The 56,424-nt window shown below is 68.4% G+C and carries 52 protein-coding genes, 1 pseudogene and 1 riboswitch (1 of these 54 cut by a window edge); of the genes and pseudogenes, 29 read left to right on the forward strand and 24 right to left on the reverse strand.

Annotated elements, in window-relative coordinates:
- Positions 1 to 83 carry the 3' portion of a DUF6463 family protein gene (locus ACFXKA_RS24235; RefSeq protein WP_379429014.1) on the forward strand. The gene continues 349 nt to the left of window position 1, outside the view, so only the last 83 of its 432 coding nucleotides appear in the window; the start codon falls outside the window, past its left edge; its stop codon occupies positions 81 to 83.
- 14 nt (positions 84 to 97) lie between these two features.
- Here ACFXKA_RS24235 and ACFXKA_RS24240 read toward each other — a convergent pair whose 3' ends face one another.
- Both ACFXKA_RS24240 and ACFXKA_RS24245 read right to left on the reverse strand, forming a co-directional pair.
- Positions 98 to 475, reverse strand: coding sequence for a DoxX family protein (locus ACFXKA_RS24240; RefSeq protein ID WP_379429015.1), 378 nt, complete (start codon positions 473 to 475; stop codon positions 98 to 100).
- Positions 476 to 601: 126 nt separating this feature from the next.
- Positions 602 to 1,771 (reverse strand): GTP-binding protein, encoded by a 1,170-nt coding sequence (locus ACFXKA_RS24245; protein WP_379429016.1) that lies wholly within the window; start codon positions 1,769 to 1,771, stop codon positions 602 to 604.
- A 71-nt stretch (positions 1,772 to 1,842) separates the two neighbouring features.
- Between ACFXKA_RS24245 and thiD the strand changes: the two genes are divergently transcribed.
- The 4 genes from thiD to ACFXKA_RS24265 all read left to right on the forward strand — a co-directional run bounded on the left by thiD (position 1,843) and on the right by ACFXKA_RS24265 (position 6,639).
- Complete coding sequence (gene thiD / locus ACFXKA_RS24250) at positions 1,843 to 2,694, forward strand: bifunctional hydroxymethylpyrimidine kinase/phosphomethylpyrimidine kinase (RefSeq protein WP_354843653.1); 852 nt, start codon at positions 1,843 to 1,845, stop codon at positions 2,692 to 2,694.
- 137 nt (positions 2,695 to 2,831) lie between these two features.
- A complete protein-coding gene (locus ACFXKA_RS24255) occupies positions 2,832 to 4,076 on the forward strand; it encodes a glycosyltransferase (RefSeq protein ID WP_379429017.1) in 1,245 nt (414 codons plus the stop codon).
- A 157-nt stretch (positions 4,077 to 4,233) separates the two neighbouring features.
- A complete protein-coding gene (locus ACFXKA_RS24260; protein ID WP_379429018.1) occupies positions 4,234 to 6,321 on the forward strand; it encodes a glycosyltransferase family 39 protein in 2,088 nt (695 codons plus the stop codon).
- A 165-nt stretch (positions 6,322 to 6,486) separates the two neighbouring features.
- Positions 6,487 to 6,639 (forward strand): hypothetical protein, encoded by a 153-nt coding sequence (locus ACFXKA_RS24265; RefSeq protein WP_379429019.1) that lies wholly within the window; start codon positions 6,487 to 6,489, stop codon positions 6,637 to 6,639.
- 148 nt (positions 6,640 to 6,787) lie between these two features.
- On the opposite strand, the gene ACFXKA_RS24270 is transcribed toward ACFXKA_RS24265, so the two are convergent.
- The gene (locus ACFXKA_RS24270; RefSeq protein WP_379429020.1) at positions 6,788 to 7,924 is read right to left on the reverse strand and encodes an epoxide hydrolase family protein; all 1,137 of its coding nucleotides are present in this window, start codon (positions 7,922 to 7,924) and stop codon (positions 6,788 to 6,790) included.
- A gap of 87 nt (positions 7,925 to 8,011) precedes the next feature.
- Here ACFXKA_RS24270 and ACFXKA_RS24275 point away from each other — a divergent pair, with 87 nt between their 5' ends.
- Together ACFXKA_RS24275 and ACFXKA_RS24280 are read left to right on the forward strand one after the other, a co-directional pair.
- The gene (locus ACFXKA_RS24275) at positions 8,012 to 8,662 is read left to right on the forward strand and encodes a TetR/AcrR family transcriptional regulator (protein ID WP_379429021.1); all 651 of its coding nucleotides are present in this window, start codon (positions 8,012 to 8,014) and stop codon (positions 8,660 to 8,662) included.
- Positions 8,663 to 8,768: 106 nt separating this feature from the next.
- Positions 8,769 to 9,173: a VOC family protein gene (locus ACFXKA_RS24280; protein ID WP_354843524.1), complete on the forward strand. Its 405-nt coding sequence runs from the start codon at positions 8,769 to 8,771 to the stop codon at positions 9,171 to 9,173.
- 91 nt (positions 9,174 to 9,264) lie between these two features.
- Here the strand turns inward: ACFXKA_RS24280 and thiC are convergent, their stop codons facing one another.
- A complete protein-coding gene (gene thiC, locus ACFXKA_RS24285) occupies positions 9,265 to 10,926 on the reverse strand; it encodes a phosphomethylpyrimidine synthase ThiC (protein ID WP_354843527.1) in 1,662 nt (553 codons plus the stop codon).
- Positions 10,919 to 11,029, reverse strand: a riboswitch (TPP riboswitch). Its footprint overlaps the gene before it by 8 nt.
- Before the next feature lie 120 nt (positions 11,030 to 11,149).
- Positions 11,150 to 12,541 (reverse strand): lipase family protein, encoded by a 1,392-nt coding sequence (locus tag ACFXKA_RS24290; RefSeq protein ID WP_379429022.1) that lies wholly within the window; start codon positions 12,539 to 12,541, stop codon positions 11,150 to 11,152.
- 99 nt (positions 12,542 to 12,640) lie between these two features.
- Here ACFXKA_RS24290 and ACFXKA_RS24295 point away from each other — a divergent pair, with 99 nt between their 5' ends.
- Positions 12,641 to 13,315, forward strand: coding sequence for a TetR/AcrR family transcriptional regulator (locus ACFXKA_RS24295; protein WP_354843533.1), 675 nt, complete (start codon positions 12,641 to 12,643; stop codon positions 13,313 to 13,315).
- Positions 13,316 to 13,325: 10 nt separating this feature from the next.
- Here the strand turns inward: ACFXKA_RS24295 and ACFXKA_RS24300 are convergent, their stop codons facing one another.
- On the reverse strand, positions 13,326 to 14,258 hold the full coding sequence (locus ACFXKA_RS24300; RefSeq protein ID WP_379429023.1) for a LysR family transcriptional regulator: 933 nt from the start codon (positions 14,256 to 14,258) through the stop codon (positions 13,326 to 13,328).
- Positions 14,259 to 14,478: 220 nt separating this feature from the next.
- On the opposite strand from ACFXKA_RS24300, the pseudogene ACFXKA_RS24305 reads away from it, so the two are divergent.
- Positions 14,479 to 15,720, forward strand: a pseudogene (locus ACFXKA_RS24305) (MFS transporter); the annotation flags it as partial.
- 39 nt (positions 15,721 to 15,759) lie between these two features.
- Here ACFXKA_RS24305 and ACFXKA_RS24310 read toward each other — a convergent pair.
- The 4 genes from ACFXKA_RS24310 to ACFXKA_RS24325 all read right to left on the reverse strand — a co-directional run bounded on the left by ACFXKA_RS24310 (position 15,760) and on the right by ACFXKA_RS24325 (position 21,364).
- Positions 15,760 to 18,126: an MMPL family transporter gene (locus ACFXKA_RS24310; RefSeq protein WP_379429024.1), complete on the reverse strand. Its 2,367-nt coding sequence runs from the start codon at positions 18,124 to 18,126 to the stop codon at positions 15,760 to 15,762.
- A gap of 102 nt (positions 18,127 to 18,228) precedes the next feature.
- The gene (gene fahA / locus ACFXKA_RS24315) at positions 18,229 to 19,407 is read right to left on the reverse strand and encodes a fumarylacetoacetase (protein ID WP_354843541.1); all 1,179 of its coding nucleotides are present in this window, start codon (positions 19,405 to 19,407) and stop codon (positions 18,229 to 18,231) included.
- A 55-nt stretch (positions 19,408 to 19,462) separates the two neighbouring features.
- Positions 19,463 to 20,668: a homogentisate 1,2-dioxygenase gene (locus tag ACFXKA_RS24320; protein ID WP_354843544.1), complete on the reverse strand. Its 1,206-nt coding sequence runs from the start codon at positions 20,666 to 20,668 to the stop codon at positions 19,463 to 19,465.
- 69 nt (positions 20,669 to 20,737) lie between these two features.
- Complete coding sequence (locus ACFXKA_RS24325; RefSeq protein ID WP_354843547.1) at positions 20,738 to 21,364, reverse strand: TetR family transcriptional regulator; 627 nt, start codon at positions 21,362 to 21,364, stop codon at positions 20,738 to 20,740.
- A 155-nt stretch (positions 21,365 to 21,519) separates the two neighbouring features.
- Here ACFXKA_RS24325 and ACFXKA_RS24330 point away from each other — a divergent pair, with 155 nt between their 5' ends.
- Together ACFXKA_RS24330 and ACFXKA_RS24335 are read left to right on the forward strand one after the other, a co-directional pair.
- Positions 21,520 to 23,439: an acyl-CoA dehydrogenase family protein gene (locus ACFXKA_RS24330; RefSeq protein ID WP_379429025.1), complete on the forward strand. Its 1,920-nt coding sequence runs from the start codon at positions 21,520 to 21,522 to the stop codon at positions 23,437 to 23,439.
- A 339-nt stretch (positions 23,440 to 23,778) separates the two neighbouring features.
- Positions 23,779 to 25,605, forward strand: a complete 1,827-nt coding sequence (locus tag ACFXKA_RS24335) for an acyl-CoA dehydrogenase (RefSeq protein WP_379429026.1) — start codon at positions 23,779 to 23,781, stop codon at positions 25,603 to 25,605.
- A gap of 51 nt (positions 25,606 to 25,656) precedes the next feature.
- On the opposite strand, the gene ACFXKA_RS24340 is transcribed toward ACFXKA_RS24335, so the two are convergent.
- A complete protein-coding gene (locus ACFXKA_RS24340) occupies positions 25,657 to 25,866 on the reverse strand; it encodes a hypothetical protein (RefSeq protein WP_354843554.1) in 210 nt (69 codons plus the stop codon).
- Between the two features lie 497 nt (positions 25,867 to 26,363).
- Here ACFXKA_RS24340 and ACFXKA_RS24345 point away from each other — a divergent pair, with 497 nt between their 5' ends.
- A complete protein-coding gene (locus ACFXKA_RS24345) occupies positions 26,364 to 27,002 on the forward strand; it encodes a hypothetical protein (protein WP_379429027.1) in 639 nt (212 codons plus the stop codon).
- Here ACFXKA_RS24345 and ACFXKA_RS24350 read toward each other — a convergent pair.
- Genes ACFXKA_RS24350 through ACFXKA_RS24360 form a run of 3 tightly spaced genes read right to left on the reverse strand, consistent with a single transcriptional unit; the run spans position 26,999 to position 29,446 of the window.
- Positions 26,999 to 27,814 carry an exodeoxyribonuclease III gene (locus ACFXKA_RS24350; RefSeq protein WP_379429028.1) on the reverse strand — a complete coding sequence of 272 codons (816 nt, stop codon included), beginning with the start codon at positions 27,812 to 27,814 and terminating at the stop codon, positions 26,999 to 27,001. The genes ACFXKA_RS24345 and ACFXKA_RS24350 overlap by 4 nt on opposite strands.
- A gap of 51 nt (positions 27,815 to 27,865) precedes the next feature.
- Positions 27,866 to 28,816 (reverse strand): GNAT family N-acetyltransferase, encoded by a 951-nt coding sequence (locus tag ACFXKA_RS24355; RefSeq protein WP_379429029.1) that lies wholly within the window; start codon positions 28,814 to 28,816, stop codon positions 27,866 to 27,868.
- Positions 28,817 to 28,822: 6 nt separating this feature from the next.
- Entirely contained in the window at positions 28,823 to 29,446 is a 624-nt protein-coding gene (locus ACFXKA_RS24360) for a peptide deformylase (RefSeq protein WP_354843566.1), read from the reverse strand.
- Positions 29,447 to 29,674: 228 nt separating this feature from the next.
- Between ACFXKA_RS24360 and ACFXKA_RS24365 the strand changes: the two genes are divergently transcribed.
- From ACFXKA_RS24365 to ACFXKA_RS24385, 5 genes are all read left to right on the forward strand, one after another.
- Positions 29,675 to 29,992, forward strand: coding sequence for a DUF3263 domain-containing protein (locus ACFXKA_RS24365; RefSeq protein ID WP_364619725.1), 318 nt, complete (start codon positions 29,675 to 29,677; stop codon positions 29,990 to 29,992).
- A gap of 91 nt (positions 29,993 to 30,083) precedes the next feature.
- On the forward strand, positions 30,084 to 30,650 hold the full coding sequence (locus ACFXKA_RS24370) for a LytR C-terminal domain-containing protein (RefSeq protein ID WP_354843572.1): 567 nt from the start codon (positions 30,084 to 30,086) through the stop codon (positions 30,648 to 30,650).
- Between the two features lie 218 nt (positions 30,651 to 30,868).
- Positions 30,869 to 31,534: a superoxide dismutase family protein gene (locus ACFXKA_RS24375; protein WP_379429030.1), complete on the forward strand. Its 666-nt coding sequence runs from the start codon at positions 30,869 to 30,871 to the stop codon at positions 31,532 to 31,534.
- 18 nt (positions 31,535 to 31,552) lie between these two features.
- Positions 31,553 to 32,701 (forward strand): glutamate--cysteine ligase, encoded by a 1,149-nt coding sequence (locus ACFXKA_RS24380; protein ID WP_379429031.1) that lies wholly within the window; start codon positions 31,553 to 31,555, stop codon positions 32,699 to 32,701.
- Between the two features lie 184 nt (positions 32,702 to 32,885).
- Positions 32,886 to 34,247: a DUF5933 domain-containing protein gene (locus tag ACFXKA_RS24385; RefSeq protein WP_379429032.1), complete on the forward strand. Its 1,362-nt coding sequence runs from the start codon at positions 32,886 to 32,888 to the stop codon at positions 34,245 to 34,247.
- Between the two features lie 22 nt (positions 34,248 to 34,269).
- Here ACFXKA_RS24385 and ACFXKA_RS24390 read toward each other — a convergent pair whose 3' ends face one another.
- The 4 genes from ACFXKA_RS24390 to ACFXKA_RS24405 all read right to left on the reverse strand — a co-directional run bounded on the left by ACFXKA_RS24390 (position 34,270) and on the right by ACFXKA_RS24405 (position 39,720).
- Positions 34,270 to 35,607 (reverse strand): hypothetical protein, encoded by a 1,338-nt coding sequence (locus ACFXKA_RS24390; RefSeq protein WP_379429033.1) that lies wholly within the window; start codon positions 35,605 to 35,607, stop codon positions 34,270 to 34,272.
- A gap of 150 nt (positions 35,608 to 35,757) precedes the next feature.
- The gene (locus ACFXKA_RS24395) at positions 35,758 to 38,016 is read right to left on the reverse strand and encodes an AAA family ATPase (RefSeq protein WP_379429034.1); all 2,259 of its coding nucleotides are present in this window, start codon (positions 38,014 to 38,016) and stop codon (positions 35,758 to 35,760) included.
- A 70-nt stretch (positions 38,017 to 38,086) separates the two neighbouring features.
- The gene (gene pssA / locus ACFXKA_RS24400) at positions 38,087 to 39,007 is read right to left on the reverse strand and encodes a CDP-diacylglycerol--serine O-phosphatidyltransferase (RefSeq protein ID WP_354843585.1); all 921 of its coding nucleotides are present in this window, start codon (positions 39,005 to 39,007) and stop codon (positions 38,087 to 38,089) included.
- On the reverse strand, positions 39,004 to 39,720 hold the full coding sequence (locus ACFXKA_RS24405) for a phosphatidylserine decarboxylase (RefSeq protein WP_354843658.1): 717 nt from the start codon (positions 39,718 to 39,720) through the stop codon (positions 39,004 to 39,006). The genes pssA and ACFXKA_RS24405 overlap by 4 nt, the downstream gene beginning before the upstream one ends.
- Before the next feature lie 292 nt (positions 39,721 to 40,012).
- On the opposite strand from ACFXKA_RS24405, the gene ACFXKA_RS24410 reads away from it, so the two are divergent.
- The gene (locus ACFXKA_RS24410; protein ID WP_354843588.1) at positions 40,013 to 41,041 is read left to right on the forward strand and encodes a beta-ketoacyl-ACP synthase III; all 1,029 of its coding nucleotides are present in this window, start codon (positions 40,013 to 40,015) and stop codon (positions 41,039 to 41,041) included.
- 42 nt (positions 41,042 to 41,083) lie between these two features.
- On the opposite strand, the gene ACFXKA_RS24415 is transcribed toward ACFXKA_RS24410, so the two are convergent.
- Positions 41,084 to 41,782 carry an SIMPL domain-containing protein gene (locus tag ACFXKA_RS24415; RefSeq protein ID WP_354843590.1) on the reverse strand — a complete coding sequence of 233 codons (699 nt, stop codon included), beginning with the start codon at positions 41,780 to 41,782 and terminating at the stop codon, positions 41,084 to 41,086.
- A gap of 15 nt (positions 41,783 to 41,797) precedes the next feature.
- Positions 41,798 to 42,256, reverse strand: coding sequence for an SRPBCC family protein (locus ACFXKA_RS24420; RefSeq protein WP_379429035.1), 459 nt, complete (start codon positions 42,254 to 42,256; stop codon positions 41,798 to 41,800).
- 261 nt (positions 42,257 to 42,517) lie between these two features.
- Here ACFXKA_RS24420 and ACFXKA_RS24425 point away from each other — a divergent pair, with 261 nt between their 5' ends.
- The 10 genes from ACFXKA_RS24425 to groL all read left to right on the forward strand — a co-directional run bounded on the left by ACFXKA_RS24425 (position 42,518) and on the right by groL (position 52,239).
- Positions 42,518 to 42,721 (forward strand): hypothetical protein, encoded by a 204-nt coding sequence (locus ACFXKA_RS24425; RefSeq protein WP_364619699.1) that lies wholly within the window; start codon positions 42,518 to 42,520, stop codon positions 42,719 to 42,721.
- Positions 42,722 to 42,829: 108 nt separating this feature from the next.
- Positions 42,830 to 44,503 (forward strand): FAD-dependent oxidoreductase, encoded by a 1,674-nt coding sequence (locus ACFXKA_RS24430; RefSeq protein ID WP_354843598.1) that lies wholly within the window; start codon positions 42,830 to 42,832, stop codon positions 44,501 to 44,503.
- Between the two features lie 10 nt (positions 44,504 to 44,513).
- On the forward strand, positions 44,514 to 45,983 hold the full coding sequence (locus ACFXKA_RS24435) for an ATP-binding protein (RefSeq protein WP_354843601.1): 1,470 nt from the start codon (positions 44,514 to 44,516) through the stop codon (positions 45,981 to 45,983).
- Between the two features lie 17 nt (positions 45,984 to 46,000).
- The gene (locus ACFXKA_RS24440) at positions 46,001 to 46,354 is read left to right on the forward strand and encodes a UBP-type zinc finger domain-containing protein (protein WP_354843604.1); all 354 of its coding nucleotides are present in this window, start codon (positions 46,001 to 46,003) and stop codon (positions 46,352 to 46,354) included.
- A 113-nt stretch (positions 46,355 to 46,467) separates the two neighbouring features.
- Positions 46,468 to 46,899 carry a hypothetical protein gene (locus tag ACFXKA_RS24445; RefSeq protein ID WP_354843606.1) on the forward strand — a complete coding sequence of 144 codons (432 nt, stop codon included), beginning with the start codon at positions 46,468 to 46,470 and terminating at the stop codon, positions 46,897 to 46,899.
- Between the two features lie 149 nt (positions 46,900 to 47,048).
- Positions 47,049 to 47,951 (forward strand): RNA polymerase sigma-70 factor, encoded by a 903-nt coding sequence (locus ACFXKA_RS24450; RefSeq protein WP_379429036.1) that lies wholly within the window; start codon positions 47,049 to 47,051, stop codon positions 47,949 to 47,951.
- A 125-nt stretch (positions 47,952 to 48,076) separates the two neighbouring features.
- Positions 48,077 to 49,159, forward strand: a complete 1,083-nt coding sequence (locus ACFXKA_RS24455; protein WP_379429037.1) for an NAD(P)/FAD-dependent oxidoreductase — start codon at positions 48,077 to 48,079, stop codon at positions 49,157 to 49,159.
- A 66-nt stretch (positions 49,160 to 49,225) separates the two neighbouring features.
- A complete protein-coding gene (locus ACFXKA_RS24460; protein WP_379429038.1) occupies positions 49,226 to 49,981 on the forward strand; it encodes a Clp protease N-terminal domain-containing protein in 756 nt (251 codons plus the stop codon).
- A gap of 107 nt (positions 49,982 to 50,088) precedes the next feature.
- Complete coding sequence (locus ACFXKA_RS24465) at positions 50,089 to 50,391, forward strand: hypothetical protein (RefSeq protein ID WP_071343351.1); 303 nt, start codon at positions 50,089 to 50,091, stop codon at positions 50,389 to 50,391.
- 225 nt (positions 50,392 to 50,616) lie between these two features.
- On the forward strand, positions 50,617 to 52,239 hold the full coding sequence (gene groL, locus ACFXKA_RS24470) for a chaperonin GroEL (RefSeq protein WP_354843619.1): 1,623 nt from the start codon (positions 50,617 to 50,619) through the stop codon (positions 52,237 to 52,239).
- Positions 52,240 to 52,407: 168 nt separating this feature from the next.
- On the opposite strand, the gene ACFXKA_RS24475 is transcribed toward groL, so the two are convergent.
- Positions 52,408 to 52,623: a TetR-like C-terminal domain-containing protein gene (locus ACFXKA_RS24475; protein ID WP_379429039.1), complete on the reverse strand. Its 216-nt coding sequence runs from the start codon at positions 52,621 to 52,623 to the stop codon at positions 52,408 to 52,410.
- A gap of 33 nt (positions 52,624 to 52,656) precedes the next feature.
- Between ACFXKA_RS24475 and ACFXKA_RS24480 the strand changes: the two genes are divergently transcribed.
- Positions 52,657 to 53,028 (forward strand): DUF4386 family protein, encoded by a 372-nt coding sequence (locus ACFXKA_RS24480; protein ID WP_379429040.1) that lies wholly within the window; start codon positions 52,657 to 52,659, stop codon positions 53,026 to 53,028.
- A 37-nt stretch (positions 53,029 to 53,065) separates the two neighbouring features.
- Here the strand turns inward: ACFXKA_RS24480 and ACFXKA_RS24485 are convergent, their stop codons facing one another.
- The 3 genes from ACFXKA_RS24485 to ACFXKA_RS24495 all read right to left on the reverse strand — a co-directional run bounded on the left by ACFXKA_RS24485 (position 53,066) and on the right by ACFXKA_RS24495 (position 56,256).
- On the reverse strand, positions 53,066 to 53,932 hold the full coding sequence (locus tag ACFXKA_RS24485) for an SDR family NAD(P)-dependent oxidoreductase (protein WP_379429041.1): 867 nt from the start codon (positions 53,930 to 53,932) through the stop codon (positions 53,066 to 53,068).
- 53 nt (positions 53,933 to 53,985) lie between these two features.
- On the reverse strand, positions 53,986 to 55,770 hold the full coding sequence (locus tag ACFXKA_RS24490; RefSeq protein WP_379429042.1) for an ArnT family glycosyltransferase: 1,785 nt from the start codon (positions 55,768 to 55,770) through the stop codon (positions 53,986 to 53,988).
- Positions 55,771 to 55,956: 186 nt separating this feature from the next.
- Positions 55,957 to 56,256: a hypothetical protein gene (locus tag ACFXKA_RS24495; RefSeq protein ID WP_379429043.1), complete on the reverse strand. Its 300-nt coding sequence runs from the start codon at positions 56,254 to 56,256 to the stop codon at positions 55,957 to 55,959.
- Positions 56,257 to 56,424 lie beyond the last annotated feature (168 nt).

Genomic DNA, 56,424 nt, shown 5'->3' on the forward strand with positions numbered 1-56,424 from the left:
TCGGAACCCGCCGCGCCGCACACCACGACAGCCCGATCAATGCTGGATCGCGCAAGGGATCGGGTAGCGCGTATTTCGGTTAGGCACTCGGTGCTGGTCAGAAGGGGTGGAGCCAGAAGCGGCCCACGGTGATGAAGAGGGCCAGGGCCAAGTAGAGGACGTTGGCGATCAGGGCTGCTCGGTCGCCGTGGCGGAGGTGGGTGATCATGGCGCCGATCATCAGGAGGATCCAGCAGATGGCGGTTACCGGGACCATGAACGGGGCGAAGTCGAGGGCTGCGGGGAGGGTGAGGCCGAGGGCGGCCAGGACTTCCAGGGCGCCGAGGGTTTCGACGAATGTGGCGGTGGCGTCGCCGGTCCAGCCGCCGCCGGGGGCGGCGGCCAGCTTCTCCTTGGGGACAACGATTTTCGTGAGGCCGCCGAAGAGGGCTACGGCTGCCAGCAGGCCGGCGCAGATCCACAGGACGATGTTCATGGTGGCGACTCCTTCTCAGCGATTCGCACACAAGACTCGAGATCGTCCCGTCTTGTGACATCACCTTCGTATGACCTGCGCCACGGGCGGTGGAGTCGATCGGGCAGTCGCCGCCGGTTCTGATGATCAGGCGTGGTTGTGGGCTGGACCCCACGAGGGGAAGGGGTCGGGATAGGTGAGCCATTCCTGCTGGCCCGCAACCAGTTCGGCGTCGGTGAGAAGGGCTGAGGTCAGCAGGTCGTGGACGTGGGGGCGGTCGAGCTCGATGCCGATGAAGACGATTTCCTGGCCGGGCCGCATGTCGAGGGCATCCCAGTGGGCGCCGGCTTCGAAAGTCAGGTTCGGGCCGGCCTGGGACCAGATGGCGGCCAGGTGGGGGCGGCTCGCCAGCCAGAAGAAGCCTTTGCTGCGGAGCAGTCTCTGGAGTTGGGCGAGGGCGGCGTCGAGGCGTTCGGGGTGGAAGGGGCGGTCGGCGGTGAAGGTGAGGCTGCTGATGCCGTATTCCTCGGTTTCGGGGGTGTGGCCGCCCGCCAATTCCTCGTCCCAGCCCTCGAATTGGGCGGCGAGATCGGGGTTGTAGCGGCCGGTGCCGAGGACTTCGGCGAGGTCGACGACGCCGTGTGCGGCGCGCAGGATCCGCGCGCCCGGGTTCAATCGGCAGATCGTGGCCTCTACGGTTCCGACGGCATTCGCGCTCACCAGGTCGGTCTTGTTGAGCACCAGCACGTTCGCGAACTCGACCTGGTCGATCAGCAGGTCGGCGATGGTGCGCGCATCCCCTTCTCCCGCTTGCAGATTCCGCTCGGCCAGGGCATGCCCCTTCACCACTTCGGCGAGGAAGGTGGAGCAGTCCACAACCGTCACCATGGTGTCCAGACGCGCGAGTTCGCCGAGCTGAAAGCCGTCCTCGAACTCCCACTCGAAGGTGGCCGCCACCGGCATCGGCTCGGAGATGCCAGTGGATTCGATGACCAGCTGGTCGAAGCGCCCCTCCCGCGCCAGTTTTCCCACCGATTCGATGAGGTCCTCGCGCAGCGTGCAGCAGATGCAGCCGTTGGTGAGCTCGACCAGTTTCTCCTCGGTGCGGTCCAGGTGCCCCTGCCCCGCGACCAGCGCCGCATCAATGTTCACCTCGCTCATGTCGTTGACGATGACCGCCACCCGGCGGCCTTCCCGGTTGGCCAGGATGTGGTTGAGCAGGGTCGTCTTACCCGCACCGAGGAATCCCGACAGCACGGTCACAGGCAGCGGTCGGTCCGGAGAGATATGGGGTTCGGGATGCCGGTCTGAGGTCATGATATTAATGATAACGGTTTTCATTTATGGTCATTTCCCGGGTCCGCTGCGTCCCAACTAGGGTCTGTGACGTGCAACTCCTACCGCTTGCCCCGAACGGCACCACCCCGGTCCGCGCCCTCACCATCGCGGGCACCGACTCCGGCGGCGGCGCGGGCATCCAGGCCGACTCGCGCACCATGGCCCTGTGCGGTGTGCACGCGTGCGTGGCGGTCGCCGCGGTGACCGTGCAGAACACCGTCGGCGTCAGCGGTTTCCACGAGATTCCGCCGCAGATCGTGGCCGACCAGGTGCGAACCGTGGTCGGCGACATCGGAATCGGCGCGGCCAAGACCGGCATGCTGGCCTCCACCGCCATCATCGAGGCCGTGGCGGCGGTCTGCCGCGAGGTCGGCATCGGACGCCAGGGCAGTATCCCCTTGGTGGTCGATCCGGTCGCCGCCTCCATGCACGGTGACGCCCTGCTGCACGCCGAGGCCCTGGATGCGGTGCGCCACACCCTGATTCCGCTGGCCACCGTGGTCACCCCCAACCTCGACGAGGTCCGTCTGATCACCGGCATCGACGTGATCGACGACGCTTCCGCCCGCAAGGCCGCCGAGGCGCTCATCGCGCTGGGCCCGCAGTGGGCCATCGTCAAGGGCGGCCACCTGCGCACCTCGGAGCAGTCCACCGACCTGCTCTTCGACGGCGACACCTTCCACGAACTCCCCGCCCGGCGCCTGGTCACCGGCAACGATCACGGCGGCGGCGACACTCTGGCCGCGTCCATCTGCTGCGCGCTGGCCCACGGCTACTCGGTCCCCGATGCCGTCGCCTTCGCCAAGGAATGGACCTTCCGCTGCCTGGAAGCGTCGTACGACCTGGGTAAAGGACACGGACCGGTCTCCCCGCTGTGGCGGCTGCATCTCGGACCGAGCTAGCGCGATCACGGCGGGGCCCGCGCGATCTCGATTCGGGGTCGCGCATCGCACGAAATCGACGCCGAGGCAAGCGGCTCCCAGGAACCTCCCAGGCAGGCCGCAGACTGATGTGAGTCTGGTGATCGAGATTGGTCACCATGAACGACACCGTAACCGCCGTGCGGGCGGCGGAACCCGCAGAAGCAGTGACCGCGCCCGTTGTGGACGTGGTCGTTCCGGTCTACAACGAAGAGGTCGACCTCGGCCCCTGCGTGCGCAGACTGCACGCGTTCCTCACGCTGAACTTCCCCTTCACGGCGCGCATCACCATCGCCGACAACGCCTCCACCGACAACACCCTCGAGGTGGCCCGGCAGCTGGCCGACCAGATGGACGGCGTGCGGGTGGTGCACCTGGACCGCAAGGGCCGCGGCCGCGCGTTGCGCGAGGTCTGGCAGGCCTCCGACGCCCAGGTCGTCGCCTACATGGACGTGGACCTGTCCACCGACCTCAACGCGCTGCTACCGCTGGTCGCGCCGCTGGTGTCCGGGCACTCGGACGTCGCCATCGGCACCCGGCTGTCCTCCTCCGCTCGGGTGGTGCGCGGGCCCAAGCGCGAGATCATCTCCCGCTGCTACAACCTGATCCTGCGGGCCTCCCTGCAGGCCAAGTTCTCCGACGCGCAGTGCGGCTTCAAGGCCATGCGCGGCGATGTGGCCAAGCTGGTGCTGCCGCTCGTCGAGGACGGCGAATGGTTCTTCGACACCGAACTGCTGGTGCTGGCCGAGCGCATCGGGCTGCGCATCCACGAGGTTCCGGTGGACTGGATCGACGATCCGGACTCCCGGGTGGACATCATCGACACGGCCCGCAAGGACCTGCTCGGCGTCTGGCGGGTCGGCCGCGCGCTGACCACCGGCCGGCTCCCCATCAACGAGCTGCGTGCCGCCATCGGCCGCGAGCCGCTGGTGGAGGGCGTGCCGCTGGGCATGGTCGGGCAGCTGGTCCGCTTCGGCATCGTCGGCGTCACCTCGACCCTGGCCTACCTGCTGCTCTACGTCCTGCTGCAGGGCGTCACGGGCGCACAGGCCGCCAACTTCCTGGCCCTGCTGGTCACCGCGATCGGCAATACCGCCGCCAACCGCGCCTTCACCTTCGGGGTGCGCGGGTCCAATCAGGCGGTGTCGCACCACTTCCAGGGTCTGCTCATCTTCGGCGTCGGCCTGGCGCTGACCAGTGGTTCGCTCTACACCCTGCACCACTGGGCCCCGGATGCGGCGGTGCACCTGGAGCTGCTGGTACTGGTGATCGCCAACCTGGTCGCCACCCTGCTGCGCTTCGTCGGCCTGCGCTGGGTCTTCCGCGATGCCGGACGGCATCCCGTGCCCGAGGCGGTCCGGTGACCACGATCTTCCCTGCGCCACAGGCGGTTCCGAACGACGGTGTCCGGCTGGTGCGAGTGGGCCTCCCCGGCCGGTGCCACCCCGAACACGGCGCCCTGCCGTACTGGACCACCCCGTCCGACACCCCCACTGATCGAGCTGACCGAGGAGGCGACCGATGACCGCGACTCTGACCGAGCCCCGGCTCGCTCCACCCCCGGCCGAGCCGCCCGCGGCCCGCACCGGCCGCCGGGAGTACCTGGCGCTGGCGGCCCTGCTGATCGGCACCGCCATCGCCTACTTCTGGAACCTGTCCGCCAACGGCTGGGCCAACTCCTTCTACGCGGCTGCCGTGCAGGCGGGTTCGGTGTCGTGGAAGGCCATGTTCTTCGGCTCCTCCGACGCGGCCAACTCCATCACCGTGGACAAGACGCCACTGTCGTTGTGGCCCATGGAGATCTCGGTGCGGATCTTCGGCCTGCACAGCTGGAGCATGTTGCTGCCGCAGGCCCTGCTCGGCGTGGCCTCGGTGGCGCTGCTGTGGGCCATCGTGCGCCGCGGCTTCGGCGCGAGCGCCGGACTGCTGGCCGGCCTGGTGCTGGCGCTGACTCCCATTGCCGCCGTGATGTTCCGGTTCAACAACCCGGACGCCATGCTGGTGTTCCTCATGCTGGCCGCGGCCTGGGCCATGACCCGCGCGGTCGCCGACGGCCGCTGGCGCTGGGTGCTGCTCACCGGCGCGTTCATCGGACTCGGCTTCCTGGCCAAGCAGCTGCAGGTGCTGCTGGTGGTGCCCGCGCTGGCACTGACCTACCTGATCGCGGGCCCGCCCAAGCTGGGCAAGCGCATCGCGCAGCTGTTCGGCGCGGCCGCGGCCATGGTGGCGGGCGCGGGCTGGTGGGTGCTGCTGGCCGAGCTGTGGCCGGCCTCGGATCGCCCGTACTTCGGCGGCTCGCAGCACAATTCGATCATCGAACTCACCCTCGGCTACAACGGCCTGGGCCGTCTCGACGGCAATGAGCGTGGCAGCGTCGGCGGCTTCGGCGGCGGCGACCAGCTGCCGACCGGCGGTGGCGGCATGTGGGGCACGCCGGGCATCGGGCGGCTGTTCGAACCGGCGCAGGCCGGTCAGATCGCATGGCTCATCCCGGCCGCCCTGGTGCTGCTGGTGGCGGGAATCGCCCTGCGCGGCACGCCGACCCGCACCGATCCCCAGCGCGCCACGCTGATCCTGTTCGGCGGCTGGCTGGTGGGCACCGGGCTGGTGTTCAGCCTCATGAAGGGCATCTTCCACCCGTACTACACGGTGGCGCTGGCCCCGGCCGTGGCCGCGCTGATCGGCGCGGGCTCGGTGCTCGCCTGGCGGCACCGCGATCGGCTGTGGGTGCGTCTGGCCGCCGTTCTGGCGATGGGCCTGACCACGGCCACGGCGTGGATCATCCTGTCCCGCAGCACGTCCTTCGTGCCGTGGCTGCGCTGGGTGGTCCTGGTGGGCGGCATTGTCGCCACCGTCCTCCTGCTGATTCGCCTGCCCCGCAAGGCCGGTCTGGCCGTCGCGGCGGCCGCGGTGCTGGTCGGTCTGGCCGGTCCCACCGCCTACGCCGTGGACGGCATCGCTACCGCACACCAGGGGCCGATGCCCTCGGCCGGACCCGCGGTGCGCGGCGGCTGGGGTCCGGGCGGTCCGCGCGGCGGCGACCACGGTATGCCGAACGGCCGCACCGGCAACGGTGGACCGGGTGGCAATGCGGGACCCGGCAATGGCATGCCCGGCGGCCAGCCGGGTGGCGGTCAGCACGGCATGGGCATGAACCACGGTGACACCGTGGCCGGCGGACCCGGTGGAACCGGCGGTGGTCCGGGCGGATTCGGCGGCGGCGCGGGCAACATGATGATGGCGAGCAACCCGAGTGACAAGGTCACGGCGCTGTTGAAGGCCGACGGCTCCGAGTACACCTGGGTGGCGGCGACGGTCAGCTCCAACTCGGCGGCCGGATTCCAGCTGGCGACCCAGCTGCCGGTCATGCCGATCGGTGGCTTCAACGGCAGCGACCCCTCGCCGACACTGTCCCAGTTCCAGGAGTACGTGCAGGTAGGCCGGATCCACTACTTCATCAGCGGCAATCAGATGGGCGGCGACCGCGGCGGCAACGGTGGCAACCAGAGCCAGAGCACGCAGATCACGGCGTGGGTGAAGGAGCACTTCGACTCGCAGGAGGTGGACGGCATCACCCTCTATGACCTGACCTCGCCGAAGACCACCTGACCGGCGGGCTTGCCACCGCCACAACAGGACTGAGCGCTCGTACCCGATGGGGGACGAGCGCTCGGTTCTTTCCGTCGCACGCAAGTGGGTGTGCGACTCGGCCGCGAGTGATCTACCTCGTCGTTAGAATCGATGTGACGGTCGTCACGATCCAGGGAATCCGCCATGAGCACGCCGCATCCCCTCAGCGATGAGCATCGAGAAGCCTTCTGGCGCAGGGCCGGATGGGATCCGTACCTCCCGGATGCAGAGCGCACGGCCATAGAACGCCGCTGGGACGACGAATTCATCTCCATGGCAGAGGTTTTCGGCTTCTGATCGGCGATGCACGGTACTTCCAGACGAAGTTCAGATTGCCGCGGCTGTCGCCGACACCCAGCGAGGACTGACAGATCAGCCGCTTCACCCCGGGACCAGGCCGGCCCGTGGGATGAACCAGGCGGGCCGTCGAGCGGAATCGGGCGAATCAGCGCAGCCCGGCGAAGAATTCGCGAACATCCGTCACCAGCACGTCGGTCGCCTCGTGCGCGGCGTAGTGTCCTGCCGCATCATTGGCGCTGGTCGAGCCCGAGTTCACGTCGTAGGCGTGCCAGCTCACGATGTTCTTGTGATCGCGTTCGGCGAAGGGGCGGATGGACTGGAAATCACCGGCGAACATGGCCAGCGCGGTGGGGACGGTGGTCGGTCCGGTGGGCTGCTCGGTGGCGTGGGCGTCCTCGTAGTAGAAGCGGATGGACGATCCGGCGGTGCCGGTGAGCCAGTAGATGGCCACATTGCCGATCACGAATTCCGCGTCGAGGCTCTCGGGGAAGAGCTGCGAGTTCCAGCCCAGCAGACCCAGCGGCGAGTCCGACAACGCGAAGGCCAGGGTGTGCGGCTGCTGGCTCGACAGCGTATTGAACGCGAACTTGTTGTCGTAGAACCACTGCAGGTGCGCCAGCGCGGCCATGTCCTCCTCGGACAGGCCGGCCATCTCGGCCGGGTCGCCCGACGGGAACGAGAACAGCTGCGTCACATGGACTCCCAGCACGCGATCCGGCGCGATCCGGCCCATTTCCGGCGCGATCATCGAGCCGGCGTCATTGCCGATCGCGCCGAACCGCGTGTAGCCGAGCCGGTCCATGAGCTCCACCCAGGCGCGGGCGGTGCGGTAGCGATTCCAGCCCGTGGAGCGGGTCGGGCCGGAGAATCCGTAGCCCGGCAGCGATGGGATGACCACGTGGAAGGCCGGGGCGCCCGCATCCTCGGGTGCGGTGAGCGGCGCGATGAGATCCACGTACTCGAGGATCGATCCGGGCCAGCCGTGGGTGAGGATCACCGGGGTGGCATCCTCTCGCGCCGACCGCACGTGCAGGAAATGGATGTCCTCGCCCTCGATCTCGGTGGTGAACTGCGGGTAGGCGTTCAGCTTGGATTCCAGTGCCCGCCAGTCGAACTTCTCCAGCCAGTACTGCGCGAGCTCGCGGATGCGCCCGTTCGGGACGCCGTACGCGTCGCCCACGCCCGGCAGCTCGTTCGGCCACAGCGCCTTGCGCAGCCGCTCGGCCAGATCGTCCAGCTGGGTCTGGGGGACGTCGATGCGGAAGGGGCGGATGGCGTTCATCATTCTCTCCTAAATGGAACGGAATGTTTCGTTCTGTTCAAACCATAACGGAACGGATCATTCCGTTCAAGTGGTAGGCTCGGATTCATGTCGAAGACAGCCGAACCCGCAGCTCAGCGCGCCCTACCCGGCCGCAAGGCGCAGGCCGCGCGCAATGACGAACTCATCCTGGCCGCCGCTCGGGACGTGTTCCTGGCCGAACCCAAGGCGCCGATCTCGGCCGTCGCCGAGCGCGCGGGGGTGGGCATCAGCGCGCTGTACCGCCGCTATCCGAGCAAGGAGGAGCTGCTGCGCACCCTCTGCTACGCGGGACTGCGCCGCTACAACGCGGAAGCCGAAGCGGCCCTGGGGAATTCCGACGGCTGGGCGGCGCTGGTCGACTTCCTGCACCGCGTGGTCGACGCCGATGTGCACTCACTGACCGTGCATCTGGCCGGCACCTTCACCCCGGACGAATCGATCCTCCCGGACGTCCAGCGCTCGGCCGAACTCAATGACGAACTCCTGCGCCGGGCCCGGGAATCGGGGCGGCTGCGGCCCGGGGTCACCGTCGCCGACTTCGGCCTGATCCTCGAGGCCTGCGCGACGATTGCGCTGCCCGATCCCGAACGCACCGCCCAGCTGCGCCGCCGGGTCCTGGCCCTGCTGATCGACGGCCTCACCGCCACCGGCGACCTGCCCGGCCCGCCACCGGTTCCGGGCGAATTCGCCCAACGCTGGCAGCGCCGTGACCAGTGAACGGTAGCGTTCGCCGCGGGCGCGCCGGCATTCGTTCCCGAACCATGATGAATTCCGCGGCTCGGCTCCGACTTCCGCAAGAGCACTCGAATCGGAAGGAACTGTCATGAACTGGACACTCGAAGTGGTCATCGTCCCCGTGTCGGACGTGGACCGCGCCAAGGACTTCTACAGCACCAAGCTCGGGTTTCATGTGGACCACGACGTCCGGCCCGCGGAGGGCACGCGGATCTGTCAGCTCACGCCGCCGGGCTCGGGCTGTTCGATCGTCATCGGCGAGGGCGTGGTGCCGAAGATGGAGCCGGGATATCTCAAAGGGCTGCAGCTGGTGGTACCGGATCTGAAGCGCGCCCACGCCGAACTGGTCGAGCGCGGAGTCGAGGTCAGCGACATCCAGGTGCTGCCGGGGCCGCCGTCGGCGGGCGACCCGCTGGACAACAGCGGATTCATCTTCTTCGACGATCCGGACGGCAACAGCTGGGCCGTCCAGCAGATTTCGAGCAGGGCCTGAGGCGACGAGGCCGGGCCGGAACACGATTCGGGGCGAGCGGCTCGAAAGCCGCCCGCCCCGAATCGGATTCGCCGGGCTACCGGATGCGGTCCTAGGACACGACCGGCAGGTACACCTGGTTGCCGGTGGAGGCGAACTCGGCGGACTTCTCCGCCATGCCCGCTTCGATGGCGGCGATATCGGTGAGGCCCTGCTTCTCGGCGTAGTCGCGCACGTCCTGCGAGATGCGCATGGAGCAGAACTTCGGACCGCACATGGAGCAGAAGTGCGCGGTCTTGGCGGGCTCGGCCGGGAGGGTCTCGTCGTGGTACTCGCGGGCGGTGTCGGGGTCCAGCGAGAGGTTGAACTGGTCGGTCCAGCGGAACTCGAAGCGCGCCTTGGACAGTGCGTTGTCGCGGTCCTGGGCGCGCGGGTGCTGCTTGGCCAGGTCAGCGGAGTGGGCGGCGATCTTGTAGGTGATCACGCCGACCTTCACGTCGTCCCGGTTGGGCAGGCCCAGGTGCTCCTTGGGCGTCACGTAGCAGAGCATGGCGGTGCCCGCCTGCGCGATGATTGCCGCGCCGATGGCCGAGGTGATGTGGTCGTAAGCCGGCGCGATATCGGTGGCCAGCGGGCCGAGCGTGTAGAAGGGAGCCTCCTCGCAGAGCTCCTCCTCCAGCTTCACGTTCTCGACGATCTTGTGCATGGGCACGTGGCCCGGGCCCTCGATCATCACCTGCACGCCATGGGATTTCGCGATCTTGGTCAGCTCGCCCAGGGTGCGCAGCTCGGCGAACTGGGCCTCGTCATTGGCGTCCGCGATGGAACCCGGGCGCAGACCGTCACCCAGCGAGAAGGTGATGTCGTACTCGGCCAGGATCTCGCACAGCTCGGCGAAGTTGGTGTACAGGAACGATTCCTGGTGATGCGCCAGGCACCACGCCGCCATGATGGAACCGCCGCGCGACACGATCCCGGTGACCCGCTTGGCGGTCAGCGGCACGTAGCGCAGCAGCACGCCGGCGTGCACCGTCATGTAGTCGACGCCCTGCTCGGCCTGCTCGATCACGGTGTCGCGGTAGATCTCCCAGGTGAGCTTGGTGGGATCGCCGTTCACCTTCTCCAGCGCCTGGTAGATCGGCACGGTGCCGACCGGGACGGGGGAGTTGCGCAGAATCCACTCACGGGTCTCGTGAATGTTCTTGCCGGTGGACAGATCCATGATGGTGTCGGCGCCCCAGCGGGTGGCCCACACCATCTTCTCCACCTCCTCGGCGATGGAGGAGCTCACGGCCGAATTGCCGATGTTCGCATTGATCTTGACCGCGAACTTCTTGCCGATGATCATCGGCTCGGACTCGGGGTGGCGATGGTTGGCCGGGATCACGGCGCGACCGGCGGCCACCTCGTCGCGCACCAGCTCGGGCGCGACGCCCTCGCGCGCCGCGATATAGCGCATCTCGTTGGTGATGATGCCCTGGCGGGCCCAGGCCAGCTGGGTGGGCGGGCCGTCGACCTGCGGCTTGTCCCAGGTGTCGCGGAGCTTGGGCAGCCCCGCCTCGAGATCGATGGTGGCGGTGTCGTCGGTGTACGGACCGGAGGTGTCGTACACGTCGAAGTGCTCGCCATTGGTGAGATTGATGCGCCGCACCGGAACCCGCAGCGTCGTGCCGTCGGCCTCGACCTGTTCGTAGTGCTTGACGCTGCCCTCGATGGGACCGGTTGTCACGGTGTCGACGGGCGCGGAGTTGCTCGGGACATGACTCGATGACATGGTGAATCCTCCCTACGCCGGCATTACCCGGTCAGGTTCATACGGTCGACGGCCCACTAGCCGTCCTCTCAGCCCGCTGGTGCGAGCCCCCGTTGGCATACGTGCTTTTCCGCAGCGACCATACCGCGCTCCATGGCACACACGCTCCGAGACCGCGGAATATACGATTCGGTCTGCTCGGGGGATGGATTCGGCCGGGTGAGGTTCAGCGGGTAGGCGAGTCTCAGCGCTCCTGCGGGCCGATGGGCCAGCCCAGCGCGCCGAACGCGGCGTTCAGCTCGATCTCGGTCTGGGTGGCGAGGGCGTCGAGGCTGCCGAGCATGGTGATCACATCCTCGGTGCGGCAGCCGGACGGGTCGGCCGCGCCGGGCGCGAGGCGGGACTTGATCCAGTTGAAGGCGTCGGCCATGCCGAGGGTGGTCAGGGTCAGGTGCTCGCTGAGGTGATCGCGCTCGTAATAGACCGAAGCACCCCCGTCGCACCACCGCTGGACCATGCGGTCGTTGGTGTACCACGGCACGGCCTCGTCATAGACGCCCTGATAGACCATGGTGGGCGCGGTCGGCGGATTACTGCCCAGCACAGTCGAATCGAAGACCTCCCTGATCTCCGGCAATGCCAGGTAGTCGGCGATCGGGACGGTCAGCATGCGCTGGTAGTCGGTGAACATCAGGTTCAGCACATTGCGCACCAGGCACTGGTTCGCGGTGCGGTCCATGACCGCGCGGCCCTCCGGCGTCAGGTACTTCTCGGTGGTCTCGGCGAACCTGGGGTACGCATTGCGCAGCGAGGCGATACCCACGCCGATGAGGCCGGCGAACATCGAACCGTTGACGTGCAACAGGGATTCGACATCCGAAACCGGCGCGCCCAGGGCGATGCCCTTGATGTTCAGCTCCGGCGCATAGCCCGCCTGCATCTCCGCCGCCCAGCCGCTGCCCATGCCGCCGCCGGAGTAACCCCACAGGGCCACCGGCGTATTCGCGCCGTCCAGGCCCAGCGGCTGGAAGCTCTCGGCGGCACGCACGCTGTCGAGAACCAGATATCCGGGTTCCTCAGCGACCGCGAGATGCCCGTTCAGGCCTTCGTAGTCGGGCACATTGATGGCGTACCCCTGGCTGATGGAGGCCGCGAGCTCCAGGTACTCGACGGTGGAGTGCACGCCCTCCAGTGCGGGTAGCCCGCCGCCCTGCTGCAGCACGTAGGACGGCGCGCACGCGGGCGAGGTGCTGTCGTAGAAGAACTGATGCGAGACCAGCGGCCGACTGTGAGAAGTGTTGGCCCCCTCCGGAATCGCCACCGTGGTGGCCGCGACCGTCGGCTGCCCGGACAGGTCGGTGGTGCGGTACAGCAGTTGCCACGATCGCGCGTGCACCGGCAGCGCGGTGAGCACCGCCAGTTGCACCTCGCGGCTGCGCAGGATCGTGCCCGGATCGGTGGATTCGAACCCGTCGGGCGCTTGGTAGAACGGGTCGATGGTCACCGGGAGTGGTTGCGCGGCAACCGTTCCCGCGGTGGCGCCCCCCAGTAGTACGGCGGAGGCTGTCGTCAGTGCCGTCGTGAGCGCGGCCGCGAGCAGCCGCCTCCCACGCCCGCGATCCCCAGTTGTTGCCACGTCTTGGTTCCCTTCCGCATCGACGTGACAGCGATTACAGCACGGCATCCGATTACCAACAAGATGTCTTTCTGAAACGAGCTTGGCTATCGTCTAGGCATGTCCCGCAGCAAATCTGCCGCGCCGACCGACCGGACCCCCGTGCGGCGTCGCATCCGCGGCCTCGACGCCGACGAGCGCAGCGCCCAGCGCCGCCGTCAGCTGCTCGCCGCCGCCACCGAACTCTTTGCCCGGCAGAGCTATTCGGGCACCTCCATCGAACAGATCTGTCAGCACGCCTACGTCGGCACCAAGGGCTTCTACGACCACTTCGACAGCAAGGAAGCCTGCTACACCGCCCTGCTGGAACAGATCACCAAGGGCATCCAGCAACGGGTGGCCGAGGTGGCCGTGGAAACCGCCGACGCGGACTGGGCCACCCGCCGTGCCACCGTCCTGGCCGCCTTCGTCCACGCCATCGCCGACGACCCCCGCCTGGCCAAGGTCACCTTCGGCGAAGCCGGCGGCATCTCGCCCACCGTCGAAGCCATGCGCCGCTCCAACCGCCGCTGGTCCGCCGAATTCCTGAAACACCAATGGCTGCAGGCCGATCCGCGCGACGACCCGCACCTGTTGGCCCTCGCCCTCGCCACCATCGGCGGCATGTTCGAACTCGTCGCCGACTGGCTGCACCACCACGACGGCGGCGGCGCGCCGGATTCCGTGGACACCCTCGTCGCCGATCTGAACCACTTCGTGGCGGTGGTCGACACGGGCCGGGCCGCGGCTCGCTGAGTGGGGGCGCTCAGCCGCGCGGGCGGCCGGCCAGCATGACCTCGCGCAGGGTATCGCGGAGCCAGACATGGGCGGGATCGGCGTCGTTGCGGGGATGCCAGGCCAAAGCGTATGGCAGCGGCGGGGTTTCGATGGGGAGGTCGAACACGGTGAGACCGAGTTGCTCGGCCATGGGGGCGGCGCAGGCGGGGAGGTTACCGAGCAGATCGCTGTTGCGGAGGAAGAACAGCGAGCCGGTGATGCCGGCGACCGAGGCGGTCACCTCCCGGCGCAGGCCCTGGCGGGCGAGGGCGTCGTCGATCGGACCGGAGCGCCGGCCGCGCCGGGAAGCGACCAGATGGCGGGCGCGCACGTAGTCCTCGAGCCGGATCGTGGTGCCGTGCACCAGCGGATGCCCGCGCCGGGCCACGCCGACCATGCGGTCCTCGAACACCGGCGCGACCTGGATTTCGGGAGCCCGGTCGCCGACGATGCCCATCTCGAGATCGGCCACGCCGTCGCGCAGCATGGGCGCGTCGGTGTGGCCCTCATTGAGGAAGCGCAGCGTGATGCCGGGGGCCTCGGCGGCGGCGCGTTCGACCAGGGCCGGGCCGAATACGGCGGCCATGGCGTAGTGGGCCAGCACGGTGAGATCGCGGTTGACGGTGCGAAGGTCGGTGCTGTGAGCGGCCGAGAAGAGGCGCTGCACCCGCTCGACCAGCTCGCGCACCTCGGGCTCGATGGCCAGCGCGTGCGGGGTCGGAACCATGGCCCGGCCCGCGCGCACCAGGATCGGATCCCCGATGGTCTGCCGGATGCGCCCCAGTGCGCGGCTGACCGCGGGCTCGGAGAGCCGGAGGCGTTCGGCCGCCCCGGTCACGCTGTGCTCGGTGAGCAGGGCGTCCAAGGCGACGAGCAGATTCAGGTCCAGGTCGCGAAGGCCGGTGCTTTGCGTCTGGCGCATGTATTCCATGATAAAGATGCATTTGAGTAATCTGCTCGCCCGCCCTACCGTTGAATTCGTTGCGGTGAACGCGGGCGAAAACTCTGAATGTCTTCGCCGATGACCTTGCACCGCAACATATTTCCGGCCAGGGCCCGGCTCGGAAGGCGTACCGGCACCGCTTCGCAACGTCGTCGAGGTGGCGCCGCTTCCACTTATCCCGATTTCCAGGAGTTCTCGCATGTCCACCGTCGTGTCCGCCGTTCCGGTCGCCGACTCCCGAACCGCCGGACCGCCGCGCGCGGTCCTGCTCGCCCTGTGCGCCTGCGTCATGGTGGCGCAGAGCATGGTGGCCGCCATCAATCTCTCGATTCCCCTGCTCGCCGCGTCGCCGCTGCATCCGAGTTCGTCGCAGCTGCTGTGGGCGGTCGACGCCTATGTGATCGTCTTTGCCGCCCTGCTCATCCCGGCCGGCGCGCTCGGCGACCGGTACGGGCGCAAGGGCGCGCTGCTGGCCGGGCTCGGACTGTTCGCGGCGGGTGCGCTCACCAGCGCGCTGGCTCCGCACGCGGCCGTGCTGATCGCGGGCCGGGCGGTGCCGGGTGCGGGTGCGGCGCTCATCATGCCCGCCACCCTGTCCGTTGTGGTGCAGCTGTGCCCGGACGCCCGCACCCGCGCGAGTGCGCTGGCCGCGTGGACCCTGTCGCTGGGTCTGGGTGGCGCACTGGGCAATATCGGCGGTGGCTTGCTGCAGCAGTATCTGCCGTGGCAGGCCCTGTTCTGGGTGATGGTCCCCGCCGGTCTGGTCTTGCTGGCGGTGGCGGCGGTGGTGACGCCGGAAACCCCACGGCGCGAGGCGGATCAGGATCCACTCGGGGCGGTGCTGCTCATGGCCGGATCGACCGCGGTGCTGTACGGCATCATCGAGGGCCCGTCACACGGCTGGGCCGCGGCGGAAGTGCTGGCCGGATTCGGGCTCGGCGCGGCGCTGCTCGCGGTGCTGGTCCGGCATTCGCTGCGTTCGCCGCATCCGCTCATCGATCCGCGGGTGTTCCGGTCCCGGCGGTTGAGTGTGGCCGTCCTGGGCACGGGCACAACGTTTTTCGGATTGTTCGCGTTGTTCTTCGTGAACTCGCAGTACCTGCAGTACGTGAAGGGCTTCTCGGCGGGCGCGGCGGGACTGGCCATCGTGCCGCTCACCCTCGGCATGATCCTGGTGCCCCGCTTCGCGGTTCGGCTGGAAGCCCGGCTGGGCCCGCTGATTCCGGCCGCGGGCGGGCTGGCCGTCATCGGCGCCGGCCTGCTGGCGGTCGCGACCGCGGACGCGGGCACCCCGTATCCGCTGTACGCGGTCTATCTGGTGGTGCTGTCCGTCGGCATGGGGTTCGCCGCGCCCGTACTGACGCACGGCGTCATGGCGAACCTGCCGGTCGATCGCGCCGGAATGGGCGCCGGATTGAACTCCGCCGCACGGGAATTCGGTGCCGCCATCGGTGTCGCGATGATCGGCACCGTGATGGCCTCACACGCCGGAGACGGCGCCCACCCGATCGCCTTCGCCGACAGCATGGGCGTCGGTCTCGGCGTCATCGGCATCCTGGTGCTGTTCGCCGCCAGTGTGGTCGCCCTCGGCTACCGCCGCGGCTGACTCCTCCTCCAGCCCGATTCGCTTGTGCAGCGCCGCAAGCGGTTTCGGCGCCCACCAGTTGCCGGTCGACATCAGGCGCATGAGGGCCGGGGCCAGCAGGCCGCGAATGATGGTGGCGTCGGAGACCACGGCCAGCGCCAGGCCGATGCCGAACAACTTCATGGGTGCGACCTCGGAGGTGGCCACGGCCAGCAGCACCACCGCCATCAAACCCGCGGCGGCGGTGAAGATCCGGCCGGTGCGGGCCACCCCGAGGGCCACCGAGCGGGTATTGGCCGCCCGGCCGCGATCCGAGGCCAGCCACTCCTCGCGAATCCGGGACAGCAGGAAGACCTCGTAGTCCATCGACATGCCGAAGGCCAGGCAGAACATGAGGATCGGCATGAACAGGTCGATACTGCCGGTCGGGGTGAACCCCAGCAGACCGGACAGGTGGCCCTGCGCGAACACCCAGATCATGGCGCCGAAGGTGGCGGTCAGCGACAGCATGTTCAACAGCAGTGCCTTCACCGGGAGCACCACGCTGCCGGTGAACAGGAACAGCAGGATCAGGGTGATGACGGCGATGAGCGTGGCCGCCAAGGGGATCCGGCTGATGACCGAGTGCATGGTGTCCTCGTTCAGGGCCGCCGCGCCGCCGTACCGCACCTCGCCGGGAGCCGGGACCGCCCGCAGTGCCGCGAGCTGCTGTTTGCCCGCGGCGGAGTAGGGCGCGACCTTCGTGCCGACAGAAAGGTAGGCCCCGTTCGGGCCGGCCATCTGCGGAATACCGGCGGCCACCCGCTTGCCGGTCGGCGGAACGCCGTCGGCGGACGGCGACGCCAGGTAGACGCCCTCGCTGGACAGCACCGCCGCGACGCCGGGCACCTCCGACAGGCTCTTGGCAAACGCGCCGATTTCCGCTGCGCCGCCGTGGAATCCGGGCAGCACGATCACCGTGCTGGATGCCATGTCGGCATGGAAGTCCTGCCGCAGCGCGTCACCCACCTGACGGCTGGACGCGAAGGTGCCGATCACGCGATCGTCCGGGGTGCCGAAATGTGCCTTCAGGAACGGGGATCCGAGCGCCAGCAGCACCGCCGCCGCGATCACCGCGACCGGCAGCGCCCGCCGCATGACCGCGGTCACCAGCCGGTACCAGAAGGTGGTCTCGACCGGCTTGGGCGCGGGCTCGCCGCGACCCAGCAGGCGGCGCGCCGGTTTCCGCAGATCCCAGGCGTTCACCCGATCGCCGAGCAGCACCAGCGCGGCGGGCAGCAACAGCACCGACGCGCCCACGGCTGCGGCGACGACCGCGACACCGGCGTAGGCGAAGGACTTGAAGAACGGCTGCGGGAACACCGCCAGTGCCGCCAGGGCCAGGGCGACGGTCAAGCCGGAGAACACCACGGTGCGGCCCGCGGTCTGCACCGAACGCAGAATGGCCGCCCGGGTATCGCGGCCATTGGCCAGCTCCTCGCGATACCGGCTGACAATGAACAGGCTGTAGTCGATGGCCAGGGCCAGCCCCAGCGCGCTGGTCATGTTCAGCGCGAAGATGGAGACATCCATGACCGTGGTCAGCCCGCGCAGAATGCCCAGCGTCGCGGCGATCGCGAACAGTCCCACGCCGACCGGCAGCAGCGCCGCGACCACGCTGCCGAACACCAGCACCAGCAGCAGCGCCGATACCGGCACCGCGATGGCCTCCGCCAGCAGCAGGTCCTTCTCGACCTGGTGATTGATATCGGCGAAGGAACCGGCCATGCCGCCGACCCGGACCTGCACGCCGTCGCTGTCCCCATTGAGCTGGTTCGCCAGCTCGGCGGCCCGGTTCTGCACCTCTGTGTCGGTTCCGGTGACCGTGGCCATGATGAGCCCGCGCTGCCCGTCCTTGCTCTTCAGCGCGGCGGCCAGGTCGGGCCGGGCGGCGAGGCTGGTCCAATACGACTGCACGCCGGTCACCGTCGGGTCCTGGCTCAGCTCGTCGGTGACGCGCTGCGCCTCGCCGCGCACCTGCGGGCTGTTGACGCCCCCGTCACCGCTGACCATGACGATGAGGTTGGGATTGCCACCGGGGAAGTTCTTGGTGATGAAGTCATTGGCGCGCACGGACTCCAGCGAATCGGTCAGATAGCCGCCGCCGACCATGTGGGATTTCACGGTGGCTCCGAAGCCGCCGCACACGAGCATCAACAGGAGCGCGGCCACCAGGACCGCGCGCGGGCGTGCCATGGCGAACCGGGCAGTACTGGTCAACATTGACGCCACCCTCCGAAGTCTTCAGACGTCCGGAACGGTAACGTTCCTGACCTACCGGTCGGTAGGGTCAGTGATGATGTTCATGGTGATGCGTTTCGGCTATCACTCGGCCTTCGCGATGCGCCCGCGCACCTCACCCAACTCCAGGTGACCACCCCCGATGGCGGGTGCGGTGGCCGTGATGACCACCTCGTCGCCGTCCTGCAGGAAGGTCCGCTGAACCCCGTTCAACTCGATCGGTTCGGTACCGCCCCAGCTCATTTCCATCAGCGACCCGCGCTCGCCACGATCGGCCCCCGAGATGGTGCCGGAGGCGAACAGGTCGCCGGTGCGGGTCGACGCGCCGTTGACCGTCAGATGCGCGAGCATCTGCGGCCCCGACCAATACATACGCCGGAACGGGGGAGTGGAGATCACCTGGCCGTTCCACTCGACGGTCAGCGTGATGTCCAGTCCCCAGGACGTGTCGTCCCGCAGATATGGCAACGGCGCCGGATGCTGGGGCGGCAGCGGAATCCGCGCGGCGGCCAGCGCGTCGAGTGGAGTCACGAACGCCGACAGGCTGGTCGCGAAGGACTTGCCGAGGAACGGGCCCAGCGGTTGCCCCTCCCAGGCCTGGATATCCCGGGCCGACCAGTCGTTCACCAGCGCCACCCCGAAGACGTGCTCGGCGAACTCGCCGGTCCCGATGGGCGTACCGAGCCGCGAGCCCGCGCCCACCACGAACCCCAGTTCGGCCTCGATATCGAGGCGGCGGCTCGGCCCGAAATCCGGTGTGCCGGAATCGGTCCGGCGCTGTCCGTGCGGCCGGACGACATGCGTGCCCGACACCACCACGGTGCCCGCGCGCCCGTGATATCCCACCGGCAGGTGCCGCCAATTCGGCAGCAGTGGTTCACCGGCCGGCCGCAGCATCCGGCCCATGGCGGTGGCGTGATCGAGGCTGGCGTAGAAGTCGACGTAGTCGCCGATCTCCACCGGCAGGTCCAGCCGCACCGCCCGCACCGAATGCACCGCCGCCGCGGGCAGATCCGCGTCGGCCGCCGCGCGCACCCGCTCGCGCACCTCCCGCCAGCACTGCGGGCCCTGGGTCATGAAGGCGTTCAGGCTGGGCTGCGCGAACATCGGATCATCCAGCGCCACCGCCAGATCGATGATCGAATCGCCCAGCCGCGCCCCGACCCGCGGGTCCCCGCCCAGCGGGCGGAACACGCAGTACGGCAGGTGTTCCGGACCGAATCCGGAGCCCGCGGGCACCTCGATCCGCACCCGGCTGCTCATTTCCCCACCACCCGATCCCATGTCACCAACCCCTGCACCGTCGCACCACTCGGACTCAGATCCACTCGGACGGCCCTCGCCCCGACCAGGTCCAGGCATACCGCGCGTCCTCGCACGCCAGTGCGCCCTCACCCAGCTGCAGCGGGTGGAAGGTGTCCACCATGACCGCCAGCTCGTCGAAGAAATCGATGCCGATGCTGCGCTCGTAGGCCCCCGGCTGCGGCCCGTGCGCATACCCGCCCGGATGCACCGACACCGAGCCCTGCCCGATCCCGGATCCCTTGCGCGCCTCGTAGTTTCCGCCGCAGTAGAAGAGGATCTCGTCGGAGTCCACATTCGAGTGGTAGTAGGGGACCGGTATCGACAGCGGGTGATAGTCCACCTTGCGCGGCACGAAATTGCAGATCACGAAGTTCTGCCCCTCGAAGGCCTGATGCACCGGCGGCGGCTGATGCACGCGGCCGGTGATCGGTTCGAAGTCGGCGATATCGAAGGTGAACGGGTACAGGCAGCCGTCCCAGCCCACCACATCGAAGGGGTGGGTGGCGTACACCATGCTGGTGCCGACGATCTCACCGGCGGGACGGTGCTTGACCAGCACCTCCACGTCCTCGCCGTCGACCTGCATCAACTCTGTGGGCCCGTGCAGATCCCGCTCGCAGTAGGGCGAGTTCTCCAGGAACTGGCCGTATTTCGAGAGATACCGCTTGGGCGGAGTGATGTGGCCGGTGCCCTCGATGACATAGGCGCGCAAGGGTTCGGGGCCATCGGGAATCCAGCGGTGCGTGGTGGCGCGCGGCAGCAGCACCTGATGCCCCTGCCGCACCGGCAGGGCCCCGAAGACGGTTTCCACCCGCCCCGAACCGGATTCGATGTAGACGAGTTCGTCGCCGACGGCATTGCGGTACAGCGCCGATTCCCGCAGCGCCGCCACGTAGGAGATGCGCACATCGGCATTGCCCAGCAGCAGCCGCCGCCCGGTCACCACATCGCTGTCGGCCGGCTTGTCGCCCAGGAACAGTTCGTGCAGCTTCAGATGCCGGTGCCGCAGTGGATGATTCGGGTACAGCCGCTGCTCGGGCAGTATCCACACCGACGAATCCACAATGGCCGGAGGCAATCCCCGGTGATAGAGCAGCGAGGAATCACCGGAGAAGCCCTCTTCGCCCATCAGCTCTTCGTAATAGAGCGTGCCCCGCTCGTCCCGATGCTGCGTGTGCCGCTTGGGCGGCACCGAACCAACCTGCCGATAGAACGTCATGGCGGCCTCCCGCTGACCGATGGTCCCTTTCCCATCGTAGCCACCGGATAACGGCAGGACCCCGGATTCTCAAGCGTGGCGCAGGGCCCGATACACCGCCGCGCCGACGAACTCGCCCAGTGTGTCGGGGGTCCACTCGCCCGGATCGGTGAGCAGGGTGCGCACCGCGCCCTCACCGGCCGAGACCCACAGCTCAACCAGGGCCGGCAGCTTGCGTTCGGCCTGCGCGGTGCCCCAGGCCTTCAGGGTCGGGCGCAACCGGCGGGTGCAGCGCTCCACGGCCAGCAGCCGGCCCTTGCCGAACGAATCCGCCACGGCCGGATCGGGATTGCCGTACAGCAGGCGCCAGGTGTCGGGCCGCTGGGACACCGTGTGCAGCAGGGCGCGGAAGCCCTCCACGAAGACCGCCTCGTCGGCTTCGACCCGGCGGCGCGGCAGCGTGTCCATGACGCCCTGCACCAGATAGTCCTCCTCGCGGCGGATGAGCGCCTCGAGGAGCTCCACGCGATCGGCGAAGCAGGCGTAGACGACGGGTCGGGTGACCTTCATGCGGTCGGCCACGGCGGCGATGGTCACCGCCGCGATGCCGTCGGCGACGGCGATCTCGAGGGCGGTGTCGAGGACCTGCGGGCGACGCCGTTCGGGACCCAGATGCCGCGCGCGCTGGCGTGGTCGTATCGCCGAATCGATGCCCATGCGCACCGACGATAGCAGTGCGCGCGGGGTGGGGACCCGCTGGTCCGAGCCGGTAACAAGATCGTTTCCTACAGCAGTGCACAAAAATGCTACATTCACGAAGGAAACCACCCGGAGGAGCCGAGGACGCCCCCGGCCGGAGGAGGCGAATCCCGATGAGCCAGACCCTGTTCAATCCGAAGACCTGCGAATTCGCCGAATTCGACGACGAGACCAGGCGGCTGCTGCGTGCCACCGTCGACTACTTCGAAACCTTCGGCAAGACCAGGCTGCTGGCCGAAAGCCGGGACCGGGTCTGGTACGCGGATTTCCTGGACTTCATCAAGCGCGAACGGATCTTCGCGACCTTCCTGACCCCGGCGGCACTGGCCGGCGGCGACCCGAACAAGCGCTGGGACACCGCCCGCATCGCCATGATGAGCAAGATCCTCGGCTTCTACGGCATGCAGTACTGGTACGTGTGGCAGGTCACCATCCTCGGCCTCGGCCCGACCTGGCAGAGCGCCAATGCCGAGGCCAAGGCCCGTGCCGCCGCGCTGCTGGAATCCGGCGAGATCTTCGCCTTCGGCCTCTCCGAGAAGGAGCACGGCGCCGACATCTACTCCACCGACATGGTGCTGGAACCGAAACCGGGCGGCGGCTACACCGCCACCGGAAGCAAGCACTACATCGGCAACGGCAATCTCGCTGGCATGGTGTCGGTCTTCGGCCGCCGCGCCGACAAGCCGATCATCGACTCGTCGGACTTCCTGCGGAAGATGGCCGACGAGGAGTACTCGGGCTATCTGTTCTTCGCCGCCGACTCCCGGCACAAGAACTACAAGCTGCGCAAGAACGTCGTCGACTCCCAGATGTACGTCGCCGCTTTCGATCTCGACCGGTACCCGGTCGCCGAATCCGACATCCTGCACACCGGGCGCGCGGCCTTCGACGCCGCCATGAACACCGTCAACGTCGGCAAGTTCAATCTCGGCTTCGGTGCGGTCGGCGCGTGTGAGCACGCCATGTTCGAGGCGGTCGGCCACGCGTACAACCGAATCCTGTTCGGGCACCGGGTGACCGAGTTCCCGCAGGTGAAATCGCTATTGGCGGACAGCTACGCCCGCCTGATCGGCATGAAGCTCTACAGCGAGCGGGCCATCGACTACCTGCGTTCGGCCAATGAGAACGACCGGCGCTACCTGCTTTTCAACGCCATCGAGAAGATGTCGGTCACCCGGCACGGCCAGCGGCTGTACGAGGACCTCGCCGACGTCATCGCGGCGCGCGGCTTCGAGAACGACATGTACTTCCCGATGGCCATGGTCGGCATGTTCGGCCTGCCGCGGCTCGAGGGCACCGTCCATGTGAACATGGCCCTGTCGCTGAAGTTCATGCCCAACTTCATGTTCCACCCCGCCGACGCCGGACTCGCCGCGCTGCGCTACCTGCCGGGCGCGGGCGTCGCGCCCCAGGGCGCGGTGCGCGCGGTGTCCGCCGCGCTGAGCTGGACCAGCCGTCGTGCCGGCGGCCCGGCCGCCAAGGCGGTGCCCGCGCTGAAGAGCGAATTCGCCCGGGCCGCACACGCTCTCGTGCCCACCCGCCGCGACGCCGCCGACGACGAATTCCTGTTCCGCCAGGGCCCGAGCAGCGGCCTCGGGAAGATCCGCTTCACCGACTGGCGACCGGTCTTCGAGAAGTTCGCCCACATCCCGAATGTCGCGGTCTTCCTGGAACAGGCCCTCGCCTTCCAAACCCTGCTCGCCGCCGCCACCCCGACCGCCGCGCAGCAGCAGGACGTCGACTTCCTCTTCGCCCTCGGCGAGCTGTTCACCACGCTCCCGTACGCCCAGCTCATCCTCGAACAGGCCGAGATCGCCGGCGCCGACGAGTCGGTGCTCGACCAGCTCTTCGACCTGTTCGTCCGCGAGTTCTCCAAGCACGCCCTGACCCTGCACACCAAGCCGACCGCTACCAAGGCCCAGCAGATCCGCGCCCTGGATCTGGTCCGCCGCCCGATCGCCGACCGGTCCCGCTTCGACCGCGTATCGGCTCAGGTCGAAGCCCTGGCCGGGGTCTACGAAATGAATCCCTGACGTTGTTCCCCGCGGCCCGGCCGGCCCGGGCCGCACCTGTCACATTCGCCGGCCGTCCGCTCGGGGAGCACATGCGAGCCCGGGTTCCCGTGAATCGCGCGACCGTCACTCCGCAGCAGGCCAAGGAGCTGTACGGCCGCGGGGCCCGGTCCTGTGCATAACGGCGGGGTTAACTTTTTGGGATTTTTCCCGGTCGAACGGGGCTTTCCGGGTAAAGAGGCGTACCTACGCTTGCGTAACAGGACAGGCGTACGGCAACCTCGCCTTGATCTTCGAGACGCTCGACCAGATCTTTCGATATCGCGCGACCAGTTCAGACTCAGCCGAGGAGGCCCTTCCGTGTCCCACTACAAGGCGAACCTACGAGACATCGAGTTCAACTTGTTCGAAGTACTGGGTATCGGGGAACTGCTGGACCAGGGCGCCTACGGCGATCTGGACGCCGACACCGCGCGGGAGATGCTCGCCGAGGCGAAGCGCCTGGCGGAGGGGCCGATCGCGGAATCGTTCGTCGAGGCCGATCGCAACCCGGTCGAGTTCATTCCGGACCAGCACACCATCACCGTGCCGGAATTGCTGAAGAAGACCGTGGCCGCGGTCAACGAGGCCGGATACTCCGGTCTGGGCATGGCCGAGGAGATGGGTGGCGTGCCCGCCCCCAACGCCCTCATCTGGGGCATCCAGGAAATGCTGGTCGCCGCGAACAACTCGGCCTCGTTCTTCAACATGGGTCCGCTCATGCACAAGGTGCTCTTCGACGAGGGCACCGAGCAGCAGCAGAAGTGGGCCACCCACGCGTGGGAGAACCGCTGGGGCGGCACCATGGTGCTCACCGAGCCGGACGCCGGCTCCGATGTCGGCATGGGCCGCACCAAGGCGATCCAGCAGGCCGACGGCACCTGGCACATCGAGGGCGTGAAGCGCTTCATCTCCGGTGGCGACGTGGGCGACACCGCCGACAACATCTTCCACCTGGTGCTGGCCCGCCCCGAGGGCGCCGGCCCGGGCACCAAGGGCCTGTCGCTGTTCGTGGTGCCGCGCTTCCTGTTCGACACCGAGACCATGGAACTCGGCGCCAAGAACGGCGCGCTGGTCACCGGCGTCGAGCACAAGATGGGCATCAAGTCCTCGCCCACCTGCGAGATCACCTTCGGCGGCGACATTCCGGCAGTCGGCTACCTGGTCGGTGACAAGCACAACGGCATCGCGCAGATGTTCAAGGTCATCGAGAACGCGCGAATGATGGTGGGTACCAAGGCCACCGGCGCGCTGTCCACCGGGTACCTGAACGCCCTGGAGTACGCCAAGCAGCGCGTGCAGGGCGCGGATCTGACCCAGATGGCCGACAAGAGCGCGCCGCGCGTCACCATCACCCACCACCCGGACGTGCGTCGTTCGCTGGCCACCCAGAAGGCGTACGCCGAGGGTCTGCGCGGGCTGTACATGTACTGCGCCTCGTACCAGAACGCCGATGTGGCGCAGGCCAATTACGGGGTGGACGCCGAGCTGGCGGAGAAGGTCAACGACCTGCTGCTGCCGATCGTCAAGGGCTGCGGCTCGGACCGGGCGTACGAGAGCCTGACCGAATCGCTGCAGACCCTGGGTGGTTCCGGCTACCTGCAGGACTACCCGATCGAGCAGTACATCCGCGACTGCAAGATCGACTCGCTGTACGAGGGCACCACCGCCATCCAGGCGCAGGACTTCTTCTTCCGCAAGATCATTCGCGACAAGGGCGTGGCGCTCGCGCACGTCGCGGGCCTGATTCAGCGGTTCGTCGACGGCGGCCCGGACCAGTTCAAGATCGAGCGCGGGCTGCTCGGCGCGGCGCTGGCCGACGTGCAGGCCATGGCGGCCACCCTCACCGGCTACCTGATGGCCGCGCAGCAGCAGATCGACGAGATCTACAAGGTCGGTCTGGGTTCGGTCCGATTCCTGTACGCCGTGGGCGATCTCGTCATCTCCTGGCGACTGCTGGAGCAGGCCGCCATCGCCCAGGCGGCGCTGGACGCCGGTGCGGCCGACAAGGACAAGAACTTCTACACCGGCAAGGTCGGCGTGGCGTCCTGGTTCGCGAAGAACAAGCTGCCGCTCATCAGCGGCGTGCGCTCGGTGATCGAGAACCTCGACAACGACATCATGAAGCTGGACGAGGCCGCTTTCTGACCCACCCGCATCCCCCGGCCCCGCACCTGTTCGGTGCGGGGCCGGTTTGCTTCACGCCACCCGGCTCGCGGGTCCCCGTTCGGCGGGATCGCGACGTCGGTGCCGACCGCCCGCGGCGGTAGCAGCCACGGGGATGGGGAGCACGATGGTCGGTGCGTCCAGCACGGCGTGCAGGTGGGCGCTGAAGGCGTCGAGGCTGCCGTAGCGCGTGAGGATCTCGTCGAGTACCTGGTGCGCACTCGAGCCTGTCGGATTGTTCATCTCGCCCCTCCGAGGTCCGCCACCGGCCGGGGCCGGGTTTTGACCGGCATTCTGCACGAGATATTCGAACGCGTAGCTACTTTGAGGATAACTGTGACCTTCCGTGCCTAGAGCACTCTCGATTCGTGCCATCGGCGTGTATCTGGGCCGCTCCAGCGCCAGATTGCCCTACTGTCCGGTACGGGTGACCGGAGTGGGAACGGTGGCGGGGCTCGGGAGTGGTTATCTCGCCGCACCCCCGATTCGGATCACTCTGCCGGGGCCGTCCCCGGACGGTCCCGGAACGCGGTGCCCACGTTTCCTCAAACCCGGGTGGTGCACCGTGCGTGGAAAGTCGCTCGACGGCCGGGTGGATCAGCCCGCAGGCTCCCCGATCCACCCGGCCCCGAACGAGTTCCTGTGTGTCTTGTCGGCGAGGCGCGACTCGCCGACGTGACACGCACATTCGATGTGTGACGGCGCCGTGAAGTGTCGTCCCCAGCGGGTACAACTACGGCATGGTCTTCCCGGTTACGTTCGGCTGGATCCAGATGCTGCTGCTGGTACTCGGCATCGCGGCGATCGGATTGCTCGTCACGGCTGTTCTGAAGGCGCGCAAGGTCGGATGGCGGGCGCTGGCCGGCCGGGGCGCGGGTGCGGCCGGGCTGGTGCTCGTCGCGGTCGTGATCCTGTGGATCACCACGCTGCTGCAGACCTTCCTCGGGCTCACCGGGGAGGTGAAGGCGGCGCACATCGAGGCCAAACCCGTTGCGGGGCAAGAGCACATGATGAACGTGGAGCTGACCCTCTACGGCGACAAGGGCCACGGCGACCAGCACCAGACCTATCAGGTCGAGGGCGACCTGTGGGTACTGCAGGCCAATATCGTGGAACTCGAACCGTGGGTGAACGCGCTCGGCTTCAACTCCGGGTACAAGGTGACCCGGCTCTACGGCCAGCGGCTGGACGGCATCGCCACCAGGCAGAATCAGATCTTCCTCAATGGCAGCGACGCCGACTTCTTCCAGGACATGAAGAATCAGTCCTGGTACACAAGGCCTTTCGTGCGCTCGGCCTACGGCAACGCGGTCATCGCGGCCGCGGGCAGCTACGACGTCTTCATCTCCCGCGACGCCATCAAGAGCCGGTCCGTCTAGTCGGCGAGTTCGGCCACCACGGGCGCATGATCGCTGGCGCCCTTGCCCTTTCGCTCCTCGCGGTCCACGTTCGCCTCGGTGACCCGGGCCGACAGGGCGGGGGAGCCGAGGATGAAATCGATGCGCATGCCCTCCTTCCGGGGGAAGCGCAGCTGCGTGTAGTCCCAGTAGGTGTAGACGCCCGGGCCCAGGTGGAAGGGCCGCATCACGTCACTGAAGCCCACCTCGCCGAAGGCGTCGAAGGCGTCGCGTTCCCGGTCGGACACATGCGTCTTGCCCTCGAAGAATTCCGGCGACCACACATCCAGATCGGTCGGCGCGATATTCCAGTCACCCACCAGCGCGATCTGCGCGTCCGGATCCTCCGACAGCCACTTGCTGCCCGCACTGCGCAGGGCGGCAAGCCATTCCAGCTTGTAGGTGTAGTGCGGATCGTCCAGGGCGCGGCCATTGGGCACGTACAGGCTCCACACCCGCACCCCGCCGCAGGTCGCGCCGATCGCGCGGGACTCCACCACCGGCGCGCTGAGCAGCGATTGCCCGGCGTCCTTGTCGAATCCGGGCTGATTCGGGAAGCCGATCTCGACATCCTCGATCCCGACCCGGGAGGCGATGGCCACGCCGTTCCACTGGCTGTAGCCGACGTGCGCGACCTCGTACCCGGCCGCCTCGAAGGCCTCGAACGGGAACTGCTCGTCCTTGCACTTGGTTTCCTGCATGGCCAGCACGTCGATATCGGCGCGGTCCAGCCACGCCAGCACCCGATCCTGCCGGGTACGAATCGAATTCACGTTCCAGGTAGCGATGCGCACGAGTGGTGAACCTTTCAGAACTAGTGTCTTGCGAAAGCGAGTGGCACGCAATCAGGGCGCGGAGTACCGGTAGCGGTGGTGTTCGACGAACCCCATCTCCTGGTACAGCGCCAGCGCCGCGTCATTCTCGTCCGACACCTGCACATACGCGTGCGTGGCCCCGTGTGACTGCCCCCAGCGGATCATCTCCGCGCACACCAGCGCGCCCAGCCCGTGCCGCCGATGCCCGTTCGCCACCGCGACGCAGGTCAGCCCCGCCCAGCAGCGGCCGTCCGGGGCCGTGGTGACCGCGACCCGGCCGATGGCCAGCGGCGACTGCAACCCCAGCGTGGCGAAGGCGACCTGACCGTCGCGCACCGCCGTCAGCACCTCCACCACCGGGGTCGACCCGAGTTCGGCGTCCCCGCCGCGATGCCGGTGCATGGACAGCCAGGCCCCGTCCGGATCCGCGGTGAAGCGCACCATCGGCGGTCCGGACGGCAGCGCCATGGTCTCGATATCGACCGCCAGCACCTGGGTTTCGTTCCAGCTGCGCCAGTCCGCGGGCAGGGTGGCCAGCCGGTCGGGCAGCTGGAACTGTGCGGGCAGGCCGTGCGCGGTGTACCACTCGGCGATCCGATGCAGGGTCTCGGTGTCCATCAGGGCGGGTCCGTCCGTACCGCCCAGCGGCACAGCGGAATTCGCGCGATTGGTGTACCCGTCGCCGGCGCGCAGCAGCCAGCCGCCGATCCAGGACCGCCGCAGGCCCGGCCAGCCGTCGGCCGCGGCCGCCTCCAGGGCGCGGATCTCGCTGGTCCGAATGGGCCTGGGCCCGAGCGGTTTCCAAGCCACCACCCGATCCCAGGCGATCGACACGACCTGGCCGTCGGCGGTGCGCACGGTCAGCGGATCGGTCTCGGTGAGTTCACCGATCACATCCGTCAGCGGTTGCGGATAGCCCGCGGGCAGGCGGTAGCGAACCACCACCCGCTTACCGATCGGCGGGAGTTCGGAATCGGCCATACCCGATCAGTCGTCGAGATCGTCGTCGTCGTGTCCGAAGGGATCCGGCACGGTGCCCGGCACCCAGCTCAAACCCGGCTTGCCCCAGCCGTTTCGTTTGATGGACTTCTTGGCGGCCCGGGCATTGCGCCCGATCAGCACGTCGACATAGAGGAAGCCGTCCAGGTGCCCGGTCTCGTGCTGCAGCATGCGGGCGAAGAACCCGCGCCCCTCGATCTCGACCTGTTCGCCGTGCTCGTCGGTGCCGGTGACCTTCGCCCAGTCGGCGCGGCCGGTGGGGAACTGCTCGCCGGGTACCGACAGGCAGCCCTCCTCGTCATCATCGGGATCCGGCATGGACTCCGGGATCTCCGAGGTCTGCAGCACGGGATTCACGACGCAGCCGCGGCGGCGGACCATCTTCGCGCCGTCGGTGTCGTCCGGGCAGTCGTACACGAAGATGCGCGGCGAGACCTCGTCCTCGTCCTTGATGATGACCTGATTGGCGGCCAGGCCCACGCCATTGGCGGCGTCCATGGTCTCGTACATGTCCGCGATCAGCTCGGCCAGCTCCTCCGGGGTCTGCGTGACCGGAGTGGTCGCGCGGTGCAGAACCGGGTCGCCGACAATGCGAATCGGGAGAATAGCCATGCTGAGCAGCCTACTGGGTGGTTGCCGGGCTGCTCGAGGTGCCTGTTGCCGCCGTCCTGGGGCAGACTGACCTCGCATACTGGACGGACCCGGACCACGGCGACACGCCGAGGGGGCGTCACAGAACACGCCGATCGGTACGCATCGGGACGACTCCGCCGCGTGGTTGAATGATCGGCGACGCACAAGCACCATATTCGTCTGGTGACCACTCGGCGAGGGAGCACTATGGACAGCGCAGCGGCACGCGACATCCCCGCAAGCGAGGACGGCCCTTCCGGCGAGGATGGCGCACACGGGCTTTCCCGCCGCGAGCTCGACATTCTCGACTTCGAACGCAAGTGGTGGAAGTACGCCGGTGCGAAGGAAGAAGCCATCCGTGAGCTCTTCGACCTCTCACCCACCCGCTACTACCAGGTCCTGAACGCGGTCGTCGACAAGCCGGAGGCGCTGGCCGCCGACCCCATGCTGGTCAAACGCCTGCGCCGGCTGCGCGCCAGCCGTCAGAAGACCAGGGCCGCACGTCGTCTCGGTTTCCAGGTGTGAACCACACCCAGAATGTGAAGCAGCTTCCACAACCGCGTGCGTACGCGCTTGATCCCGCGCGGGCGCCCCATCACCCATTAGGCTCGACGCCGTGAGCAATCCGAATTCGCCGGCCGGCGGCCCGCCGCTGCGGGCCCTGGCGATGGTCCTGATCGCGCTGGCCATCGTGTTCGCCGGGCTGGGCGCGATGTCGCTGTCGAGTTCGGACTCCTCGAGCAGTAGCGCCGACTCGACCTCGCAGTCGAGCACCGTCGCGGCCACCACCACTGCGGCACAGCAGAATTCGGCCCAGGCCACCACCACCCCACCGGTCGCGCCCACCACCACCGCGGCGCTGCCCACGACCACTACCGCGACCACCACCGCGGCCGCGGGCGTCGACAAGACCCTTCCCGTACGGGTTTACAACAACGGCACCGTGCCCGGCCTGGCCAAGAAGACCGGCGACCAGCTCACCTCCGACGGGTACAACGTCACCGAGGTGGGCAACTACGCGAACGGCGTCGTACCGAAAACCACCGTGTACTACGGCAATTCGCCCAAGGAGCAGGCGCTGGCCCAGGCCATCGCCGCGCAACTGGGCTGCTCGGCCGAACCCCGATTCCCCGGAATCTCGGACTCGCCCACCGGCGTCATCGTCATCGTCACCGGTAACTGAATCGCTGTCGACAAGGCACTGAATCGGCTGTCGACAAGGCACTGAATCGCTGTCGACAAGGCACTGAATCGCAGTTGGTAAGGCACTGTCGGGTCGCTCGAAAGAAACCGTGCGGCCCCTCCACGGCACACACGCACGTCTCTGGCATCATCTTGTCCGGTACGAAGTATGTCCACCCTGCTTTCCCGATAAACTCGGACTCGTAAAGGAGTTCCCCGATGGCCTCGTCCACAACTCGTCGCCCGTCCTGGTGGACTGTTGCTCCGGTGCTCGCGGTCGCAGCCCTCGGACTCGCCGCCTGCTCCAACAGTCAGGAGTCGAGCGACGTCAAGGGAACGACCCCGCCGGTGTTCACCAGCTCGCAGGCCCCCGCCGGCACGCAGGGGACCGAGGGCGGCAATGCTCCGGAGGACTCGTCCAGCGTCACGTTGAAGGACCCCAGCGGCGGCACCGTCGGGACCGCCACCATCGCGAAGGTGGGCAACCACCTCCAGATCACCGTCGAGGCGCACGGGCTGAAGCCCGGCTTCCACGGCCTGCACGTCCACCAGGTCGGCAAGTGCGAGCCGAACTCCACCGCACCGGCGGGCGGCGCCCCCGGCGATTTCCTCTCCGCCGGTGGCCACCTGCAGGTCGGCGAACAGAACACTCACCCGGCCAGCGGTGATCTGACCTCGCTCGAGGTGCTCAAGGACGGCACCGCCAAGCTGGTCACCACCACCGACGCCTTCACCCTGGACGAGGTCAAGGGCAAGGCGCTGATCATCCACGCCGGCGCCGACAACTTCGGCAACATTCCCACCCGGTACGCGCCCGCACCGGATGCGGACACCCTCGCGACCGGCGACGCGGGTGCACGGGTCGCCTGCGGCGTCGTCGCCTGAACCCTCTCGAGGTGAGCCATGGCCGGGGCAGGCAGAACGAAGGTCCCCTTCAACTCATCGCCCCGGCACACGCTCGGCGTGGAATGGGAGGTCGCGCTCGTCGACAAGCGCACGCGCGACCTGTCCAACACCGCCGCAGCGGTTTTCGAAGCCTGCGGTGATCTGCGCGCCTGGGACGGCACCCCGCAGATCACCAAGGAACTGCTGAAGAACACCGTCGAACTCGTCTCCGGCAAGCACGACACCGTGAGCGAGGTGGTCGACGAACTGCGCGCCACCCAGGACGTCGTGCGCCGCGCCGCCGACCAGGTCGGCGTCGACCTGTTCTGCGCCGGCACCCATCCCTTCGCGCAGTGGTCCACCCAACAGCTCACGCGCAGTGCGCATTACGACGAACTCATCGAGCGCACCCAGTGGTGGGGCCGCCAGATGCTCATCTGGGGCGTGCACGTGCACGTCGGAATCTCCCACCCGGACAAGGTCTTCCCCATTCTCAACGGGCTGCTGCCGTCCTATCCGCATCTGCTGGCGCTGTCGGCCTCCTCGCCCATGTGGGCGGGCGTCGACACCGGATACGCCAGCAACCGGGCGCTCATGTTCCAGCAGCTGCCCACCGCCGGACTGCCCTTCCAGTTCGAGAACTGGGACCAGTTCGAGGGTTTCGTGCACGACCAGATGAAAACCGGTGTGATCGAACAACTCGGCGGCATGCACTGGGACATCCGGCCCGCGCCCAAGTGGGGCACCATCGAGGTCCGCGTCTGCGACGGCACCCCCACCAAGGCCGAACTGGCGGCCATCGTGGCGCTGATCCACTGCCTGGTGGTGGATCTCGACCGCCGGGTGGAATCCGGCGAGACCATGCCGGCCATCCTGCCGCCCTGGCATGTGCAGGAAAACAAGTGGCGCGCAGCGCGGTACGGGCTCGACGCCATCGTCATCACCGACGCCGACAGCAATGAGCGACTGGTCACCGACGACCTGATGGAACTGCTCAACCGGCTGGAGCCGACCGCCAAGAGCCTCGGCTGCGAGAACGAGCTCGCCATGGTCGCCGACATCCCGAAGAAGGGCGCGTCCTATCAGCGTCAGCGCCGGGTGGCCGCGACCGCGCACGGCGATCTGGTCGCGGTCGTCGATTCGCTGGTCCACGAACTCGAGTACTGAGGTCCACGAACTCGCGCATCGCGGAACCGTCTTGCACGGTTGTGATTTCGATTACGACCGGATACGTACGGTGTACGCGTGGCCAGGAGTGATACCGCGCTGACCGGGGCCTGTTCATCTGGTGAGATGGGCGGCGTTCAACTACTCACCGAGCTGGCGTTCATGCGGCGTTTACTATGGCTGGATGCTGCTCGACGATCCGTACTCCCGAATCGGCGGCGAGACACGCCGAACCGGGTTACGGATGTTGTCGCCGCGCGCCGGTCTGACGGCCGCGCTGTCGGTGGGGGCGGCGCTGCTCATCGTCCTGCAGATCGTGGCCTCGCACCACCACTTCACCGGCCCGCTGGAAAGCATCTGGGCCGACTTCGCGGGCAATGCCAAATCCTTCACCGTGCCGTGGGCCGGGCTCGGGCTCGCGCTCATCGGGCTGAGCTGGCGGCGGCGCTTCCTGGCGGTCGGCGCGGCGCTCGGCATCGACCTTGTGTACCAAGCGATTCGGACGCTGTCCGGTGGACCACTGGCCATGGGCAACGGCCCGGTCCTCGTGCTGCTCGCCCTCATCGGGCTCGCATGCTGGAAGTGGCAGGGCAAGGATCGCACCAATGCGCTGCACGCCGCCGCGCTCGGCATCCTGCTGGTGCTGTCCAGCAAGGTCGCCGATGTCTGGCTGGGCATCACCGTGCTGGCCGGGCCCCGGGTGCTCGACGAACACATCGTGCTGGTGGACCACGCCCTGGGCGACCCCTCCTGGCTGATGGGGCAGCTGCTGGACTGGCTGGGGCCCATCGCCTCCGCCGTGCTGCACTGGGTCTACATCGAACTGCCCGTCGGCGCGATGATCGTGACCATCTGGCAGCTGCGCACCGTGGCCACGACGGGGGACTGGCCCAAGCACTACCTGGTGCGCACCTTCCTGGTACTCGGTCTCATCGGCCCGGTCTTCTATGTCGTATTCCCCGTCGTCGGGCCGATGTTCGCGTTCGGCGCGGACGGGCACGTCTTCTCCCTGGGTAGCTACTGGCCCAATGTCGTGCCGCCGGTGGACCTCTCGCCGGGTTCGATCGCCTTCGACCACTACACCCCGCGCAACTGCATGCCGTCATTGCACACCGCGTGGGCGCTGTCGATCTTCATCCACTCGCGCCGCGATCCGTTCACGGGTGCGTCCGCGCCGGTCTGGCTGCGCTGGGGCGGGACCTTCTGGCTCGTCGCCACCCTGTCGGCCACCCTGGGCTTCGGCTACCACTACGGCGCGGATCTGGTGGCCGGCGCGGTGCTGTGCCTGACCATCGAATCCACCCTGCGCGCACCCGAACGCGGCTGGGATCGCACCCGCGTGCAGCTGGTGTCGGCCGGCGCCGCGCTCTTCGCCGGGCTGCTGCTGTCCTACCGGTACCTGTCGACCGGGTTCGCCGAACATCCGGTGCCCGCGGGCATCGTCGTGCTCGGCCTCTCGGCGGGTTATGTGACGGCCTTCTACCGCACCTGGTTCGGCGACGCCGTGACCACGGCCCCCGAGCTCGAATCCGCGGTGCGCGCCTGACCGTTCGCCGGTCACCTCACGGTCAGCCGGAGGTGGCCGCGCCGTTCGGAGATTCGGGCTTGGTGTCGGTCGTCGCCGGGATTCGCGGGCGACTGCGCCGCAGCAGGTAGATCCCGGCCAGACAGCCCCCGGCCACCAGCGCCGACGTCCAGCCCGGGGCCGCGGTGCTGCTGGAGCTCACCGCGCACATCGACGCGCTGCCGGCGGATTGCGTGGCGTAGTGGCCGCGCGACACATAATCGCGCATGCCCAGCACCGCCGACGGGACGAACAGCACCAGGGTCCCCAGCACCCGGCTCGGCACATAGCGCGGCCGGGTGGACAGCAGGGCGAAACCGATGAGCCAGGACACGACCGCCGCACTGCCCACGATCAGCCAGGCCCGGGTCGAATCGGCCGTGAACGCCGTGAGCACCCCGAGCGCCATGCCCGCGGCCAGGGAGACCGCAGGACCCCCGCCCCGGCTGCCCACCCACATGCCGACCGCCGAGACCGCCGCCAGCAGCGGGATCGACCAGGCCGGCAGCTCGGCAGCCACGGTCGCCGCACCCACCGCGCCCAGGCCCACCGCCAGCAGCACGATCTCGCCGTCCCGGCCCGGCAACAGCATGGCCGCGACAATGGCGGTCCCCACCGCGGTCGCCACCGCGAGGACGATGCCCGCTTGGGTGTCGCCGTGCCGGGCCAGCCATTCCGCACTGGCCAGCGTCACCAGCACCAGCACCACGCCCCCCAGGATCGGGGCCAGCGGCAGCTCCGCCGAGAGCCGTTCCTCTGCCTCGCGCTTCCGATGGGTCAGGAACCCGAAGCCGACCAGGACCAGCGCCAGCAGGAGCATCCAGATGGGCAGCACATCGCCGGCGTGCCAGTGATCGCTCGCCGTCGCCTCGATGCCGCCACCGGTCCGCGACACCGGATTCACCGAACCGAGCAGCAGGCTGATCAGAACGCCCATGGTCCAGCCGAAGGCGGGTAGCCGACGGTGCAGCACCGCCGCCCCCAGTGCGCCCAGGATCAGGCCGCCGGCCAGGGAATCGATGAAGTTCATGGTGGGCAGCGACGAATTCGGTTCGCCGGCATGGCCGAACACGTGGTTGGCCAGCAGCACCAGCAGCCCGCCGAGCGTGGTCGCCCACGCCGCCACCGGGCTGCCCAGCGTGGTGATGAGCACCGCCGCGATCATGGCGATGAGCGCGCCCGCAGACACGGCCCGGGGCAGGGTGTAGGCCAGCAGGTCCCGCTGCAGGGCCGACGTCTCCGAGGTCCAGCCGAAGTCGAGGGGCAGGGCCAGCGCCAGGCCGGCAACCGTTGCTGCGACCAGCGCCGTGATCGTCTCCGCGGCTACCTGATGCGACCTCACCTGGGCAAAATTACCGGTGATAGGCGGACCGATTGGTACGACTCGCCTACTTTGTACAGATTCGGCGCGCTACCGGCGCGCATGGCGAACGCGCCGCGAAACCATTGACGCAGCAGACTAATCGGTCTCATATGCCCTGGCGGGGAGCGTTCAGACGTAGCCGGACACGTCGCCGGGCGGAGTCGACGATTCGCGCTGGGCGGCATACAGCCGCAGGGCCTCCACCTGGACCGGATCCAGCGAGGGCCGCACCGCCTTGCGCGCGGCCCCCACATCCGCGGCCGTCACCTCCCCGGCCTCGACATCGCGGCGCATGGCGGCGAGCGCGGCCTCGCGCAGCAGCGCCGAGCAATCCGCCGCCGAGTAGCCCTCCAGCTCACGCGCCAGCCGCCGCAGATTGACATCCTTGGCCAGCGGCACGGATTTGGCGGCGGTGCCCAGGATTTCGGCGCGGGCATCGGCATCCGGCGGCGGCACGAACACCAGGCGCTCCAGGCGCCCGGGACGGGTCAGGGCCGGATCGATGAGTTCGGGCCGGTTGGTCGCACCGATCACGACCACATCCCGCAGCGGCTCGACACCGTCCAGTTCGGTCAGGAGCGCGGCGACAATGCGATCCGAGACGCCCGAATCGCTGGACTGCCCGCGCCGCGGCGCCAGCGCGTCCACCTCGTCCAGGAAGATCAGCGACGGCGCGGAATCCCGTGCGCGCTGGAACAATTCGCGCACCGCCCGCTCCGAGGAGCCGACCCACTTGTCCATCAGCTCCGCGCCCTTCACGGCGTGCACGCTCAACTGCCCCGATCCCGCCAGCGCCCGCACCAGGAAGGTCTTGCCGCACCCCGGCGGCCCGTAGAGCAGCACTCCGCGCGGTGGCTCGATACCCAGCCGCTGGAACGAATCCGGATGCTTCAGCGGCCACAGCACGGCCTCGGTGAGGGCCTGCTTGGTCTCCGCCATGTCACCGACGTCGGCGAGGCTCAGACTGCCGATGGCCAGTTCCTCGGACCCGGAACGCGACAGCGGACGGATCACCTCCAGCGCTCCGGCCAGATCCTCCTGCAGCAGCATCGGATCCGACTGCTCGCGACTGGCCCGCGCGGCCGCCCGCAGGGCCGCCTCCCGGACCAGCGCCGTCAGGTCCGCCGCGACGAAACCCGGTGTCCGCGAGGAAATCTCATCGAGCTTCAGCCCATCGGTGGGGACATTGCGCAGCAGTTGCTCCAGCAGGGCCGCGCGCACCCCCGACGTGGGCAGCGGCAGCGACACCTCCCGATCGCACAGCTCCGGAGCACGCAGCCGCGGGTCGATACCCGCCGCATTCGACGTGGTGGCCAGCACCGCGACCGTCTCCTGCGCCACGGCGGCGCGCAACTGGTCGAGAATCAGCGTGGCCACCGGTTCGGCCGGCGCCGGCAGCAGCGCGTCGATATCGGTGATCAGCAGCACTCCGCCTGCGCCGGAACAGATTTCGGCCACCTTGTCGGACACGTCGCGCAGCCTGGGCCCGATGTCGGTCGCACCGACCGCCGGACCGTCCAGCTCCACCAGCCGCCGCGATCCCGCCACGGCCCGCGCGAGCGTCGCCTTCCCGACGCCTGCCGGACCGGTGATCAGGACCCCCAGATGCGAGGACGCTCCGAGTTTCTTCAGCAGGTCCGGCTCGTCCAGCGCCAGGCTCAGCCACTCCTGCAGTTTCGCGGCCTGGGCCTGGACCCCGGCCAGATCGGCCACCGCCACCACCGACGGCGGTGGTGACCCCGGAGCGCTGACCCGGAGGTCGGTGCGGGTATCGGTATCGTCCAGGGGAGCCGCGGGCAGGTCCGTCTCGGCGACGCCGAAACCCCAGCCCACCGCGGTGTTGGTGCTGACGACCACCGGGCCGGGCTGCGGATCGACAGCCGTCACCCGCAGCAGCTCCGAGGTCCAGGCGATATTGAGGGCTCTCGAAAGCTGCTGGGCCACACCGGATCGGCTGGTCCCGGGTTTGAGATCCATCGGGCGCAGCGAGACGGCGTCCTGGATCGACACCACCTTGCCCTGCAGGGCTTGCCGCAGGGTCGTCTCGTCGATGGCGCGCATGACGTCCGGCGAGCCCGTGACCGAAATCCGGGTGGCCCGGCGCGGAATCACCTTCGCGATGGTCAGTTTCGAGCCCGCCGAGATGTGCGCGTTCGACATCGTCACCTCATCGAGCAGCGCCTCGCCGCGCCCGACGGGTTTGCCTTTCACAGGTGTCGCCACCAACGCCGAGGTCTGTCTGCCGCCGGCGATCGAGATCACGTCCCACGGATTCACACCCAGCAGCGCCAGCGAGTCCGGATGCAACCGGACCACCCCCCGCCGATCGTCGGCGGGGGAGGTGTTCAGGCGAGCGGTGAACTGGAAACCCGGCTGTGAGTCGGTCACGCCGTCAATTCTGCCCGGGCCGGCCGGCCGCCGAGCGCAGCGTCGGCGAATTGCGGCCCGGCCGTTGGTTTCAGCGCCCGGGGCGGTTCGACACCCGGTCGCGCTGACCCGGGCGGCGCAGGCGCAGCCGTGCCGTGGACACCGACACCCGTGGCACCCGCCCGGCCAGCGGGCGCTGGCGGCGTTGCGCCTTGCGCTGGGCGCGGCGCTCGGCGGGCTTGTGGTTCCAGGTCTCGGGGCGGGCCGCCACCCAGCGCGCGGAGTGCACCGCGAACGGGATGTGGCCGAGGTACAGCACGACCAGCGCCATCATCAGGATGAGCGGGTAGGTGAGCAGCAGCGCGGCGGCCAGCGCGACCAGCACCAGCAGGATGGGCGCGGTGCGCGGGGCCACCGACACCGACTTGACGGCCAGGGTGGGCAGCGTGCTCACGCACAGCAGGCCGGTCAGCACCGTCCACACCGCCACCGCCGGGAAGCTCACCCACCAGCCGTCGCCGAACTGCTCGGACAGCGCGATGGGCGTCAGCACGATGAGCGCGCCCGCCGGGGCGGGCACGCCGGTGAAGTACTCACGCTGCCAATCCGGGCGGTTGTCGTCGTCCATCAGCGTGTTGAAGCGGGCCAGCCGCAACACCATGCAGACCGCGAACATCAGCGCCAGGATCCAGCCGATGCTGTCGGCGTGCAGGAAGGTCACGTAGAGCACCAGGGCGGGCGTGACGCCGAACGCGATGGCGTCCGACAGCGAATCCAGCTCCGCGCCCATCTTGGTGGTGGCGTCCAGCATGCGGGCGATGCGCCCGTCCAGCATGTCGAAGACCGCGGCCGCGCCGACCAGCGCCAGCGCGATCCCCAGCTTGCCCTCCATGCCGAACTTCACCGCGGACAGGCCCGAGCACAGTCCCAGGATGGTCACCATGCTCGGCAGCAGTCGGATGGTGCGGTTACGGCGACGCCCGTTCGGTTCGGGCGCGAGTTGTTCCATCATGAATCCAGTTCGGCCAGCACCGTTTCCGCACCGACGGTGCGCTGCCCCGGGGTGACCAGCAGCCTGGTCCCGGCCGGGAAGTAGGTATCCACGCGCGAACCGAACCGGATCAGGCCGTAGGTGTCGCCGATGTTCAGCTTGTCGCCGGCCTCGGCCTCGCAGATGATGCGGCGCGCCAGCAGCCCGGCGATCTGCACCACCACCACGCGCTGCCCGGAGGCGGTCTCGATGACCATGCTGTTGCGTTCGTTGCGGTCGCTGGCCTCGGGCAGATCGGCGGAGACGAACGTGCCCTTCTGGTAGGCGACCTGTTCCACCAGGCCACTCACCGGCACCCGCTGCACGTGCACGTCCAGCACCGACAGGAAGATGCTCACCCGCGGCAGCGGCGCGTCGCCCAGGCCGAGTTCGGCCGGCGGCACCGCGGTGTCGACCAGGGCGACCTCGCCGTCGGCGGGGGCCACCACGACACCGGGACGGTTCGGCGGCACCCGGTGCGGGTGCCGGAAGAATCCGGCGCAGGCCGCGGCTGCCAGCAAACCTGTGCGGCGCAGCCACTTCCGCCGATAGCCGAGGGTGGCCACCGCCAGCGGTGCGGCCACGAACGGCAGACCTGCCGGATGCAGCGGCGGAACGGCTTTACGGACCAGGTCGGCGACGTGGCCGAGGCCGGTCTGTTCCGGAGTGCCGGGCGGGGTGGGTCGGCGGGCCACAGGCTCCTCTTTCATGCGCGGATAGATACGGTCAGGGACCGCGATCACACGATACGTGAAGTGGGTTCGACGCTCGCGTTCTCGGTGACCGAACACCCGCGGCCGGCCTCCCGGACCGGAGATGCGGCACCCGGCAATGACCCCTCGATTGTGATCAGTAGCACTGGCATGAGAGGCTATCGCGATTAAGATGAGGGAGCCTCATGTCTGCGGCATTGTGGGTCCGCGGGGGGTGAGGAACCCGATGAAGGTCACGTTCGACGCGCGGTACGCAGTACATAGGAGAGAACCAATGTCTGCTCGAATTGCTTCGATCAACGGGGCAGAGCACACGGCCATGCTCGGGCTCGGTGTGTACCGGCCGGAGCGAATCGTCACCAATGACGAGGTGGCGGGGCCCATAGATTCCAGTGACGAGTGGATCCGGACACGTTCCGGCATCCGCAACAGACGCTTCGCCTCTCCCGAGGAGACGATCGTCAGCATGAGCGTCGCAGCTGCCCGCGACGCCATAGAAGCAGCGGAGATCGACGCGGATCAGATCGATTGCGTCATCGTCGCAACGTCCACCTGGCTACTGCTCACGCCCGCCGCGGGCCCGCAGATCGCCACTGCGCTCGGTTTGAACAATGTGGCCGCCTTCGATGTCTCGGCCGGTTGCGCCGGCTTCTGCCACGGGGTCGCCATGGCGTCGGATCTGGTGAAGGGCGGCACCGCCCGGCACGTGCTGGTCATCGGCGTGGAAAAGCTGACGGACACGGTCAATCCGAGGGATCGTGGCACCGCCTTCCTCTTCGCCGACGGCGCCGGCGCGGTGGTGATCGGCCCCTCCAGCGAACCGGCCATCGGCCCGACCGTCTGGGGATCGGACGGCACCCAGCATCACGCCATCCGACAGGACAAGGACTGGCTGCAGTTCTTCAACGAGATCGACGAGAAGGGCCTCGATGCTGTCCGGCCCTACCTCGCCATGGAGGGAACGGCTGTCTTCCGCTGGGCCGCACACTCTTTGGAGCAGGTGTGCCGCGAGGCCATCGAGCGGGCGGGCCTGACCACGGACGATCTGGACGCGATGGTCCCGCATCAGGCCAACGGTCGCATCATCGAGATCATGGCGCGGGTGCTGAAGCTCCCCGAGCGGTGCGCCCTGGCCAATGACATCGAGGAGGCCGGCAATACCTCGGCGGCCTCGATCCCGCTGGCCATGGAGGCCATGATGCGCGCGGGCGACGCCAAACCCGGCGGCATCGCACTGCTGATCGCCTTCGGTGCGGGGTTGTCCTGGGCGGCGCAGGTGGTCCAGCTGCCGAACTGGAAGTGAGCGCCGCTGCGCGCCGCCACCCGACGGCGCGCAGCGGACGAGCTATCCCATATCCCAGGCGACGGTCACGGTGAATGTGACCGTCTGCTGGCCTGGTTCGAGGTTGATGTTCGGTGCGGCGCCCGGGGCGGTGTCCCGGTACATCGGCGTCGGCGTTGCGCCGCTGCCGTTTTCGCTGATGGTCTTGACCGTCTTCAGTTTCAGCCCGGACAGGCCCGCGTACTGCTCGGCGCGGCTCTTGGCGTCGTCGAAGGCTCGCGCGCGGGCGTCGGACAACAGCTTGGTGTTGTCCTCCAGTCCGAAGGCCACCGAGTTGATGCGGGTGTCGTTGCCGCCCGCCTGCACCGCCGCCGACAGGATGCCCGAGGCCTTCGGCAGGTCCCGCACGGCCACGTGCATGGTGCTGGTGGCGCGATAGCCGGTGATGTTGTGGCCGTCGGTGCCGTAGGTGGGCTGCACGGACAGGTCGCTGGTCTTGATGTCCTCGCGCTTGGCCCCGGCCGTGACCATGGCGTCGGTGATCGCCTTGGCCTTGTCGCCGGCCTGGTTCACGGCCGCGGACACGTCGGCCGCGCTCACCTCGGTGCCCAGATCGGCATTGAGCACATCCGGTGTGCCCTGGACCTTTCCGGTACCGGTGACGGTGACCGTGCGGTCGCCCGAGGAGTCGGAGCTGCCGCAGCCGGTGAGCACGAGCGCCACACCGGCCGTGGCGGCGCAGAGCGCTGTCAGTCGTCGCATAGGCCGAACCTACGCTCAGCGCTCCACGGTTTGCTTGATCTTCCCGAGGGTCACCTGCATGCCGTCCTCGAGCGCGCCTTCGAAGGGCTGCTCACCGCCGAAGACGTTGTCGATGGTGAACTGCAGCCATCGCGGCAGCCTGCCGCTGGGGACGTCGCGCCGCTGGACCAGCTTGGTGCCGCCGTCCGCGGTGGGCTCGAGGGTGTAGCTCCAGATGGTCCGGTTCTCGTTCATGCGGAAGGCGATCGCGCGATGCGGCTCGAATCGCACCACCCGGGAGGTGGTCGGGTAGATGTAGCCCTTGGCCTTGTTGAGGTTCACCGTCCAGGTGCCGGTGTGCACGGCGCGGCCCAGCGGCAGCATGCGCAGGGTCTGCGGGCTGAACTCGGGAATGCGCTTGAGGTCGGCGACAACGCTCCAGACCTGCTCGGGTGCTGCCGCGATATCGATGCTGGCTTCGAGAGTTTTCGGCAACGCTGCCTCCGGGGACGTAACGATCGGTACCACGCATCCTAGTTCGGGTGGCGTGGATCACCTTGGCTCCGTGGTGTGGATCACCACACCCACCTGCACGTATGGCCATGTGCCGCCGGTTCATTCCGCGGTTGAAAATCAACTAGATCACATTCTGGGGGTGTTGATGTCCGAAATGTAATGCTCGGCGCACAATGTCGATAGACGAAGCAACAGACACTGCCACCAGCTTTCCGATTGGGAAACGTGAGGTGATCGGCCGTGAACCTGCGTTCGCTCCTGCATCTCGAGACCAAGACGGTCCCGCTCCTCCCCGCCGAAGAGTCCGGTACCGATGCGGAGTCCCCGACGCTCGACAAGTCGACGAAACGCTTCCGCCGCAAGGCCAACGGCGACCTCGAAGAGCGACTCGAGCGATTGCTCACCCCTACCGAGATGGATTTCATTGAGCATCACCGGATTTGAATCGGTGTGCCCAGCATGTACGAGCAAGGACGCAGGTTTGTTCCGCCTGACGCGAACATGGCACGGTCTGGCCTTCGCGGTCTTGCGTCGTCAGCCCATACTCGTTAGGTGACTTCACCAGCTACCGCGAAGCCGGCCATCCTCAGCGTCGACGACGATCCCGGCGTCTCGCGCGCGGTCGTGCGGGACCTGCGCCGCCGGTACGGGGCGGACTACCGGATTCTGCGGGCGGAGTCCGGCGCCGATGCGCTCGAGGCCCTTCGCGAGATGAAACTGCGCGGCCAGCCGGTCGCGGTGATGATCGCCGACTACCGGATGCCCGGGATGAACGGCGTCGAATTCCTGGAGCAGGCCATGGACCTGCACCCCTACGCGCGCCGCGTGCTGCTGACCGCCTACGCGGACACCAATGCCGCCATCGAGGCCATCAATGTGGTCGACCTGGACCACTACCTGCTCAAGCCGTGGGATCCGCCGGAGGAGAAGCTCTACCCGGTCGTCGACGCCCTGCTGGAGGCCTGGCGCGGGGACGAGCACAAGCCGGTGACCGAGACCAAGGTGGTGGGCCACCGCTGGTCGGCCCGCTGCTCGGAGGTGCGGGAGTTCCTGGCGCGCAACCAGTTGCCGTATCGCTGGTACCAGGTGGACGAGCCGGAGGGGGCGCGGCTGCTGACCGCGGCCAATGCCACCGAGGACCAGTGTCCGGTCATCATCAATCCCAGCGGCGATGTGCTGATCATGCCCACCGACGCGCAATTGGCCGAGGGCGTGGGCCTCAACACCGACGCCTCCAGCGACTTCTACGACCTGATCGTGGTCGGCGGCGGCCCGGCCGGTCTCGGCGCGGCGGTTTACGGCGCGTCGGAGGGTCTGCGCACCGTGCTGGTGGAACGCACCGCCACCGGCGGTCAGGCCGGGCAGAGTTCCCGCATCGAGAACTACCTGGGCTTCCCCGACGGTCTCTCCGGTGCGCAGCTGGCCGACCGGGCCCGCCGGCAGGCCGTGAAATTCGGGGCCGAGCTGATCACCGCGCGGGAGGTGGTGGCCCTCGAGGCCTGCGGTTCCGCGCGCGTGGTGCGGTTCGCCGACGGCGGCAGCGTCGCCGCGCACTCGGTGCTCATCGCCACCGGCGTCAACTACCGCCACCACCCGGCCCCCGGCGTGGACGAATTCACCGGCCGCGGCGTCTACTACGGCTCGGCCATGACCGAGGCCAGCGACTGCGCCGACAAGGACGTCTACATCGTCGGTGGCGCGAACTCGGCGGGCCAGGCGGCGGTGTTCCTGTCCCGGCGGGCCCGGACCGTGCACATTGTGGTGCGCGGGGCGTCGCTGGAAGCGTCCATGTCGCACTACCTGATTCAGCAGATCGCGCAGATCCCGAACATCAAGGTGCACACCCGCACCGAGGTGGTGTCCGCCGATGGCGACGACCACCTGGAATGGATCGTGCTGCGCAACAACGAGGCCGGCACGGAAGAAAAGGTGGACGCGGAGCGTTTGTTCCTGTTCATCGGTGCGGCGCCGGAAACCGACTGGCTCGAAGGCACCGTCAAGCGCGACGACCGGGGCTACGTGCTGGCCGGACCGGACCTCATGGTCGAGGGCGAACGGCCCGCGGGCTGGGAACTCCCTCGTCCCCCACAGCATCTGGAGACCAGCGTGCCCGGCGTGTTCGTGGCCGGCGACGTGCGGTCGGAATCCGCGAAGCGGGTGGCCTCCGCGGTCGGTGAGGGCGCGATGGCCGTCATGCTGGTGCACCGCTGGCTCGCGAAACAGTAGGAGTAGGTGAATGGGCAACACCCGATTGATCTGCGACCCGAACGAACTGCGGCAGCTGTTCCTGTTCGAGAAGCTCGACGACGAGCAGCTGGCCTGGCTGTGCAAGGACGGCCGGGTCGAAATGTTCGAGCCCGGAATGGTTTTCCGCGAGGGCGACCCGGCCACCTGCTTCTACGTCCTGATGGACGGCGAGGTGCGGCTGACCAAGATGTCGGGCGGCGAGGAGATCGAACTCGTCCGCACCGAGCACGTCGGCTCCTACTCGGGCGCGTGGACGGCCTACATGGGCGACAAGGTCGAACAGACCTACACCGCGTCGTTCTACGTGACCCGGCCGTCGAAGTTCTTCGTGCTGGATGCCGGCACCTTCGCGAAGATGATGCAGGAATGGTTCCCGATGGCGCTGCATCTGCTGGAGGGCGTCTTCTTCGGCAACCGCAATGCCAATGAGCGCATCGGCCAGCGGGAACGGCTGCTGGCGCTGGGTTCCCTCTCGGCGGGCCTCACCCACGAGCTGAACAATCCGGCCGCCGCCGCGGTGCGCGCCACCTCCTCGCTGCGCGAGCGGGTCGCGGGCATGCGGCACAAGCTGAAGATGATGGCGCACGGCAAGTTCAACTCCGAAACCTTGGAGGCGCTGGCCCAGCTGCAGGAGGAGGCGGCCGCCCAGGTCGCCAAGGCCCCGACGCTGACGCCGCTGGAGGCCGCCGATCGCGAGGACGAGCTGGGCGACTGGCTCGAGGACCACGGCGTCGCCAATGGCTGGGACATCGCGCCGAACTTCGTGCAGGCGGGATTCGACATCGACTGGATGGAGAAGGTGCACGGCACCCTGTCCGGTTGTGGCGGCGATGTTTTCGAGGCGGCCATGCGCTGGCTCAACTACACGGTCGAGACCGAGCTGCTGATGAACGAGATCACCGACTCGACCAACCGTATTTCCTCGCTGGTGAACGCGGCCAAACAGTACTCGCAGATGGACCGGGCCCCGTTCCAGGTGGTGGACCTGCACGAACTGCTGGACAGCACGCTGGTCATGCTGGCCCGCAAGATCGGCGACGACATCGCGGTGGTCAAGGAATACGATCCGGCGCTGCCGCCGGTGCCGTGCTACGCCGCCGAGCTCAACCAGGTGTGGACCAATCTGATCGACAACGCGGTCTCCGCCATGTCCGGGCGCGGCACCCTCACCGTCCGCACCTATCGTGAGAACGACTGCGCCGCAGTGGAAATCGGCGACACCGGACCCGGCATCCCGGAGGAGATCCGCACCCGCATCTTCGAACCGTTCTTCACCACCAAACCGGTCGGCGAGGGCACCGGGCTCGGGCTGGACATCTCGTTCCGGATCGTGGTGAACAAGCACCGCGGCGACATCCGGGTCGAATCCGAGCCCGGGAATACGCGTTTCATCGTCCGACTGCCGCTCGAGGCAGCCGCTCCCGACGCAGCGCAGTCCGCTCTCGAAGCAGCGCAGTAAACGACGGAAGGCAACTGATGACCGAAAAGATCGAAGGCATCGACCCCAGCATCGCGCCCAGCGGATCCGGTTGCGTCGAATGCGATGCCGCCGGCGGCTGGTGGGTGCACCTGCGCCGGTGCGCGCAGTGCGGGCACATCGGCTGCTGCGACATGTCGCCGAACCAGCACGGCACCAAGCACTTCGAGAGCACAGGGCACCCCTTCATCCAGAGCTTCGAGCCGGGTGAGGACTGGTACTACAACTTCGAGAGCAAGGAGATGTACGAGGGCGGCCCGGAACTCGCGCCGCCGCACGCACATCCGCTGGACCAGCCGGTGCCCGGCCCGCGCGGCCGGGTGCCCGCGGACTGGCAGCAGCATCTGCACTGACGAAAGCCGCGGGCCGGAACTTTTTCTACCGGGAGTCGCCGGGGCCGGGTACGCTGCTGCGAGCGCCGGGCCGGTCCGGTGCTGGCACTCTCGGGAAGTTCGGAAAGCAGGGTATGAAGCGTCTTTCGATCGTCGCCCTCGCCGCCGGTGCGATGGCGTTGACTCTCGCCGGTTGTGGTTCGGACAAATCCAGTGATACGAACGGCCTGAAGCAGGCCGGGACCACCACTGCGGCCAGAACCACCAGCGCGGGCGCTTCCACCACCGCCGCGGCCCCGGTGCAACCGCCCACCGAGGCGCCCACCAGCGCCACCGCGGCCAAGAAGACGGCCGCGCCCGCCGGCGCCCAGACCACCTGCGGTGACTTCCGCGACCTCACCGAGGACGTCGAGAAGCAGGTGATCGATCAGGTCCTGGCCGCCAATCCGGGGTCGTTCCTGGACGGCAGCCCGAACGTGGCGCTGGGTACCGCCAAACTGGCCTGCCTGGCCTCGACGTATGCGAATACGCCGGTCGCGGTGGCGATCCGGGTGGCGCCCAAGTAGTTTCGCGCCGATTCGCGGTCAGGCGGCATTGGTTCCCCGGCGGGCGCGGACCCCACCCGGGTGGCGGGTGGCGGGTGGTCACCGTGGTGGCTCGCGGCGGCAGGCGTATCGTCCTCAAACGATTGCGTAGGACGAGAACTGGGGCACCGATGGACGCGAACGGGCTGGCCGAATTCGAACGGCATCGGCCGCGCCTGTTCGCGCTCGCCTACCGGATGCTCGGCTCCGCCGCCGAGGCCGAGGACGCCGTGCAGGAGACCTACCTGCGCTGGGACGGCACCGATCGCGCCGGAATCCGCTCCGCGGAGGCCTGGTTGACCACCATCCTGGTGAACCTCTGCCGCACCTGGCTGGATTCGGCCCGCGCCCGCCGCGAGACCTACGCCGGCCCCTGGCTGCCCGAACCGGTCCCGACCGGGCACGGCGAACTCGGTCCGCTGGAATCGGCGGAACAGCGCGAACTGGTGTCGATCGCCTTCCTGACACTGGCGGAGCGGCTCAGCCCCACCGAGCGCGCCGTCTTCGTCCTGCGCGAGGCCTTCGGCTACGCGCACCGCGAGATCGCCGACATGCTCGAACTCACCGAGGCCAATGCACAGCAGGTGTACCGCCGCGCCACCCACCGCGTGCACGAGGAGCGCCCGCGCTTCGAACCCGCCCCTGCGCATGCGCGCGAACTGGTCGAAAAGTTCCTCAGCGCAGCGCAATCCGGTGATCTGGCCGCGCTCGAGGCCATGTTCACCGCCGATATCGTCGCCGTCGCCGATGGCGGCGCGAAGGTCCATGCGGCCAAGCGGCCCATCGTCGGCGCCGCGAATGTGGCCCGCTACCTGGTGGGGCTGTTCAAAAAGGTGCCGGGTCTCACCTTCACGGTCGAGGAGGTCAATGCCGCGCCGACGTTCGTGGCCCGGCTGGCGGGGAGCGTGATGGGTACCGTGTCCGCCGACTTCGACGGCCCTTCGATCGCCTCACTCCAGCTCGTGGTGAACCCGGACAAGCTGGCCTATCTCGTGCGTGCCGAGCAGCGACTCGCTGACGAAACCGCTGGATAGCGGCGAATCCCTCGCCGCGAATTCGCGGGTGACGCAGGGCACACCCGGAATCTGTCAGGGATCGCGGGGCTGTCCGGTCTAGAGGGTGTCGGCCACCGAGCGGGGGCCGGGTAAGGAGCACTCTCATGACCGGGCAGCATCGAATCGTCGTACTGGGCGCGGGTTATGCGGGGCTGGCCGCCGCGCGGCAGGCGGTGAAGGCGAAGGGCGCGCGGGTCACCGTGATCGACCTGCACACCGAATTCGTCGACCGGGTGCGGCTGCATCAGGTCGCCGCCGGTCAGGACGTGCCGCGCTGGGAACTGCGGAAGACCCTGGAGGCCAAGGGCATCGAGTTCGTCGCCGGCCGCGCGGAACGGGTCGACACCGCGACCCGCCGCGTCGGACTGGCCTCCGGCGGAGTCGTCGAATACGACTCGCTGATCTACGCCCTCGGCAGCCGGGCCGACCTCGGCATGGTGCCCGGCGCCGCCGAATTCGCCCACACCGTGGCGACTTCCGAGGATGTGCGCCGGATCCCCGCGCTCACCGGCCGGGTCGCCGTGGTGGGTGGCGGCCCCACGGGCATCGAGACCGCCACCGAACTCGCCGAATCCCGGCCCGACCTCGAGGTCCTGCTGGTGAGCGCCGACGAACCGGGAGGCTGGCTGATTCCCAAGGCGGCCGCGCACATTCGCGCCGTCCTGGACCGCCTCGGCGTCCGCGTGCACGTCGCCAAGGTGGCGGCGGTGACCGCGGCCGGACTCGAGCTGGTCGACGGCGAGCGCATCGCCGCCGAGACCGTGCTCTGGACAACGGGTTTCACCGTGCCGGAGGTGGCGGCCCGCTCCGGCCTGCCGGTGGACGCGCGCGACCGCGTCCTGGTCGACGAGCAGCTGCGGGTGCAGGGCATCCCGGATGTGTACGCGGTCGGTGACGCGGCGATCATGCTCGGGCACAACGGCCGCGAGGCGCGGATGTCCTGCCAGGCCGCGCAGCCCGCGGGCAAGTACATCGGTGCGGCGGTGGCCGCTCGGGTGCGCGGGAAGACGCCGGCGCCCTATCGGGTCCGTTTCGTGCTGACCTGCGTCAGCCTGGGTCGTCGCGACGGTGTCGTCCAGTTCATGCACGCCGACGACTCGAATGGCCGCACGGTGCTGACCGGTCGCACGGCGGCATGGATCAAGGAGCAGATCGTGCGGGCAGTGGGCCGGGCGGCGAAGCTCTGAGCCCACACCCGGACTATCGTCAACTTAAGGTTGACCATCGCAGTATGGTCAACCTACAGTTGACGCATGACGAACTCCATCCGCCTCGACGATCTGATCGACGGCATCAAGAAGGCCCGTCCCGACGACGTCCTCGAACAGCTCTCCGACGCCGTGGTCCTCGGCAACCACATCGGCGAGGTGGCCGACCATCTGATCGGCCACTTCGTCGACCAGGCCCGCCGCTCCGGCGCGTCCTGGACCGATATCGGCCAGAGCATGGGCGTGACCAAGCAGGCCGCTCAGAAGCGCTTCGTCCCCAAGGCTCCCGTCGACCCGGGCCAAGCCGCCGCCCTCGACCCCAGTGCCGGGTTCGCCCGCTTCACGCCGCGCGCCCGCCACGTGGTGATGGCCGCCCAGGAGGAGGCCCGGGCCGTCGGCAATCTCGAAACCCGTCCCGAGCACCTGATCCTGGGCCTGCTGGCCGAGCCGGAATCCCTCGCCGTGAAGGTCATCGAGGCCAGGGGCGTCTCGGCCGACGCCGTCCGCCGGGTGGCCACGGCCGCCCTCCCCGCCGCCACCGGCGACCCGGTGCCCGCGCTCATCCCGTTCGACGCGCAGGCCCGCAAGGCCCTGGAGCTGACCTTCCGCGAGGCCTTGCGAATGGGTCACAACTACATCGGCACCGAGCACCTGCTGCTCGCCCTGCTGGACCAGGAGAACGGCGCGGGCATCCTGTCCGGCCTGGGGCTGGACAAGGACTCGGTGCAGGCCGATATCGCGGACCTGCTGAGCTCGCTGCCGGTGCCCGGCGTCACGGCACCCGCCCCCGGCCCGCAGTAGTCGGCGTGTCGCTCCACCATGCTGCCGACCTGGTGATGTAGGGCTCGCGAGCATCCCCGCGTCACCGGGTCCGCTGGTGTGCATGATGCGGCAGATACGATTGTGGAATGGCGGGCGACGAGGGTTCCGACCTAGTTGCGGGGGAAAAGCGCGCCGATCTGCTGCGCGCGCTCAGTTATGTCTCCACCGAGGACACGCCGGACGGCGGCTACATCGTGAACGGGGACCTCCCACCCGAGGTCGCACCACCGTTCATCCGGGCCATCATGCGAATCGAAGCCGAACTCCTCCTCCAGGATGCCGAACTCGTCACCGTCGAGCACGGCGAGCCGCGGACTCCGGAGGAACGTCGTACCGACGCCCTGATCGCCCTGCTGCTGCGTGTAGACGACCGCTCCCACTTCTCGTAGTCCTCGTGGGATCAGGGCCGCCGAGAGGACTCGTGCGGCCATCTCCCCAACCTTGCACTCGTCTGGGGCGAGTGCTAAAAAGGGATTTGGCACTCCGCACCTGCGAGTGCTAGGTCGGAAACGGTGAGACCGGGCTGTATTTGACCAAATGAGCCGGGTCGTCCGTCGCGGGCACCGAACCTGACCAGATCATGCCAATCCCCTGATCTGGAGGATCTCAACGCAATGGCCAAGACAATTGCGTACGACGAAGAGGCTCGCCGCGGACTCGAGCGTGGCCTGAACAGCCTCGCCGACGCTGTCAAGGTGACCCTGGGCCCCAAGGGCCGCAACGTGGTGCTGGAGAAGAAGTGGGGCGCCCCCACCATCACCAACGACGGTGTCTCCATCGCCAAGGAAATCGAGCTCGAGGACCCGTACGAGAAGATCGGCGCGGAGCTCGTCAAGGAAGTTGCGAAGAAGACCGACGACGTCGCGGGTGACGGCACCACCACCGCCACCGTGCTGGCCCAGGCGCTGGTCCGTGAGGGCCTGCGCAACGTGGCCGCCGGCGCCAACCCGCTCGGCCTGAAGCGCGGCATCGAGAAGGCCGTCGAGGCCGTCACCGCCAAGCTGCTCGACACCGCCAAGGAGGTCGAGACCAAGGAGCAGATCGCTGCCACCGCCGGTATCTCGGCGGGCGACTCGTCCATCGGTGAGCTGATCGCCGAGGCCATGGACAAGGTCGGCAAGGAAGGCGTCATCACCGTCGAGGAGAGCAACACCTTCGGCCTCCAGCTGGAGCTGACCGAGGGCATGCGCTTCGACAAGGGCTACATCTCCGGTTACTTCGTGACCGACCCGGAGCGTCAGGAAGCGGTCCTCGAGGACCCGTACATCCTGCTCGTCGGCTCGAAGATCTCGACCGTCAAGGACCTGCTGCCGCTGCTGGAGAAGGTCATCCAGGCCGGCAAGCCGCTGCTGATCATCGCCGAGGACGTCGAGGGCGAGGCCCTGTCGACCCTGGTCGTCAACAAGATCCGTGGCACCTTCAAGTCCATCGCCGTCAAGGCCCCGGGCTTCGGTGACCGCCGCAAGGCCATGCTGGCCGACATCGCCATCCTGACCGGTGGCGAGGTCATCAGCGAAGAGGTCGGCCTCTCCCTGGAGACCGCCGGTCTGGAGCTGCTGGGCACCGCCCGCAAGGTCGTCATCACCAAGGACGAGACCACCATCGTCGAGGGCGCGGGCGACCCGGAGGCCATCAAGGGCCGCGTGGCGCAGATCCGCACCGAGATCGAGAACTCGGACTCGGACTACGACCGTGAGAAGCTGCAGGAGCGCCTGGCCAAGCTGGCCGGCGGTGTTGCCGTGATCAAGGCCGGCGCCGCGACCGAGGTCGAGCTCAAGGAGCGCAAGCACCGCATCGAGGACGCCGTCCGCAACGCGAAGGCTGCCGTCGAAGAGGGCATCGTCGCCGGTGGTGGCGTGGCGCTGCTGCAGGCCGCCCCGGCCCTGGACGCCCTGTCCCTGTCGGGTGACGAGGCCACCGGCGCGAACATCGTCCGCGTCGCGCTGTCCGCCCCGCTGAAGCAGATCGCCTTCAACGCCGGCCTGGAGCCGGGCGTTGTCGCCGAGAAGGTCTCGAACCTCCCGGCGGGCCACGGCCTGAACGCCGAGTCCGGCGAGTACGTCGACCTGCTGGCCGCCGGCGTTGCCGACCCGGTCAAGGTCACCCGCTCGGCCCTGCAGAACGCGGCCTCCATCGCGGCCCTGTTCCTGACCACCGAGGCCGTCGTCGCCGACAAGCCGGAGAAGGCCGCCCCCGCGGGCGACCCGACCGGCGGCATGGGCGGCATGGACTTCTGAGTCCTGCCTTCCGGCAACACATCTGAAGAACGAGGGCCCGGCCACCGGACGGTGGCCGGGCCCTCGGCTATGTGCGGGTAAGGGGCCGGAAGGGGAACCGCGATCGGCACGCGGTGGCCGGGCACAGTCGTGTGAGGGTGCCGCACAGGCCGATTCGCTTGTGTCGGATCAGCGTTCGGCGGGGAGGCCGACGAGGTCGGCCATGAGGTTCATGTGGTGGGTGAAGTAGTCGGCGACGGCTTCGATGGTGCCGTCGAGGCGGCCGAAGATCTCGAAGGTGATCAGGCCGAAAAGCTGTGTCCAGGCCAGGAATACGCGGTCGAGGACGTCGTCGGGGAGGTCGGACGACTGCTGTTCGATGAGGGTGCGCAGGTCCGCGCGCACCGGGGCGGGGAGGGGAGTGGGCAGGGGTACGGGGTGGAGGCGGCCGCCGGCCTGCTGCGCTGGCCACTGCTGGTGCCGGGTCTCGCGGACCGCGCCGCGTCCGGAAGTGGCTCCGCCGCAGCGGAATTCGAGCCCTGGAATCGCTTGCTGGGTACGGCGCTCGGTGAGATGTGCGGCTATTCGCTGACCGCCGCCTGGACGGTGCTGGCGGCATCGGCTCTGCGGCACCGGAGTTTTCCGCGCTGGTTCGCGGTGCTCGGAACAGCGGCGGCGGCCCTGATCCTGGCCGGTGTGGTGGCTCCGTGGCAGGTGCCGGGCGCGCAACAGGCGAATTTCGCCGGGTACGTGCTGTGGAGCGGATGGCTGCTGGCCTTGGCCGCACTGTGGGGCCACCGGTCCGCGTGACGGTTTCCCGGGGTGTCGGCGCGCCCCGGGGCGCTGGTCACATGCCTTGCCGGAAGCGCGCGCTGCGGATGCTGTCGGCACGTTCGGGCAGGACGCTGTCGATGAGCGCGGTGACTCGGCCCATGACCGGGGCGAGTCGCCGCGGCCGGTCGGTGATGGCGTCGCAGATGATCTGCCCACCCTCTTCGGGGGTGAGGGCGTCGGCGTTCTGGTAGACGGCGTTGGGGGCGATCATCGGGGTGCGGACGAGGGGGAGATAGACGGAGGTGAAACGCACGTTCTCGGTGTGGGTTTCGGCTTGGAGGCTGGTGCTCAGGGAGTCGAGGGCCGCTTTGGACGCGACGTAGGCCGCGTAGCCCGGGCCGCCATAGAGGTTGGCCAGGGACAGGATGTTGATGATGTGGCCGTCGCGCCGGTCCCGCATGCCGGGCGCGAAGGCGAGGATGAGGCGGACGGCCGCGAAGTAGTTGAGCCGCATGGTGCGTTCGTAGTCGTGGAAGCGGTCGTAGGACTGGTCGAGCGGGCGGCGGATGGAGCGGCCGGCATTGTTGACCAGGATGTCGACATGGCCGTGGTCGGCGAGCACGGTGGCGGTCATGGCGTCGAGGGCGTCGAAGTCGTTGAGGTCGCAGGGGTAGGCGACGGCCTTGCCGCCCGCGGCCTCGATATCGGCGACGGCCTGTGCGAGTTCGTCGGCGCGGCGCGCGACCAGCAGCACGGTGGCTCCGGCCGCGCCGAGTTGGGCGGCGGCTACGCGTCCGATGCCGGAGGAGGCGCCGGTGATCAGGACGGTGCGTCCGGTGGCGGCGTCCGCGAGGGTGCGGTTTCGCCGCAGCCGCGCGAGGTTCACCTGGGTGTCGAGGCCGTGCTTGATCTTGTGAATCAGCCCGCTGATGTCCTGCATGGTCAGTGATGCTAAGTGCCGCACAGTGATTCGGGACCGTTTCGGTTTCGCTGTCAGTGGCGGGCACAGGTGTAGGCGAGTACCGCGGCGCCGTCCCCGCCGCCGGGCAGTGCGCGGCAGTGTTGCCGGATCCAGGTCACACGGTCGTCGTCGGCGGCGGGCGTCACCAGGACCAGTCCGACCTCGCCGGCCTCGATCATGCGGGCGACCCCGGCGGTGGTGGGCACCGGGGCCGCGCCCGTGAATCCGCCGATGGCCGGCACCTGTCGGCCGCTGCTCACAATGAACGGCGAGGCCAGCGCGGAGGTGAAGGTGACCAGTGGATATAGCGGGTGGCCGGGCGTCTTGGCGAGCTGTGCGTCGAGTTCCCGGGCCGAGGTGAGGGCCGAGGCCATGAAGCCCTGGGTGACCTGCCGGGCTTGCGCCGATTCATAGGGGGTGTCCAGCGGACCGTATCCGTCCGCGACCACCGAGACCGCGGCCGTCGTCGGCGCGGCGAGCGCCGCGACGAGTAGCAGCGCGGTTGCCAATGATTCGCGGACGCGCAGCGCGGCCAGCATGAGCACCACGGTGACGACCACGAGCCCGGCTCGCACCCAGCCGGGCGCGGACGCGGACAGCCACCAGCCGTACGCGGCGGTCGCGGCCACGGCGGCCCACCCCAGCCCGCGCACCCGGCGGTCGTCCGTCTGGCGGAAAGCCTGGGCCCCCATGCCGATCAGGGCCGCGATCGCGGGTGCGAGCACCGCCAGGTAGTAGGGGTTCACCGTCCCGATCATCAGGAAGATCGCCAGGTGGACCATGAGCCAGCCGCCCCACAGCATCAGCGCCGCGGTCTCGCGATCGGTGCGCGGCCGGCGCCGGGCCGCCCAGGCCAGGACGATCAGGCAGACCAGCGCGAGCGGAATCAACCACCCGGTCTCGCGACCGCCGCCGCCCCCGAAGAGATGGTCGAATCGGCTGTCCGGCCCGAGCACCAGCTCCGCGCGGTACCCCGAGCCCTGGCCACCGGTGGTGAAGTTGGCCGACCCCACACTGAATCCGTCATTGGTGCGGCTGGCCGCGTTGTAGACGAAGACCTGCTCGAACAGCGAGTTGTGGTGGCTGCCGTCCACGTACGGCCGATGCCCGGCGGGCAGCAGGCTGACCACCGTCACCCAGCTCAGCGACACCGCCAGCGCGGTCACACCGAACCAGGCCAGACCCGTGATGCGCTGTCGCAGTTCGCCTCTCGGCGCGGCGAGCAGCAGCGCCGCCGCCAGCACCGGGACGATCAGCCAGGCTTGCACCATCTTCGCCTGGAAGGCGAGGCCGATGCACAGCCCGCACCACACCAGATTCCGCACCCGCCCCGACACGATCACGGCCGCCGCCTGATCCGCGGCCAGCACCAGCAGCAGGATCAGCAGGGTGTCGGAGATATTGCCGCGATCGAGCGCGACCACCGCCGGCGCCAGGGCCGCGACCGCCGCCGTGACGAGGGCCGCGTACGGACCGGACAGTCGCCGCACCGCGCGGTAGAGCACGAGCACAGTGAGCATGCCCTCGATGACCTGCGGCAGGAGATACGCCCAGGTGTGCGGCCCGAATACCCGCACCGACAGCGCTTGGATCCAGATCGCGCCCGGCAGTTTGTCGATGCTGATGGTCGCGTCCGGGTCGAAGCCGCGTAGAAGAAGTTGTGCCGGCTCATGCTCATCGAGCGGGCGGCGGCCGAGTAGTAGAGATGTGGAGTCTGTGAGCTGATGCCCCAGGCGTAGAGGATCCCGGCCGTGACGGCGATGCCCAGCAAAGCGGGTCGGGCCCAGCGTGGCTGGTCCGTCGGCCCCCGCAACCATCGTGACCAGTCGGTTCCAGATCGTTCGGGACGTGCGATTACCCCTGTCACAGCCCCAATTTCGGTCCGTTCTCGGTGGGTGTCAAAGGAATTCCACCCGTGGGCGGAGGGCTTGCGGCGGGAATCGTCCGCCCGGCGTATCCGGGGCCCACCGTGGGGTGGATGGTGCGGCCGGACGGCGGTCGGGTCAGCGGTCGGGGTGTCGTGCCGAGAGGGTGACGGCCACATCGATGGGCCGCACCCCGAGCTGTTCGGCGGTCGCGGCGATGGTGGCGTGGATGTCGGCGTCCGCGGTAGGGGCTGGGTCGAAGAGGAGTTCGGCCAATTCGATGGCAGCCAGCGCCTGGGCGCGGGTGAGCAATCGGCCCGGCAGCCAACTAACACGCCAGTCGGTTTCTTTATGGCCGGGAACTCGTTCCGCGAACTCGTCGACAACAGAACTGGTAATCGACCAATCGCAGACGTACACACCGCCAAGGTCGTCCACCCGACCAAGGGTCGCAAGAGCGAGAGCGTGCGAATTGCGTGAATTGCCCCTCTGACCAGCCGATTTGACTTCTGTTCGTAGCAACACGTAACTTATTCCAGGTCAGAGCGACACGGACACCGACCCGGAGCCCCAAGGGCCTGGGAAACGAGGTTGGACGAGGAGCGC

Origin of the sequence: Nocardia sp. NPDC059228, from assembly GCF_042754245.1 — a bacterium.
Lineage (GTDB): Bacteria > Actinomycetota > Actinomycetes > Mycobacteriales > Mycobacteriaceae > Nocardia.

Coding starts and splice junctions, on each gene's coding strand:
- fahA (WP_354843541.1), bottom strand. CDS start 19,407: ATGAGCAGCCGGGTGCGGATCGAGGTGCCCGCGGGCTCCGGATTCGGT.
- ACFXKA_RS24270 (WP_379429020.1), bottom strand. CDS start 7,924: ATGAACGCCATCCGCCCCTTCCGCATCGACGTCCCCCAGACCCAGCTG.
- ACFXKA_RS24295 (WP_354843533.1), top strand. CDS start 12,641: ATGTCCCGCAGCAAATCTGCCGCGCCGACCGACCGGACCCCCGTGCGG.
- ACFXKA_RS24275 (WP_379429021.1), top strand. CDS start 8,012: ATGTCGAAGACAGCCGAACCCGCAGCTCAGCGCGCCCTACCCGGCCGC.
- ACFXKA_RS24450 (WP_379429036.1), top strand. CDS start 47,049: ATGGACGCGAACGGGCTGGCCGAATTCGAACGGCATCGGCCGCGCCTG.
- ACFXKA_RS24260 (WP_379429018.1), top strand. CDS start 4,234: ATGACCGCGACTCTGACCGAGCCCCGGCTCGCTCCACCCCCGGCCGAG.
- groL (WP_354843619.1), top strand. CDS start 50,617: ATGGCCAAGACAATTGCGTACGACGAAGAGGCTCGCCGCGGACTCGAG.
- ACFXKA_RS24385 (WP_379429032.1), top strand. CDS start 32,886: ATGCTGCTCGACGATCCGTACTCCCGAATCGGCGGCGAGACACGCCGA.
- pssA (WP_354843585.1), bottom strand. CDS start 39,007: ATGATGGAACAACTCGCGCCCGAACCGAACGGGCGTCGCCGTAACCGC.
- ACFXKA_RS24460 (WP_379429038.1), top strand. CDS start 49,226: ATGACGAACTCCATCCGCCTCGACGATCTGATCGACGGCATCAAGAAG.
- ACFXKA_RS24365 (WP_364619725.1), top strand. CDS start 29,675: ATGGACAGCGCAGCGGCACGCGACATCCCCGCAAGCGAGGACGGCCCT.
- ACFXKA_RS24375 (WP_379429030.1), top strand. CDS start 30,869: ATGGCCTCGTCCACAACTCGTCGCCCGTCCTGGTGGACTGTTGCTCCG.
- ACFXKA_RS24360 (WP_354843566.1), bottom strand. CDS start 29,446: ATGGCTATTCTCCCGATTCGCATTGTCGGCGACCCGGTTCTGCACCGC.
- ACFXKA_RS24435 (WP_354843601.1), top strand. CDS start 44,514: ATGGGCAACACCCGATTGATCTGCGACCCGAACGAACTGCGGCAGCTG.
- ACFXKA_RS24330 (WP_379429025.1), top strand. CDS start 21,520: ATGAGCCAGACCCTGTTCAATCCGAAGACCTGCGAATTCGCCGAATTC.
- thiC (WP_354843527.1), bottom strand. CDS start 10,926: ATGTCATCGAGTCATGTCCCGAGCAACTCCGCGCCCGTCGACACCGTG.
- ACFXKA_RS24410 (WP_354843588.1), top strand. CDS start 40,013: ATGTCTGCTCGAATTGCTTCGATCAACGGGGCAGAGCACACGGCCATG.
- ACFXKA_RS24345 (WP_379429027.1), top strand. CDS start 26,364: ATGGTCTTCCCGGTTACGTTCGGCTGGATCCAGATGCTGCTGCTGGTA.
- ACFXKA_RS24325 (WP_354843547.1), bottom strand. CDS start 21,364: ATGGGCATCGATTCGGCGATACGACCACGCCAGCGCGCGCGGCATCTG.
- ACFXKA_RS24445 (WP_354843606.1), top strand. CDS start 46,468: ATGAAGCGTCTTTCGATCGTCGCCCTCGCCGCCGGTGCGATGGCGTTG.
- ACFXKA_RS24490 (WP_379429042.1), bottom strand. CDS start 55,770: ATGGTTGCGGGGGCCGACGGACCAGCCACGCTGGGCCCGACCCGCTTT.
- ACFXKA_RS24455 (WP_379429037.1), top strand. CDS start 48,077: ATGACCGGGCAGCATCGAATCGTCGTACTGGGCGCGGGTTATGCGGGG.
- ACFXKA_RS24310 (WP_379429024.1), bottom strand. CDS start 18,126: ATGTTGACCAGTACTGCCCGGTTCGCCATGGCACGCCCGCGCGCGGTC.
- ACFXKA_RS24440 (WP_354843604.1), top strand. CDS start 46,001: ATGACCGAAAAGATCGAAGGCATCGACCCCAGCATCGCGCCCAGCGGA.
- ACFXKA_RS24380 (WP_379429031.1), top strand. CDS start 31,553: ATGGCCGGGGCAGGCAGAACGAAGGTCCCCTTCAACTCATCGCCCCGG.
- ACFXKA_RS24355 (WP_379429029.1), bottom strand. CDS start 28,816: ATGGCCGATTCCGAACTCCCGCCGATCGGTAAGCGGGTGGTGGTTCGC.
- ACFXKA_RS24340 (WP_354843554.1), bottom strand. CDS start 25,866: ATGAACAATCCGACAGGCTCGAGTGCGCACCAGGTACTCGACGAGATC.
- ACFXKA_RS24255 (WP_379429017.1), top strand. CDS start 2,832: ATGAACGACACCGTAACCGCCGTGCGGGCGGCGGAACCCGCAGAAGCA.
- ACFXKA_RS24415 (WP_354843590.1), bottom strand. CDS start 41,782: ATGCGACGACTGACAGCGCTCTGCGCCGCCACGGCCGGTGTGGCGCTC.
- ACFXKA_RS24485 (WP_379429041.1), bottom strand. CDS start 53,932: ATGCAGGACATCAGCGGGCTGATTCACAAGATCAAGCACGGCCTCGAC.
- ACFXKA_RS24280 (WP_354843524.1), top strand. CDS start 8,769: ATGAACTGGACACTCGAAGTGGTCATCGTCCCCGTGTCGGACGTGGAC.
- ACFXKA_RS24265 (WP_379429019.1), top strand. CDS start 6,487: ATGAGCACGCCGCATCCCCTCAGCGATGAGCATCGAGAAGCCTTCTGG.
- ACFXKA_RS24465 (WP_071343351.1), top strand. CDS start 50,089: ATGGCGGGCGACGAGGGTTCCGACCTAGTTGCGGGGGAAAAGCGCGCC.
- ACFXKA_RS24240 (WP_379429015.1), bottom strand. CDS start 475: ATGAACATCGTCCTGTGGATCTGCGCCGGCCTGCTGGCAGCCGTAGCC.
- ACFXKA_RS24320 (WP_354843544.1), bottom strand. CDS start 20,668: ATGACGTTCTATCGGCAGGTTGGTTCGGTGCCGCCCAAGCGGCACACG.
- ACFXKA_RS24300 (WP_379429023.1), bottom strand. CDS start 14,258: ATGCGCCAGACGCAAAGCACCGGCCTTCGCGACCTGGACCTGAATCTG.
- ACFXKA_RS24245 (WP_379429016.1), bottom strand. CDS start 1,771: ATGACCTCAGACCGGCATCCCGAACCCCATATCTCTCCGGACCGACCG.